The sequence below is a fragment of the Oceanobacillus damuensis genome (genome assembly GCF_001618145.1).
GTDB lineage: Bacteria > Bacillota > Bacilli > Bacillales > Amphibacillaceae > Oceanobacillus > Oceanobacillus damuensis.
In genome coordinates, this window is the sequence record NZ_KV392042.1 from 260,621 (window position 1) to 318,291 (window position 57,671).

Annotated in this window: 50 protein-coding genes, 1 tRNA gene, 1 other RNA gene, 1 pseudogene and 1 riboswitch (2 of these 54 running past the window's edge); of the genes and pseudogenes, 43 read left to right on the top strand and 10 right to left on the bottom strand. The window is 39.9% G+C overall.

Going from position 1 to position 57,671, the window contains the following annotated elements; translation table 11 throughout:
- The 7 genes and pseudogenes from A4245_RS01235 to A4245_RS01260 all read left to right on the top strand — a co-directional run.
- Positions 1-144, top strand: a pseudogene (locus tag A4245_RS01235) (DUF421 domain-containing protein) (it extends 577 nt beyond the left edge of the window).
- Positions 145-173: 29 nt separating this feature from the next.
- A complete protein-coding gene (locus tag A4245_RS01240) occupies positions 174-959 on the top strand; it encodes an alpha/beta fold hydrolase (RefSeq protein ID WP_067724875.1) in 786 nt (261 codons plus the stop codon).
- A gap of 36 nt (positions 960-995) precedes the next feature.
- Positions 996-1,136, top strand: coding sequence for a small, acid-soluble spore protein L (gene sspL, locus A4245_RS19530; protein WP_084268618.1), 141 nt, complete (start codon positions 996-998; stop codon positions 1,134-1,136).
- A gap of 7 nt (positions 1,137-1,143) precedes the next feature.
- Complete coding sequence (locus A4245_RS01245) at positions 1,144-1,401, top strand: sporulation protein (RefSeq protein WP_407668341.1); 258 nt, start codon at positions 1,144-1,146, stop codon at positions 1,399-1,401.
- 59 nt (positions 1,402-1,460) lie between these two features.
- A non-coding RNA gene (gene ssrS, locus A4245_RS01250) (6S RNA) lies at positions 1,461-1,645 on the top strand.
- Positions 1,646-1,844: 199 nt separating this feature from the next.
- On the top strand, positions 1,845-2,216 hold the full coding sequence (locus A4245_RS01255) for a VOC family protein (protein WP_067724876.1): 372 nt from the start codon (positions 1,845-1,847) through the stop codon (positions 2,214-2,216).
- Positions 2,217-2,332: 116 nt separating this feature from the next.
- Positions 2,333-2,434: riboswitch (purine riboswitch) on the top strand.
- Positions 2,435-2,564: 130 nt separating this feature from the next.
- On the top strand, positions 2,565-3,134 hold the full coding sequence (locus tag A4245_RS01260) for a xanthine phosphoribosyltransferase (protein WP_067724878.1): 570 nt from the start codon (positions 2,565-2,567) through the stop codon (positions 3,132-3,134).
- Between the two features lie 323 nt (positions 3,135-3,457).
- Here A4245_RS01260 and A4245_RS01265 read toward each other — a convergent pair whose 3' ends face one another.
- Complete coding sequence (locus A4245_RS01265) at positions 3,458-4,045, bottom strand: nucleotidyltransferase family protein (RefSeq protein WP_067724880.1); 588 nt, start codon at positions 4,043-4,045, stop codon at positions 3,458-3,460.
- A gap of 150 nt (positions 4,046-4,195) precedes the next feature.
- On the opposite strand from A4245_RS01265, the gene A4245_RS01270 reads away from it, so the two are divergent.
- Complete coding sequence (locus A4245_RS01270; protein WP_067724882.1) at positions 4,196-5,635, top strand: DHA2 family efflux MFS transporter permease subunit; 1,440 nt, start codon at positions 4,196-4,198, stop codon at positions 5,633-5,635.
- 31 nt (positions 5,636-5,666) lie between these two features.
- On the opposite strand, the gene A4245_RS01275 is transcribed toward A4245_RS01270, so the two are convergent.
- Complete coding sequence (locus A4245_RS01275; RefSeq protein WP_067724884.1) at positions 5,667-6,623, bottom strand: DMT family transporter; 957 nt, start codon at positions 6,621-6,623, stop codon at positions 5,667-5,669.
- Between the two features lie 362 nt (positions 6,624-6,985).
- Here A4245_RS01275 and A4245_RS01280 point away from each other — a divergent pair, with 362 nt between their 5' ends.
- The 13 genes from A4245_RS01280 (at position 6,986) to carB (ending at position 20,870) form a co-directional block, all read left to right on the top strand.
- Positions 6,986-7,363: a hypothetical protein gene (locus A4245_RS01280; protein ID WP_067724886.1), complete on the top strand. Its 378-nt coding sequence runs from the start codon at positions 6,986-6,988 to the stop codon at positions 7,361-7,363.
- A gap of 173 nt (positions 7,364-7,536) precedes the next feature.
- Positions 7,537-8,154, top strand: coding sequence for a YdcF family protein (locus A4245_RS01285; protein WP_199860632.1), 618 nt, complete (start codon positions 7,537-7,539; stop codon positions 8,152-8,154).
- 41 nt (positions 8,155-8,195) lie between these two features.
- Positions 8,196-8,762 carry a DJ-1/PfpI family protein gene (locus A4245_RS01290; protein ID WP_067724888.1) on the top strand — a complete coding sequence of 189 codons (567 nt, stop codon included), beginning with the start codon at positions 8,196-8,198 and terminating at the stop codon, positions 8,760-8,762.
- Between the two features lie 26 nt (positions 8,763-8,788).
- On the top strand, positions 8,789-9,397 hold the full coding sequence (locus tag A4245_RS01295; protein WP_067724890.1) for a sugar O-acetyltransferase: 609 nt from the start codon (positions 8,789-8,791) through the stop codon (positions 9,395-9,397).
- A 190-nt stretch (positions 9,398-9,587) separates the two neighbouring features.
- Positions 9,588-10,091 carry a DNA-deoxyinosine glycosylase gene (locus A4245_RS01300; protein WP_067724892.1) on the top strand — a complete coding sequence of 168 codons (504 nt, stop codon included), beginning with the start codon at positions 9,588-9,590 and terminating at the stop codon, positions 10,089-10,091.
- A 350-nt stretch (positions 10,092-10,441) separates the two neighbouring features.
- Positions 10,442-10,867 (top strand): hypothetical protein, encoded by a 426-nt coding sequence (locus A4245_RS20300; protein ID WP_199860633.1) that lies wholly within the window; start codon positions 10,442-10,444, stop codon positions 10,865-10,867.
- A gap of 222 nt (positions 10,868-11,089) precedes the next feature.
- Entirely contained in the window at positions 11,090-12,049 is a 960-nt protein-coding gene (locus A4245_RS01310) for an alpha/beta hydrolase (RefSeq protein WP_084268619.1), read from the top strand.
- A gap of 192 nt (positions 12,050-12,241) precedes the next feature.
- On the top strand, positions 12,242-13,282 hold the full coding sequence (gene argC, locus A4245_RS01315; protein ID WP_084268620.1) for an N-acetyl-gamma-glutamyl-phosphate reductase: 1,041 nt from the start codon (positions 12,242-12,244) through the stop codon (positions 13,280-13,282).
- Positions 13,283-13,297: 15 nt separating this feature from the next.
- Positions 13,298-14,521: a bifunctional glutamate N-acetyltransferase/amino-acid acetyltransferase ArgJ gene (gene argJ, locus A4245_RS01320; protein WP_067724900.1), complete on the top strand. Its 1,224-nt coding sequence runs from the start codon at positions 13,298-13,300 to the stop codon at positions 14,519-14,521.
- A gap of 15 nt (positions 14,522-14,536) precedes the next feature.
- Positions 14,537-15,340 carry an acetylglutamate kinase gene (gene argB / locus A4245_RS01325; RefSeq protein ID WP_067724902.1) on the top strand — a complete coding sequence of 268 codons (804 nt, stop codon included), beginning with the start codon at positions 14,537-14,539 and terminating at the stop codon, positions 15,338-15,340.
- Positions 15,333-16,532, top strand: coding sequence for an acetylornithine transaminase (locus A4245_RS01330; RefSeq protein ID WP_067724904.1), 1,200 nt, complete (start codon positions 15,333-15,335; stop codon positions 16,530-16,532). The genes argB and A4245_RS01330 overlap by 8 nt, the downstream gene beginning before the upstream one ends.
- A complete protein-coding gene (locus A4245_RS01335; protein WP_067724906.1) occupies positions 16,529-17,626 on the top strand; it encodes a carbamoyl phosphate synthase small subunit in 1,098 nt (365 codons plus the stop codon). Before A4245_RS01330 ends, A4245_RS01335 begins: the two co-directional genes overlap by 4 nt.
- Positions 17,613-20,870 (top strand): carbamoyl-phosphate synthase (glutamine-hydrolyzing) large subunit, encoded by a 3,258-nt coding sequence (carB, locus tag A4245_RS01340; RefSeq protein ID WP_067724909.1) that lies wholly within the window; start codon positions 17,613-17,615, stop codon positions 20,868-20,870. The genes A4245_RS01335 and carB overlap by 14 nt, the downstream gene beginning before the upstream one ends.
- A 228-nt stretch (positions 20,871-21,098) precedes the next feature.
- On the opposite strand, the gene A4245_RS01345 is transcribed toward carB, so the two are convergent.
- Both A4245_RS01345 and dat read right to left on the bottom strand, forming a co-directional pair.
- The gene (locus A4245_RS01345; protein WP_067724911.1) at positions 21,099-23,096 is read right to left on the bottom strand and encodes a S9 family peptidase; all 1,998 of its coding nucleotides are present in this window, start codon (positions 23,094-23,096) and stop codon (positions 21,099-21,101) included.
- Positions 23,097-23,306: 210 nt separating this feature from the next.
- Positions 23,307-24,182, bottom strand: coding sequence for a D-amino-acid transaminase (dat, locus tag A4245_RS01350; protein WP_067724913.1), 876 nt, complete (start codon positions 24,180-24,182; stop codon positions 23,307-23,309).
- Between the two features lie 230 nt (positions 24,183-24,412).
- On the opposite strand from dat, the gene A4245_RS01355 reads away from it, so the two are divergent.
- The 8 genes from A4245_RS01355 to A4245_RS01390 all read left to right on the top strand — a co-directional run bounded on the left by A4245_RS01355 (position 24,413) and on the right by A4245_RS01390 (position 35,467).
- Positions 24,413-24,486: transfer RNA gene (locus tag A4245_RS01355), tRNA-Gly, on the top strand.
- A 357-nt stretch (positions 24,487-24,843) separates the two neighbouring features.
- Entirely contained in the window at positions 24,844-26,544 is a 1,701-nt protein-coding gene (locus A4245_RS01360; RefSeq protein ID WP_067724915.1) for an ABC-ATPase domain-containing protein, read from the top strand.
- A gap of 21 nt (positions 26,545-26,565) precedes the next feature.
- A complete protein-coding gene (gene queG / locus A4245_RS01365; RefSeq protein WP_067724917.1) occupies positions 26,566-27,711 on the top strand; it encodes a tRNA epoxyqueuosine(34) reductase QueG in 1,146 nt (381 codons plus the stop codon).
- A 67-nt stretch (positions 27,712-27,778) separates the two neighbouring features.
- Complete coding sequence (locus tag A4245_RS01370) at positions 27,779-28,630, top strand: amidase domain-containing protein (RefSeq protein ID WP_067724919.1); 852 nt, start codon at positions 27,779-27,781, stop codon at positions 28,628-28,630.
- A 55-nt stretch (positions 28,631-28,685) separates the two neighbouring features.
- A complete protein-coding gene (trmL, locus tag A4245_RS01375) occupies positions 28,686-29,159 on the top strand; it encodes a tRNA (uridine(34)/cytosine(34)/5-carboxymethylaminomethyluridine(34)-2'-O)-methyltransferase TrmL (protein ID WP_067724921.1) in 474 nt (157 codons plus the stop codon).
- Positions 29,160-29,709: 550 nt separating this feature from the next.
- Complete coding sequence (locus A4245_RS01380; RefSeq protein ID WP_084268621.1) at positions 29,710-32,577, top strand: 2-oxoglutarate dehydrogenase E1 component; 2,868 nt, start codon at positions 29,710-29,712, stop codon at positions 32,575-32,577.
- Positions 32,564-33,829, top strand: a complete 1,266-nt coding sequence (odhB, locus tag A4245_RS01385; RefSeq protein WP_067724925.1) for a 2-oxoglutarate dehydrogenase complex dihydrolipoyllysine-residue succinyltransferase — start codon at positions 32,564-32,566, stop codon at positions 33,827-33,829. The genes A4245_RS01380 and odhB overlap by 14 nt, the downstream gene beginning before the upstream one ends.
- Positions 33,830-34,279: 450 nt before the next feature.
- Complete coding sequence (locus A4245_RS01390) at positions 34,280-35,467, top strand: NupC/NupG family nucleoside CNT transporter (protein WP_067724927.1); 1,188 nt, start codon at positions 34,280-34,282, stop codon at positions 35,465-35,467.
- 49 nt (positions 35,468-35,516) lie between these two features.
- On the opposite strand, the gene A4245_RS01395 is transcribed toward A4245_RS01390, so the two are convergent.
- Positions 35,517-36,863: an MATE family efflux transporter gene (locus tag A4245_RS01395; RefSeq protein ID WP_067724928.1), complete on the bottom strand. Its 1,347-nt coding sequence runs from the start codon at positions 36,861-36,863 to the stop codon at positions 35,517-35,519.
- Positions 36,864-36,978: 115 nt separating this feature from the next.
- Here A4245_RS01395 and A4245_RS01400 point away from each other — a divergent pair, with 115 nt between their 5' ends.
- The gene (locus tag A4245_RS01400) at positions 36,979-38,049 is read left to right on the top strand and encodes an undecaprenyldiphospho-muramoylpentapeptide beta-N-acetylglucosaminyltransferase (protein WP_067724929.1); all 1,071 of its coding nucleotides are present in this window, start codon (positions 36,979-36,981) and stop codon (positions 38,047-38,049) included.
- A 169-nt stretch (positions 38,050-38,218) separates the two neighbouring features.
- On the opposite strand, the gene A4245_RS01405 is transcribed toward A4245_RS01400, so the two are convergent.
- The 4 genes from A4245_RS01405 to A4245_RS01420 all read right to left on the bottom strand — a co-directional run bounded on the left by A4245_RS01405 (position 38,219) and on the right by A4245_RS01420 (position 42,652).
- Complete coding sequence (locus A4245_RS01405; protein WP_067724930.1) at positions 38,219-39,364, bottom strand: Ger(x)C family spore germination protein; 1,146 nt, start codon at positions 39,362-39,364, stop codon at positions 38,219-38,221.
- A 3-nt stretch (positions 39,365-39,367) separates the two neighbouring features.
- Positions 39,368-40,474, bottom strand: a complete 1,107-nt coding sequence (locus A4245_RS01410; RefSeq protein WP_067724932.1) for a GerAB/ArcD/ProY family transporter — start codon at positions 40,472-40,474, stop codon at positions 39,368-39,370.
- A 9-nt stretch (positions 40,475-40,483) separates the two neighbouring features.
- A complete protein-coding gene (locus tag A4245_RS01415) occupies positions 40,484-41,983 on the bottom strand; it encodes a spore germination protein (RefSeq protein WP_067724934.1) in 1,500 nt (499 codons plus the stop codon).
- 114 nt (positions 41,984-42,097) lie between these two features.
- Entirely contained in the window at positions 42,098-42,652 is a 555-nt protein-coding gene (locus A4245_RS01420; RefSeq protein ID WP_067724936.1) for a beta-class carbonic anhydrase, read from the bottom strand.
- Positions 42,653-42,833: 181 nt separating this feature from the next.
- On the opposite strand from A4245_RS01420, the gene A4245_RS01425 reads away from it, so the two are divergent.
- From A4245_RS01425 to A4245_RS01460, 7 genes are all read left to right on the top strand, one after another.
- Positions 42,834-43,070, top strand: coding sequence for a hypothetical protein (locus A4245_RS01425; RefSeq protein WP_067724939.1), 237 nt, complete (start codon positions 42,834-42,836; stop codon positions 43,068-43,070).
- Between the two features lie 1,177 nt (positions 43,071-44,247).
- Positions 44,248-45,996 (top strand): ABC transporter ATP-binding protein, encoded by a 1,749-nt coding sequence (locus A4245_RS01435; RefSeq protein WP_067724941.1) that lies wholly within the window; start codon positions 44,248-44,250, stop codon positions 45,994-45,996.
- Positions 45,996-48,026: an ABC transporter ATP-binding protein gene (locus tag A4245_RS01440; protein WP_067724942.1), complete on the top strand. Its 2,031-nt coding sequence runs from the start codon at positions 45,996-45,998 to the stop codon at positions 48,024-48,026. The genes A4245_RS01435 and A4245_RS01440 overlap by 1 nt, the downstream gene beginning before the upstream one ends.
- A 42-nt stretch (positions 48,027-48,068) precedes the next feature.
- Entirely contained in the window at positions 48,069-48,887 is an 819-nt protein-coding gene (locus A4245_RS01445; protein WP_067724943.1) for a S1C family serine protease, read from the top strand.
- A gap of 69 nt (positions 48,888-48,956) precedes the next feature.
- The gene (locus A4245_RS01450) at positions 48,957-49,700 is read left to right on the top strand and encodes a PRC-barrel domain-containing protein (RefSeq protein ID WP_067724945.1); all 744 of its coding nucleotides are present in this window, start codon (positions 48,957-48,959) and stop codon (positions 49,698-49,700) included.
- Between the two features lie 557 nt (positions 49,701-50,257).
- Complete coding sequence (sigI, locus tag A4245_RS01455; protein WP_067724997.1) at positions 50,258-50,983, top strand: RNA polymerase sigma factor SigI; 726 nt, start codon at positions 50,258-50,260, stop codon at positions 50,981-50,983.
- Entirely contained in the window at positions 50,980-52,233 is a 1,254-nt protein-coding gene (locus A4245_RS01460) for an anti-sigma-I factor RsgI family protein (protein ID WP_067724947.1), read from the top strand. Before sigI ends, A4245_RS01460 begins: the two co-directional genes overlap by 4 nt.
- Before the next feature lie 40 nt (positions 52,234-52,273).
- Here A4245_RS01460 and A4245_RS01465 read toward each other — a convergent pair whose 3' ends face one another.
- A complete protein-coding gene (locus A4245_RS01465) occupies positions 52,274-52,501 on the bottom strand; it encodes a YhdB family protein (protein WP_067724949.1) in 228 nt (75 codons plus the stop codon).
- A 166-nt stretch (positions 52,502-52,667) separates the two neighbouring features.
- On the opposite strand from A4245_RS01465, the gene A4245_RS01470 reads away from it, so the two are divergent.
- The 6 genes from A4245_RS01470 to A4245_RS01495 form a co-directional block, all read left to right on the top strand.
- Positions 52,668-53,330 carry a YhcN/YlaJ family sporulation lipoprotein gene (locus tag A4245_RS01470; RefSeq protein ID WP_067724951.1) on the top strand — a complete coding sequence of 221 codons (663 nt, stop codon included), beginning with the start codon at positions 52,668-52,670 and terminating at the stop codon, positions 53,328-53,330.
- Between the two features lie 258 nt (positions 53,331-53,588).
- Entirely contained in the window at positions 53,589-54,227 is a 639-nt protein-coding gene (locus tag A4245_RS01475; protein WP_067724953.1) for a class I SAM-dependent DNA methyltransferase, read from the top strand.
- A gap of 24 nt (positions 54,228-54,251) precedes the next feature.
- The gene (locus tag A4245_RS01480; protein ID WP_067724955.1) at positions 54,252-54,713 is read left to right on the top strand and encodes an S-ribosylhomocysteine lyase; all 462 of its coding nucleotides are present in this window, start codon (positions 54,252-54,254) and stop codon (positions 54,711-54,713) included.
- Positions 54,714-54,949: 236 nt separating this feature from the next.
- Complete coding sequence (locus A4245_RS01485; protein WP_067724957.1) at positions 54,950-55,870, top strand: PLP-dependent cysteine synthase family protein; 921 nt, start codon at positions 54,950-54,952, stop codon at positions 55,868-55,870.
- Between the two features lie 23 nt (positions 55,871-55,893).
- On the top strand, positions 55,894-57,030 hold the full coding sequence (locus A4245_RS01490; RefSeq protein WP_067724959.1) for a bifunctional cystathionine gamma-lyase/homocysteine desulfhydrase: 1,137 nt from the start codon (positions 55,894-55,896) through the stop codon (positions 57,028-57,030).
- An 89-nt stretch (positions 57,031-57,119) separates the two neighbouring features.
- Positions 57,120-57,671 carry the 5' end (the start) of a dipeptidase gene (locus A4245_RS01495; RefSeq protein WP_067724961.1) on the top strand. 816 nt of this gene lie beyond the right edge of the window, so only the first 552 of its 1,368 coding nucleotides appear in the window; its start codon is at positions 57,120-57,122; the stop codon falls past the right edge of the window.

Here is a 57,671-nt window from a genome sequence, read left to right on the forward strand (position 1 = left end):
GAAGTATGGTTAAACGGAAAATTAAAAGATTTAGGAATATCAAATAAGGAAAAGGTATTTTTCGCAGCTATTGATTATAATAACAATCTGCATGTCAGCTTGAAGACAGACAATGAAAAGGAATTACCGATTGTAAAGCACTAAAAATACAACGAATGATTGAGGTGATCCGCGTGCCAATGCTTGATATGGAAGACAGCAGTCTATACTACTCGGTTAAGGGAAGTGGAACCCCGATTCTCTTTATACATCCACCAGTTCTTACCTCAGCAAATTTTCATTATCAAAGAGAGGAATTATCCAGATATTTTCAAGTGATTACATTTGATATTAGAGGACATGGAAAAAGCCCTCACTCCAGTCAGACAATTACTTATCCGCTAATAGCTCGTGATATGGAAAAAATACTCGATCACCTTGGTATTGAAAAGGCATTTCTATGCGGTTACTCTACAGGCGGATCCATCGTGCTGGAGTTTATGCAGACATTTAAGGAACGATCGTTGGGAGGTATCGTCATAGGTGGTATGTCCGAAACACGTCATCTTTTGCTTAAATATCTCATTAGAATTGGAATAGTTGCAGCCAATTCAGGAGCGGTTTCTCTGCTTGCATATCTTGCGGCGTTAAGCAATGCTGATTCATTAAAATTGTTTAAAATGATGGTAACCGAATCCAGAAAAAGCAGTGCAGAAAACATCGAGCAATATTATCGGTATATTTTGAAGTATAATTGTACAGACCAGTTGGGAAGCATCGATCTACCGGTGTTGCTGGTATATGGCATGAATGACAAACCGTTTCATTCTTATGCTAAACTGCTGGAGGAAAAATTACCGCAGCAGGAATTGGTATTTATTGATCAGGTTATGCATCAGATACCTACCAAAGCCTCTCCAGAACTAAATAATTTAATTAAAAGCTTTATTTCGAATAAACGAAAGTCGGATAAAAAGTAATTATATTTGAAAGACTAATGTATGGAGGTGATCGCAATGTCTAAGAAAAATGATCATTGGAGCAAACAACGTGTGAACTCAAGTGTAAACCCACAGGGACTAACGGAGGATGCAGCAGATCAACGACCGAAGTCTCAACTTGAACAACGGGCCAAAAAGAAAAATACGAAGATATAGTCAAGAGGTGATTATCATCGATAATACATTGGAATATTTACGTGAATCATTATCCAACTATATAGAGAATGACATGTGCCAGCAAATTCTGGCTAAAATGGAAGCCAACAAATATGCAAATGAAGAAAAGTTTGTCAGTGACTTGGATGGAGAAGAAATGAACTATTTGGATATGGTATTGGAGAACGAGCTGGACTATGCCAAAAATGTTCAAAATGATATACGGGTTCAGGAACTTAACGAAGTATATGAACAGCTATTCTGATAAAGTAAATAGTAATAATTTACCATTGAAATTCCCCATCTATTAGGTTAGTATATATTTACAAGCTACAATGTACGTATTTAAATAAGTTTTAACCTCTAATGAATGTATAGGGAGTTTTACATCGAAATTGGAATGTCGCGCCGCCAATGGAGCGGAAGACAGGAAGGTTTCTGCGAACACCCACTTTGCGAAGTGGTGGTTTAAAACTTACTATTAACAATACGGCAATTGTGGCCTGTATACATATAGCTTACTATAGACCAGTTTCCTGTTTTTAGGAGGCTGGTCTTTTTGCGTCAGAAAGGGAATTCTGAAATTCCCATGTAAATGGTTCTTGTCGATAAGTAATAAAGAAAGAAAATGATAATTAATCTGTATTATTCAAGATGATAGGATAGCGTTATGATGAAGTTACATTAAGGGAAGGGGGAACCCGCAAAATGGACTTTAAATATGAAAGGATAGACCATGTTCAGCTTGCTGCTCCGATTGGGGAAGAAAAAACTGCACGTAATTTTTACAAAGAACTCCTTGGTTTTGAAGAGAAGGAGAAACCTCAATCGCTTAAGGGAAATGGAGGAGTATGGTTTCAGGCCGGAAAGGTTGAGATTCATATCGGTGTTGAGAAACCTTTTATACCGGCAAAAAAAGCACATCCGGCAATTAGAGTGGAAAATATCGAGAATATGAAACAGTATCTGGACGCTGTGGATATTGACTACAAGGTTGATCATAAATTACCTGGAGCAAACCGTCTTTACGTAAAAGATCCTTTTGGAAATCGAATCGAATTTCTTGAATGGTTCATTTAAAAAAAGTTTGCGTCTCATGGTATGCCGGAATAATTTCTTCGCTTTTTCACCAAAATACCAGAATCAGTGTAATTTTGCATCCACTTGTTTTTCAACATTAGCATGCTATACTAATATACATTCTAATACCGTGTTTTCATATAATTGTGGGAATATGGCCTGCAAGTTTCTGCCGGTTTACCGTAAATGAACCGACTATGAAAAGCAACGCATAAAAATGGTTATACTCTTATGGGTGGAGCTTATTTAACTTTTGATTTTTCAAGCTCGAAATGTTGCATTTATCGTGCTTATGGTAGAAGTAACTATCGGGCTTTTTTGTTTTTTTTAGATGAAAGGGTGAACGTAATGGATATTTTAAAAAAGAAAATTTTGGATGAGGGAAAAGTATTATCGGAATCAGTTTTGAAAGTTGATTCATTTCTAAATCACCAAATCGACCCAGTGTTGATGAAAAATATAGGAGAAGAATTTTCAGCGCGTTTTAAAGATGCTGGGATAACTAAAATTGTAACCATAGAATCCTCTGGTATTGCACCTGCAACAATGACTGGACTCGTTATGGGGGTGCCGGTTATCTTTGCCAGAAAGCGGAGGTCACTGACATTGGTCGATCATCTGTACTCGGCAGAGGTACATTCTTTTACAAAAAAAGAAACGAGTGAAATATCGATCTCAAAGGACTACATTAACGGAGACGATGTTGTACTGCTTATGGATGATTTCCTTGCAAATGGACAAGCGGCTCTGGGGCTGGTTAGTATCGCGGAACAAGCTGGCGCCCAAATAGCGGGCGTTGGAATTGTGATAGAAAAAGGGTTTCAAAACGGCAGCAGTCAGCTTCAGGAACGGGGAATAAGGGTAGAGTCTTTGGCAATTATTAAATCATTGACAGATGGAAAGGTTAATTTCAAATAGAAGCTTTCCTCAAGATGTTAGGATTTCAACATGTACTAGCGATGTATGCAGGAGCAATACTCGCACCACTTACCGTTGGTGAATCTTTAGGTCTGACTTCATATATTAATGAATAAAATAGCACTTGGGTTAGTACACAAAAGCGTTTGGACTTAAAATCCAAGCGTTTTTTGTTAGTTCTTATCTTATTTATTTCACTAAAGCCTTTTATGTTAGTTGAATTAAACCTTAAAAATACTATATGGCCAAAATTACAAACCAAATCATTGTGCAATCAGATCTTTTAATTAAAATATTATTTCGTATGTTACCCCGCGATATTGTTAATTGTATTTTCCCTCATCTGTTTTAACAGCATATGTCACCATATCCCATATCAAATGCCATTTTTTATTTCGAATCCTTTGTTCATAAACCTTCATAAGCACACTTGAGTTATTAAATAATGGTGTTGGGCGAACAATCATTGCGAGAACATCCTGAATCCCGTGTGGGGCAATTAAGTGAAGCTCTTCGTTTTTGTCTAAGTAAACTCCTAATGCTGTACATGTTTCAGGGAATTTGGAGATTGCATCCTCCGTATTTAAATATGGATTGATATCGTTTCTAACATGCATTCGGGCTTCATTTTTGACAGACCATGGAACGTCAGGCAATAAAGCAGCAAGCAATTTTTCCAATCTTTTTTCTTCGCCTTCATTGATATTGTTTTTATCAAAGTAAACAACATCTATATCCGGCATACTGGTTCGTCCGTAACCATGTAATTCATCCCAGATTTTTGAACGCACAAAACCGGCGCAAATCGACCAATCGGGTAACCTTAATGTACTTGCTGCTGTCAGGATTTCCATCATGAAGGAATCATTACTGATTAGTTGAATAATATCTTTTTCAGTCTCCAAATTCACATGTTTCACCACCTCAAATAATAGTATAAATATTTTCGGTAAAATAGGGCATTAATTAGTTTTACCACAAGCCGAACATGTCTATGGACATGAAGCCTTCCCTTCCATATAATTTAATATAGTAATAGAGCTTTAGCGAGGAGAAAAAGATTGAAAAATAATGATATAGAAGACGTAGAACAATTAAACAAGACTCCGATTGTTGCAGTTCTCATAACAGGAGCCTTTCTGGCAATTTTAAATCAGACATTGCTTACAACTGCAATCCCACATATAATGCGGGATTTGAATCTTACTGAGAATACCGCACAATGGTTAACAACCATTTTTATGCTTGTGAATGGTATCATGATTCCAATTACGGCGTTTTTGATAGATACTTTCACAACAAGGCGTTTATTTCTATCTGCGATGGGTGCCTTCACTTTTGGTACATTGATTTGCGCGTTGTCACCTAATTTTGGTGTATTAATGATAGGCCGTATTATCCAGGCTGCTGGTGCCGGTATTATGATCCCATTAATGATGACTATTTTTCTATTGATATTCCCGATTGAAAGAAGAGGGAGCGCCATGGGGATGGTCGGATTGGTCATTGGATTTGCTCCTGCCCTTGGTCCGGTAATATCGGGTTGGCTGGTTGAACAATATCATTGGAGGTCTTTATTCTTTCTTGTCTTTCCATTGGCAGTGATCAACATTTTGATATCCATCTTTGTAATGAAGAATATAACGGAGCGGACATTTCCAAAAGTTGATATATTTTCCATCATCCTTTCGACACTTGGTTTTGGTGGCTTGTTATATGGATTCAGCAGTGCGGGAAATTACGGCTGGACAGATACCGTTGTCATCAGTTCTATGGTGATTGGTGCCCTTTCACTTACGATGTTTATCACACGACAATTCAATCTTGAACAGCCTATACTGGAATTTCGTATTTTTAAAAATAGAACCTTTACACTGACAACTATCATCGGAATGATTGCGTTTATCGGTTTAATCGCTGCTGAAACTATTTTACCGATTTATATGCAGAATATGGCTGGATTCACTGCTTTGCAATCCGGCATGATGATCTTACCGGGAGCATTGGTGATGGGATTTATGTCGCCGATAAATGGCCGGATATTTGATCGCTTTGGGGCGAGATATCTTCTTATTATTGGTTTGACCCTGTTAACGATAACATCTTTTCTGTACACCAATTTGAGTGCAGATACATCACTGGCTTATATTACCGTAGTGTTTATGGTACGGATGTTTGGGATATCGATGATCATGATGCCTGCAACAACACAAGGTTTAAATCAGCTTCCAAGCCGATTGCTGGCACATGGGTCTGCAATGACAAATACGATGCGGCAAGTAGCGGCTTCAATTGGAACAGCTGTATTAGTTACGGTGATGACTACCACCGCATTAAACACAGGAGAGAATGCACTGCCTCAGGAAGTGATTCATGGGGTTAATATGGCATTCTACGTTGCAGCTGTCCTTTCATTAATTGGACTTATATTATCGTTGATGATCAAAGGTGGAACCCCCACGGAAGAAAGGGCACGTATGAAAGCTGAAGGAAATGAATAGAAAAAGTGATGGCTGCTTATGGATAGTGCCATCACTTTTTTTGAGCGAACTTCTGATAGATTTCGATTTTCTTTCGATTTCCTAATGAAGATACCACACTATGCAATATCATTCCGAAAAGGACAAGTCCCATACCGATGAAGGAAATGTTACTTGGCAAAGGTGCACTCAATAACAATATTTCACCGATTAAGGCAAAAACAACTTCTCCTGATTGGGTCGCTTCTACGCCGGCTAATTTCTGATTGTCATTTTGAACCATTTCGGTTGCATAGAAAAATAGAGCGGTAGCAATAATTCCGGATGAAACAGCAACGATAAATGTCTGAACAACCTGACTTAAAGTGGGCAAACCATGTGCAGCAGCTCCATACATGGAGAGGATGATCCAAAATGGCATTGAAGCAATTGTCATGCCGAGAATGCGCTGGAAAGTATTGAGGTCTCCATTTGCCAATAGCATCATTTTTCTATTGCCAAGCGGATATGCAAAGGCGGAAATGATGATCGGAGCGACACATAGAATGACAGTAATAAACGGAACGGCTGAGGCATGTTCAACCTGCATTATGAAGACTCCCGCAAGAATAATTAGTGATATTAAAATACTCTGGATTGGGATACGCTGATTTCTTTTCCTATTCAGAAAAGGTACAAGTAGTGAACCTGCGATAATGGTTAGCTGGAAGGTTGCTGCCACAAGCCAGCCAGGACCATAGATTGTCGCGAATGTCAGTGGAGCATAGAATAGCCCAAACCCAACTGTACTCCATACCAACCATGGCATTGGTCTTTTCTTCATATGTATGATGACTGGTTTAATGTTCCGTTTATAGCCTACAATCAGAAACAGGATAGGCAGCATAAACACAAATCTCAGAGAAGCGCTCCATACCCAGCTTCCGCCTTCCAATTCCATCGACCGGTTCAATACAAATGTCACAGAGAAAAATAACGCCCCCAAAATCCCGATAAAGATTGCTTTCAAAAGATCACCTCCATCAGAGAAATATACATAATAATATCATAACAGATTTTACTTTATTAAAATTTACATTTTTCCAAAAATACATAACAGCATATTCCTTCTTCATATAAATAAATTGTATGAACAACCTGAAGGAGTGAGAATGGGAATGATTTAAATGGATTCCAGCAGTGTATTTCATTTACTTAGGATCTTCCTTTCCTGTTATTTAAGCAGGATGATTCGTTTCTTTGCCGAATTAAATAAGGATAAGGAAGTTTTTTTGCAGATAGGAAAGCATAAAACTTTCTATCTGCATAAGTGCAACTAAGGCTGTCACCCAAATTCTTGGTGACAACCAAGTTTTCTAAGGGGAGATAAGAATGGAAACTTTACCAACTTGGCTTTGGATTGCTTATTATATTTTCATTTTCCTGACATTGATCAGCGGAATCGTTAATTGGGCTCGCCAAGTGTATAGCCCATTAGCCGCAATTACAATTATCTTTTCACTTCTTGTCCCACTAGTAGGGTTCATTTACTATATCGGGAGACCAGACGGGCTGAATGAGTATGAATATGTTAGTGCCCAGTTTCAGAAGAGAGATTTATGGTCTTTATTTATTATCCTTACCCACTTCTATTTTATTGTCTGGTGGTTTTTGTTCCTGAACATATGGAACTGGCTCAAAAAAGTTCCACCCTATACGGAAATGCTTATCGGGAAAATAAAAAGCTGGAAGAAAAAAGAACAGGTTTAGATAATTCAACAGATAGATGAATTGCAATATCCACGATATGTATTTAAATATGTAGTTGATTTGGTCATGAGGTGTTGGAACTCTTACGTGATGATGAATGAGGAATAATTGTATAGATCAAATCATTTCAAGAAGGAAGCATATCCCACCATTAACGAAACGGGAGATGACGTATGAAAATAAACATATCACAGTTAGATCCTGAGAAGCTTTCTGATTTGCAAATGACGGAGCTGCTTTTTTACAATATGGAAGATGATCATAAGAAAGGAGATTGTATTTTTGTTCCTGGAAGCAGTAAGGCTGTAATCTATCGTTTACCTAAAGCAGTTGAATTGTATAAAGCGGGCAGGGCAAAGAAAATTTTATTTTCTGGTGGAGTGACTTGGGAAGGCACAGACTTGCCGGAAGCTGAGTTACTTCGGTCTAAAGCAATCGAATTAGGAGTATCTGATCAGGATATTTTAGTCGAACAAGTATCCTTACATACGAAGGAAAATGTCCTGGCTTCTTTGCTTATTCTTGACCGGGCGTTGGGGTTACATAATATCCGACGGCTGATTGTTGTCACAACAAATATACATATGCACAGAATGTATCTTTGCCTGAAAACATTCATGCCTTCCTGGATATCCTATTCATTGTGTATGGTGGATGATGTAACGATAAAAAAGGACAACTGGTTTAACCATGCAGATGGAAGAAAAAGAGTGAAAATGGAAACCTGGAAGCTTATTAATTATGTGAAGTTAGGATATATCATGGATGAGGAAGTAGAAATATCCGAATAGACAATGCAGCAGTTCTAAAATTATTAGAAAGGAATGATGATGTGAAAAAGGTATTGTTATATGTATTCCCACTGTACGCCGATTTTGAAATTGCACATACATTATTTTTCCTGAGAAAAATTGCGAATGCACATATAGAAACCGTTACGATGGATGGGGAACCGGCAGTAAGTCTTGGAGGGATTACGACCATTGCGCAACTGGCACTAGGTAATGCAAATCCAGATGAGTATGACCTTATTTTGCTTCCAGGTGGAGATGGCATTGAAGAAATTCTGGATAACGAAACGAGTGCATCTTTTTTAAAAGAGGCACATTCGATAGGGATTCCTATTGCTTCCATTTGTTCATCCGCTGCACTATTAGGGGAAGCTGGGATTCTTCGGTATCGTAAATTCACTTGTCTGCCCCATACATATGAACAATATAAAGATAAATTTATTGGTGCGGCGTATACAGGAGAAAACGTTGAAACCAGGAGTAATATTATTACGGCAAAAGGAACGGCATTTCCAGAGTTCACTGTTGCAGTAGGGAATCTTTTAGGTATGTGGCGCAATCAGCAGCAAGCAGAAAAGGCACTGCAGTTTTGCAAAGGGAATGGATGATAGACAGTAATTGGGAGTGACATCATATGAAAACAGAAAAGCAGAAAATGCTTGATGGCGAATTGTATAATCCTGCAGATGCAGAATTGACAGCAGGACGAATGCACGCTAGAAAAATGACGAGGTTATACAATCAGACGACAGAGGAAGAAGATGAATTACGTACGAAGATGCTCAAAGAGCTGTTTGGCTCAACAGGAGAGTCACTAAGTGTCGAACCGAATTTTCATTGTGATTATGGCTGCCACATCCATGTCGGGGAAAATTTTTACGCTAATTTTGACTGTGTAATTTTGGATGTGTGTGAAGTCAGAATCGGTGATAACTGTTTTATGGCTCCAGGTGTTCATCTATACACTGCAACCCACCCATTGGATCCGAGTGAGCGAAACTCAGGGGTGGAATATGGAAAGCCTATAACGGTCGGGGACAATGTTTGGATTGGCGGGGGAGCAATTATTAACCCTGGTGTAACAATCGGTGATAATGTAGTAATCGCCTCTGGGGTTGTCGTTACCAAGGGTGTTCCGGACTATACAGTTGTTGGCGGCAATCCGGCCAAAGTGATTAAAAAAGTGGAAATGGAAGAAGCTGATCCGAATTCTGTCAGGAATGAAACGAAACAGAAGTATTAAACATAGAAGCAGATTAGAGAATGAACTTGATGTTTTATGTCGGGTAAGAATAAGAAAGTTAGGGGAGTTCTCCCTCACTATTTATATTCTTTCTCGTTTTAATCTGTGCGCAGTATGAAGTATGCCCTGACTGATTAAATTTTAACTTTACGACTTTTATTGTACATATAATGAAATTGGAGTGATGATCATGGTTGAAAAACTTATTTCATTCCCACCTGTTCTGCCTGGAAATCCGAAAGTGCTTATTCTCGGCTCCATGCCTGGTGGAATGTCATTGGCAAAAAATGAATACTACGGGAACCCGCGAAACCACTTTTGGCCAATAATGTTTCACTTGTTTAAGGTGCAGCCGATTGAGGATTACGAAAACAAAATAAGGTTTATTAAAAGTCACGGAATAGCACTGTGGGATACCATTGGTTCCTGTTATCGTAAAGGGAGTCTTGATGCCAGTATCAGGGAAGAGGAGCCAAATGACATCGCCGGACTGCTTCATGAATTTCCATCGATTCAATTAGTCGCATGCAACGGAACAAAGTCATATCAAACATTTAAAAGGCACTTCCCGACAGAAAATCTTGATTCGGTTGATGTGGTGAAGATGCCATCAACAAGTCCGATTCCGGGACGGTATACAAAGACATTCGAAGGCAAAGTGGAGGCCTGGGGCAAAATTTTGGATTATATTTAGGCCATAATTTGCTCTTTTCTTATATCATTATATTTTTCCGCTTTTTGAACATTTATTGCTTAACCTAGATTGGAAAATCACTATTCAAAAAACAGTGAAATAAGGATCGGAATCTGAAGCTTTTTCTCTTGTTAATCTGAAAAAATAGTATAATGGAATCAGCTATAAGAAATAGAGTAGGATTTGAGCATGAATATGTTCTGGCTGCGTTTTGTTATATTTAGCCTTTTATGGATTCTTTTAATCTTGCAGGAAAGTAATCAGATTCCTTTAAGTATTGTTAGCTTTGCTGCTGCATTAGGGTTTTATTTTGTTCTTTCCTTGCGTAGAAGTATGTTAATGATCTATTTATGCTCACAGTTATAATTACCTTGCACGGCTATTTTTTCACTGATGAGAGTCTTCTTACATTACAGCTGCTGTTTTATTGTATGGCAGATGCGGGTTTTCGGTTGGAAATGACAATGATGGCAATTTTGCTTTCGTTACTCATAATCATCATTAATGCAATTGTAATGGAACGACAGGAACAGAATGAAATCTATGATCAGCTGCTGGGTGAATATCGAAAGCTGAAGCGAATGAATATGGCGGCAGAGCAATTTAATGCAATCATACCGATCATTGCTGTCAGTATGGCAATGATTGGCGGTGCCTACAGGCCAATTGAGATTGTCGAATCAGAAATTTTGCTTGCATTATCCAAAATCAAATCCGCTCACATATGGAATGGAGGTGCTCAATGGGATTGCCGTTTACGGTTACTCTGTTGGTGACCTGATGATGCCAATCAGTATTTTGCTGCTTATGGGTGTCGTTTTTATGGGCTTAGGCATTCACTTGATGGAAAAAAGGCATGTATAAAAAACTTAAAATCAGTCATGAAAAAAGATTGCTTACATTGGCAATCTTTTTCTTTTTTCTAGCAAAACAAGGGTACCTTTTTGGGTGTATTATCTAGTATAATAGAATTATAGATAATGGAAAGGGGTGTCCATGTGAAGGGTAAGAAACGATGGAAGATAATTCTTGTAGGACTTATGACCGTCCTATTGACCATAGATATTATAATTGGATTCTTTTTTTATGACTTGGCAATTGAACGAAATGTCAAAGAGTTTTTAACTGGAAATGCGGATTTAGAGGTCTCTGCTGAAACAATGGATGTATTGCTGGACGGTGATTGGCGTAATTGGTCCGCTGCACAGGATTTTGAATTGTGGGAAATGGAGTCTTATGACGGTTTAAACTTAAAAGGGTACTATTTGGAGGCAGAGGAACCTACGAATAAGACAGTAGTATTTGCTCATGGGTATTTAGGACGGGCAAATGACATGTCCTTATTTGGCCAATATTATTATGAAGAGCTTGGCTATAATATGTTTACTGCCGATCTGCGCGGCCATGGGAAAAGTGAAGGGAATTATATCGGTTTCGGGTGGCATGATCGTCTCGATTATGTTGGTTGGATAGATAAAATCCTGGAAGAGCTCGGTCCCGATACAGAAATAGTACTGCATGGTGTGTCCATGGGGGCTGCAACTGTGCTAATGACAAGTGGCGAAGAGCTGCCGGCCAACGTAAAAACAATCGTTGCAGATAGTCCTTATACAGGCGTTGACGAGCTGTTCAAGTATCAGCTTAGTCGCATGTTCAATCTTCCCGCGTTTCCGATCATACCGACAACGGGCATTGTTGCAAATATGAAAGCCGGCTATACACTTAAAGAAGCCTCAGCCCTCAAACAAGTTAGAAAAACAGAAGTACCTATTTTGTATATTCATGGAGACAAAGATACATTTGTACCGACTGCAATGACACGTGAATTATATCAAAATACGAACAGTGATAAAGAGGTTTTAATCGTTGAAGAAGCCAATCATGGAGAGTCCTTTGTGAAGGATACTGCTGCGTATACGGCCGCTTTAACAGCATTCCTGAATAAATATATACCGTAAGTGTCACTAGGATCTTCCGATTGGGAGATTCTTTTTTTTATGCAATGTTTATACGTATTATTATCATGAATATGCAAAAATAACTAGTTAAAATGTATATTTATAAATATTTTTTTATAAATATACTTGCATAAGTACCGTCTTATCACTATAATAATGAATAATCAAAGATTAATGAAGGGACGGAATTCATTGAAGAATGTAGGTATTATTGGCGGAACTGGATATGGGGCTATTGAGCTGATCAGACTTTTGCAAAACCATGAAAATATGCAAGTGAAGAAAATAATTTCTCATTCACAGCACGGAGAGCAGATTGCATCTATCTATCCCCATCTGACAGATTTTATTGAGCATCCGATGCAGGAATTGCAGATTGAAAGTTTAAAAGAAGAAGTAGATATATTATTTTTGGCAACACCTGCAGGAATTGCTAAAGATATTATTCCTAAAATGGCAGATTCGAAGGTGCAGTGCATTGATCTTTCTGGAGACTTACGTTTAAGTTCTCCTGCTGAATATGAGTATTGGTACGGTAAGGAGCCAGCACCGCAGGAAGTGTTGGAACATGCTGTATATGGTTTATCGGAAATTTACCAGGAACAGATTAAGAATGCGCAGGTCATTTCCAACCCAGGGTGTTTTCCAACTAGTGCCTTACTTGGATTGATTCCTGCAATCGAAAATAAACTAGTGGATGCAAAAGGTATTGTTATAGATGGGAAAACAGGTATATCAGGGGCCGGCAGAACAGCAACCCCAATGACCCATTTTTCAGAGGCAAATGAAAATGTAACCCCATATAAAATAGGGAAGCATCAGCACATCCCGGAAATCGAGCAATATTTGACAGATAAGGCGAAGTCACCAGTCAAGGTAACTTTTACAACCCATCTCATTCCGATGACAAGGGGACTTATTTGTACAATGTACGGTCAATTGACGAAGGAAATGACGACAGAGGAAGTTATTGATTACTATCAGTCATATTATGAGAATCACCCATTTATAAGAATACGCGAAGCAGGCATTTTCCCTACTACTAAAGATGTTTATGCCAGTAACTTCTGTGACATCGGAATTCATGTCGATCAGCGGAGCAATCAGATTATTATTGCTTCAGCCATTGATAACCTCGTCAAGGGAGCGGCAGGGCAGGCTATACAAAATGCGAATTTAATGAACGGTTGGGAAGAAAAACTTGGTCTATACACGATACCGGTTTATCCATAAAAAGGAGGAAAAATAATGGCAGTAATGACAGACAGTAATATAAAAGTGCTGAATGATGGACATGTGACGAGTCCAGCAGGGTTTACCGCAGGCGGGGTGCATTGCGGGCTAAGGAAATCAAAGCTTGACTTTGGATGGATCCATTCAGAAAACCCTGCAGCCGCAGCTGGGGTATATACATTAAATGCTTTTCAGGCAGCACCATTACAGGTTACGAAGCAAAGCCTGGGGCAAGATAAATTAATTCAAACCTTGGTGGTCAATTCGGCTAATGCGAATTCCTGTACTGGTAAACAAGGGTACTTAGATGCTAAAAATATGCAAAAAATGGCTGCAGAGAAAATGAACGTTACTGTCAATCATGTTGCCGTCGCCTCCACAGGAGTAATCGGGGTACCTTTGCCAATGGAAAAAATCAAAACTGGAATTGATTTGATGGGAACTGAAACAGATGCCGCAGATTTTGAAAAGGCGATATTGACGACAGATACGGTTACAAAGCATATCGCTGTCCAATTTGAGATTGATGGTCAGACAATCACAATAGGTGGTGCCGCAAAAGGCTCTGGGATGATCCATCCGAATATGGCGACGATGCTGTCGTTTATGACAACAGATGCAGCGGTTGATGCTGATAGTCTGCAGCAGGCGTTACGGGAGGTCACAAATAAATCATTTAATATGATCACTGTTGATGGAGACTGCAGTACAAATGACATGGTGCTTGTCCTGGGAAATGGTCAACAGAAGAATGCACTATTAAATGAATCCCACCCGGAATGGGATGTTTTCAAACAGGCATTGCAATATGTAAGTGAGGAATTGGCAAAAAAAATCGCCAGAGACGGTGAAGGGGCAACAAAGCTGATCGAAGTCCAGGTAAAAGGTGCTTCCTCTGAATCAGCAGCAGGCCAGGTTGCAAAAGCTGTGATCTCTTCGAATCTAGTAAAAACGGCTGTCTATGGTGCTGACCCGAACTGGGGAAGAATCGTATGTGCGGTAGGCTATAGTGAACAGCCGCTTGATCCCGATAAAATATGCGTATCCCTTGGTGACATCGAAGTCGTAAAAAACGGTTTGCCACTTGAGTTTGACGAAATGGAAGGTAAAAACTATCTCGAGGAAAATAAAACCGTAAAACTATTAATTGATTTGAAAAATGGCATGCATGATGCAACAGCATGGGGCTGCGATTTAACCTATGATTACGTCAAAATAAATGCTTCCTACAGAACGTAAAGGCGAGGTGACGAGATGAATATCATTGTGCTGAAAATGGGTGGAAGTGTACTTGCAAAGCTTCCAGACTCTTTTTATAAAATGGTCGTTGATTTAAAAAAGCAGAAAATATGCCAGCCGGTTATTGTACATGGTGGTGGACCCGAAATTAATCAGGCACTTAAGCAGCTGGATGTGGAAACTGAATTTGTTGATGGCTTACGGGTAACGACGAAGAAAGTGCTTGATGTAGCCGAAATGGTTATGAGTGGATCGATAAATAAAAAGATTGTTGGTAAACTGCAAAAAGAAGGCGGGACAGCGATAGGGATGAGCGGCGTCGATTGCTCCCTGCTTCAGACCACTCCAGTTGATCCTGAAGGTTCTTTAGGTTTTGTCGGGAAGGTCGAAAATGTCAATGTTTCGTGGTTGGAGCTTTTAATTGAGAATGGTGCCATACCGGTAATCTCTCCAATTGGAATGGATGCTTCGGGACAGCGATATAACATAAATGGAGATATGGCAGCTGCTGCAGTGGCACAGACATTGAAGGGGAAACTCGCTTTGATCAGTGACATTCCAGGTGTCATGGAAAACATTTCTGGGAAAGAGATCGTTCATAAACAACTGACAAATGAAGAAATTGAAGCGAAAATAGCTTCAGGTATTATATATGGCGGCATGATTCCGAAAGTACTCTCCGCTTTAAAAGGATTAACGAGCGGCGTAAAGGAGTCTGTCATTTTAAATGGTCTGGCCCCTGAGGATTTGAAAAAGTACATGGAAGGAAAACCGGTCGGAACAAAAGTAATACTTAAGAGGGAGGTACAGCATGTCTGACACAGTAATGAACCAATCAATAGATTCCGTCATGAAAACATATCAGCGATTTCCTGTCACTCTTGTGAAAGGGAAGGGAAGCTATGTATGGGACGATAAAGAAAATAAATACCTTGATTACACTTCCGGCATAGCAACGTGCAATTTAGGTCACGTACCGGAGAATGTCCATCAGAAATTAAGTGAGCAGCTGGAGAAACTATGGCATTGCTCCAATCTATATGAAATTCCATCGCAAAACCAACTGGCAGGACTGCTCACCGAAAACAGCTGCCTGGATCAGGTTTTCTTCTGCAATAGTGGAGCAGAGGCAAATGAAGCTGCAATCAAATTGGCAAAAAAATATGCCAAAGATAAAGGGCATCCTGAGCGAACAGAAATTGTCACGTTTCAACAAAGTTTCCATGGACGTACAGGAATAACAATGGCAGCTACAGCCCAGGAAAAAATTCATCATGGATTTACACCATTGACACAAGGCTTTCGGTACTTGCCATACAATGATTTGTCTTCATTGGAACAGGTGCATAATGGGTCTACAACAGCTGTATTGCTCGAACTGGTTCAAGGTGAAGGCGGAGTGAATGCGGCGGATTCTGAATGGATCAACAAACTGGCAGAGATATGCAAAGAAGCAGACATCTTATTGATGATTGATGAAGTCCAAACCGGAATGGGAAGAACAGGCACATTATTTGCTTATGAACAATATGGAATAGAGCCAGATGTTTTGACGCTTGCCAAAGGGCTTGGATCAGGGTTTCCGATAGGTGCAATGCTTGCAAAGGAAGAGGCTGGAGCAAGTCTTCAGCCGGGCACACATGGCAGTACTTTCGGTGGGAATCCATTAGCTGCAAGTGCGGGGATAGCCACGATTGAAACGATCCTGAAGGAAGACATTCTTAGCAAGGTGAAAACCAATAGCGAGTGGCTGAAGCAGCAATTGGAAGCAATCATGCAAGAACATGATGCAATTAAGGATGTTAGGGGAACTGGATTTATTATTGGAGTGGAATTCGACAGTGAAGCAGCTTCCTATATACAAGCTTTTCGTGAAAAGAGAGTTCTTGTGTTATCAGCTGGAGCAAATGTTTTACGGATTTTACCCCCATTAACTACAACAAAACGGGAGCTGGAGGATTTTATACTGCTCTTTAAAGAGGTAATGACAGAAGGAGGGAATAAATCATGAGCAAAGGATACCTTATGCTTGAAACAGGTGAAACGTTTGAAGGGGATTGGATTGGATCAGAGCAGAATATAAGTGGAGAGGTTGTATTCAATACGAGTATGACCGGTTATCAGGAAATGATGACTGACCCATCGTATGCTGGCCAGATATTGACTTTTTGCTATCCCATCATCGGCAATTATGGAGTGAATGACGAGGATGAAGAAAGTAAGAAGCTTTCCGTATCGGCAGTCATTGCAAGTGATGTATGCGATGACTATAGTCATTACCAGGCGACAACATCTTTTTCAGAAGAATTGAAGGCAGCTAACATTCCGGGTTTAAAAAACGTTGATACTCGTTCGTTAGTTGCAGCAATTCGAAAACATCAAACGGTCCATGGAGTCATCGTTTCTGAAAAAGATAAAGAGAAATTTGTTTCACCTTTGAAAAGGTACGATAATATGGAGCTCGTTAATCGGGTAGCAGTCAAAACCCCGGAAACATACGGTAGTGGATCTCACCATGTTGTCCTCGTTGATTTTGGCTATAAAAAGTCAATTCTGGAGGCATTGCTTGCACAAAATATTAAAGTCACAGTTGTTCCGTACCATACATCCATGGAAAAACTCGATTTATTGAAACCGGATGGAATAGTATTAAGCAATGGGCCAGGGGATCCCATGGAACTGGAGTCTTATTTTCCCGTAATAAAAGAATTAGTGGAAAAATATCCGACCCTTGGTATTTGTCTGGGACATCAGCTTATTGCACTGGCTTACGGAGGCAAGACGAAAAAAATGCCTTTTGGACACCGTGGCGGCAATCATCCTGTTAAGGACCTGCTGACAGGGAAGGTATGGATGACCTCTCAAAATCACGGCTATGTGGTGGAGGAGGAAAGTATCGATACCAATGCTTTCCAGGTCCTGTTCCGTAATGTAAATGATCGGTCATTGGAAGGGATGAAGCACGTGAGCAAGCCGATTCAATCCGTGCAATTTCATCCTGAGGCACATCCAGGGCCAAGCGATACGGTATATATATTCAACGATTTTATCCATCAAGTAATCACAGCAGCGAAGGAGGGAACATCAGCATATGTCGAAGCATAAATCTATTCAAAAAGTATTGGTTATCGGTTCCGGACCGATTGTGATCGGGCAAGCAGCAGAATTTGATTATGCAGGGACACAGGCCTGCCTTGCTTTAAAAGAAGAAGGAATTGAAGTTGTACTTGTTAACAACAATCCTGCGACAATCATGACGGATGCCGAAGTTGCCGACCACGTTTATATGGAGCCACTTACTGTCGAGTCGCTTGAACAGATAATTTCCAAGGAAAAGCCAGACGGATTGATTGGAAGCCTTGGTGGTCAGACTGGATTAAACTTGACGGTTGAACTGCATGACAAAGGTATTCTCGAAAAATATCATGTCGAGCTGCTTGGAACGAGTGTTTCCTCGATACAAAAGGGGGAAGACAGGGAGTTATTCCGTCAATTAATGATTGATATCAACGAACCTATCTCAGAATCAAAAATTGTTCAGTCGGTAGATGAAGGCATGGATTTTATCAATGAAATTGGTTTCCCTGTTATTCTTCGCCCTGCCTATACCCTTGGTGGAGAAGGTGGCGGCTTTGCATATGATATGGAGGAGTTTAAAAATCTTCTAAATAAAGGCCTCATGTTAAGCCCCATTGATCAAGTCCTTGTTGAAAGAAGTATTAAGGGATGGAAGGAAGTAGAGTACGAGGTCATGCGGGATGCGAATGATACATGTGTCATCGTATGTAATATGGAAAACATGGATCCGGTCGGTGTACATACCGGTGATTCCATTGTAGTTGCACCTTCACAGACATTATCTGATGTCCAGTATCAGATGCTGCGCAGTTCGTCGCTGAAGGTCATACGTGCACTTGATGTTGTCGGTGGATGTAATATTCAATTCGCATTAAACCCGCACTCCAATGAGTATTGTATTATCGAAGTAAATCCGAGGGTGAGCAGGTCTTCTGCACTTGCATCCAAAGCTACCGGATATCCGATTGCCCGGATTGCTGCAAAATGTGCCATTGGTTATCCCCTGGATGAAATCCTAAATCCGATTACAGGGAATACATTTGCTTCATTCGAGCCAGCATTGGATTATATTGTCGTAAAGCTTCCTCGTTTTCCGTTTGATAAATTTACGGAAGCGGACCGTACACTTGGAACGCAGATGAAGGCTACCGGGGAAGTCATGGCGATTGACAGGACATTTGAAGGTGCGCTCAATAAGGCGATTCGTTCCATGGAAATGAACATATTCAGCCTGAACTGGCCTGGTATGGCTTCGAAACCAAAGGAAGAGCTTCTGGAACTTTTGGAAAATCCAAATGATTTACGGCTTTTTGCATTGGCTGAAGCATTAAACAGAGGTATGACAATAGAAACTTTAATGGATATTACCAAGATAGATTACTGGTTTTTACGCAAAATCGAAAGAATTTTAACGTGCGAAAAGCAATTGGAAAAGTACCTCTTGCCAGAGGTGCCGTCCGATTTGCTTAAAGAGGCCAAACGATTTAATATCAGTGATATTCGTATTGCCGAGTTATTAGGTACTACAGCCAAGCAATTAAGAGAGTACTACAAGAAAATATCACTATTGCCAGCCTATAAGCTGGTGGATACATGTGCTGGTGAATTCGATGCGGTCACTCCTTATTATTATTCAACTTGGCATGGAAGCGATGAAGTGGTTACAAAAGAGAACAGTAAAAAGATTCTCGTTCTCGGTTCAGGTCCAATCCGAATCGGGCAGGGAGTGGAATTTGACTATTGCTCCGTCCATGCTGCGTTGGCACTCAAAAATAGCGGCTATGAAGCAGTAGTCATCAATAACAACCCCGAAACAGTAAGTACCGATTATTCTGTAGCTGATCGGTTATATTTTGAACCGTTGGCACTCGAAGATGTACTTGCAGTCATCGAGAAGGAACATGTGGCCGGCGTACTGATTCAATTCGGAGGTCAGACAGCTATCAATCTGGCAAACGACTTGAAAGACGAAGGAATCCATGTATTGGGTACAACACCGGAGCACATTGATCGGATGGAAGACAGGGAACAATTTTATGATTTCCTCAATCAATTGGATATCCCGCACATAGCAGGACATATCGTCCATCAATCGGAAGAACTGCCGTCGCTGGTTAATGAACTAGGTTTTCCGGTGTTGATCAGACCTTCCTATGTAATTGGCGGACAATCCATGTTTATTTGCTATAACGAGCAGGAATTGCATCATTATGTGACACGAATCCAGAAGGACACGAACGACCGCTGCTGGCCATTGCTGATCGATCAATACCTTCCAGGTCTGGAATGTGAAATAGACTGTATAAGTGATGGAAAGCAAATGGTGGTTCCGGGTATTTTTGAACATATTGAAAAAGCGGGTGTGCATTCAGGGGACAGTATGAGTATTTTTCCACCGGTTTCCTTGAGTCAAGAGACAAAAGAAAAGATGATGGAAATTGCACAAAAGATCACCAGTAATTTGCCGATTGTCGGAATGATGAATATACAATTCGTTATTCACGAAAATGTCATTTACGTGCTGGAGGTTAACCCTCGCTCATCAAGAACAGTTCCAATTATGAGTAAGGTAACTGATATACCAATGATTGAATGGGCAGTTAAAGCCCAACTGGGAACGCCATTGCATGAACTTACAGACGAAGTGAATCTATTGGAGGAACCATCGTATTACACGGTAAAGGCACCCATATTTTCGGCAAGCAAATTAAAGGGCGTCGATCATGTGCTTGGACCCGAAATGAAATCAACCGGCGAGATTATTGGGATGGCATATGATAGAGATGAAGCACTGAAAAAAGCTTCCCCCTTATCTGCCAAAAAAGGAACAGAAGCAGCGCCCCTGCAATTATTTGTCTCTGTTGCAGATCGGCTTAAGGACGAAAGTCTAGGTCTGATCCGGAAGTTTTCCGAGCAAGGAGCTGAAATAACTGCTACTGCAGGTACAAAAGATTATTTGCAAGCTAATGGAATCAATACAAAAGCAATGCTGAAAAATAAAAGTGACTTGCTTGCGCACTGGCAGGAGAACGCACCACATATTGTCCTCAATATCCCAAATCAAGGACGGGAAAAAGAGAAGATCGGTTTTTATATTCGTGAATTATCTGTCCGGTATCAAGTGCCATACTTTACAAGTCTGGAAACACTAGATGCTGTAATGGATTGGTCTAATAGCGGCATTGCAGACAAAAATCCGATTTCTCTGCAGCAGTATGTGAGCACGATTTCTGCGAATGAAGATGAAAAACCTGTTGTGAAATATCAATAAAGTTTATGACAGCTGGCTGTTTGCCAGCTGTTTTTTTATGGGTATTCCAAGCTTTTAGTCCCGTGAATAAGTGTATAATTATAGCTAGCTGATCGCCAAGTTTTTCAGGTGGAGGAAGAGAGGGGAAGGAGATAGCCGATAAAATTGAATACTGCCATCATTAATTCTCCCTAATCAGACGATAAAAAAAGCTGCCCACACTATGATTAGCAGGAGCAGCAATTTCATTTATAAATACTTTTCAAACCAGCGGCAGATCTGCTCAAGTCTGGCAATTCTCATTTCTGGCTTGCCGCTCCTGCTTAATTCATGATTTGCTCCAGGGAAACGGACAAACTCAACTTCCTTGCGAAGATGCTTCAATGTAATGAAAAGCTGTTCGCCCTGTTCAATTGGACAGCGGAAATCAAGTTCACCATGTAAAATCAATAAAGGGGTTTCCACATTTTCAGCATATTTTAATGGTGAAATGTCCCAAAGACTTGCAGGGTCATCCAATAAATTCAGACCATGTTCCCATTTGGTGAAGAAAAATCCGATATCACTCACACCGTAGAAGCTTAGCCAGTTTGAAATGGAACGCTGGGTTACTGCAGCTTTAAAACGGTTTGTATGGCCGACGATCCAGTTGGTCATAAAGCCACCATAGCTTCCGCCTGTTACACCAAGTCTTGTTTTATCGATAAAATCAAAATTATCCAGTGCATGATCAACCGCAGTCATTAAATCTGTGTAGTCACCTTTCCCATAGTTATGACGTACTGCATCAACAAATTTTTGTCCATAACCATGGCTTCCCCGAGGATTTGTGTACAGAACGACATATCCTTTTGCTGCAAGCAGCTGCATTTCATGGAAAAACGTCTGTCCGTACATTGCATGGGGCCCACCGTGAACTTCCAGTATAAAAGGATATTTTTTATCTTCTTCAAAGCCATACGGACGCAGCAGCCAGCCCTGTATTTCCCAACCATCCTCTGCAGTAACTGTCACTGTTTCCGGCTCTCCAATTGCAACTTCATTCAGAAAATCAGCATTTGCATTTGTTAACCGCGACAGTTTGAGGTCAGACTCCAATTTATAAAAATTACACGGGTTTGCAGGTGTGCTGATTCCAAGGATAAATGAATCGGTTGTATAATTATAAGTAAATCCAAAAACATGATTGTCATTTTTATAAAGTACGCTTAAATTCCCGTTCAATGTTGCCTGATAGAGACCTGTTGCACCAAATTCTGTAGCAATAAAGAAAATTCGATTTTCGTCTTCCGACCAGACAGGTCCCGTCTCCGATTCACCCAGCCTAGTGTCTCCTGCCATCGCATCTCCAAGCTGCATATCCCAATCTTTGCTTAGTGCAGTTCTTTCACTGGTCGCTGTGTCGAAAATATATAATTCACTTAATGTAGCACCACTATATTCATAGTCATGGCCGAAGCAGGCGATTTTTTTTCCGCTCGGCGAAAAACTTGCACTATAATAGAAACTTTTTCCATTCGACAATTTCGATATCTCTTTGGTTTGAAGGTCTAATGTATATAAATCACTGGTTAATTCGTAGTCAGAATCCTCACCAAGGTTGGCCGTAAATAGGATTTGACGACCATCAGGAGAAATGTCCTGAAAACTGTGGTCGGTAGCTTCCGTTGTCAGCTGTGTAAAGGAATCATCTTCAAAGCTGTACAAGATAATTTGAGTTTTCTTATTATCATGGAAGCCTTTCGCATCAGATTTGTATTTCAGTCGGTCGACGATTAAGGGTTGGCTGCTTTTCGCTTCATTCTCCTTTTGGCGTTCTTCTTCGGAAAGTTCTTTTTGATTCTGTACATCATCAAATTCATCAAGGGATGCACTGAATAGGAGATATTCTCCATCCTTTGACCATGCTGGATTGACTGCACCATTTTTGAATGTAGTTAATTGTCTTGACTCACCGCCTGTTGTGTCAATCAGCCATAATTGGGGAAGTCCACTTCTGTTTGACTGGAAAACAGCTTTTTCTCCATTCGGCGAGAAACGAAGATTACTATTTTTATCACTGCCGAAAGTCCATTGCTTCGCTTCTTCAGATCCCAAATCATAAAAGAATATATTGGACTGGTAGTCGTCATTTTCATTTATGGTCGTTGATATGTATGTATATGAATTCCCCCGGGGTGAATATTGCGGATCACTGCATACTTCAATATTTTTAAGATCCTTGGCAGTAATAGGCCGTTTATTCATTGAATTGCCTCCTAATATTTAATTGTCGGAACTTTATTTCATTCTAAACGGTGCACCACGGGGACAGGAACCTCGGTCCACTTTTAGGTAGATTAATCATTAAACAGGACTAGTGTTCCTGTCCCTCTGGACCACCTAAAACGGCATATAAAAATGCCCCGCACTTATTATATGCCGGGGCATTCCATATGTTGTTTTAAGGTCACCGTCTTAGACAGTATGCTTAATTCTGTTCTCTGTAATACTGGCATCCACTTCATATGCCTGCTGTAACTGACGGGTAATTTTTCCGGGCTTGCCATCAGCTATTTCCAGATTATCAACTTTTACAATCGGAGTGATTTCAGATGTGCTGCTGGATAGAAATAGTTCATCTGCCAGGCTGATATCCTCTACAGAAAACCCTTCTTCGATCAATGGAATATTCAATTGCTTTGTAAACCTTTCGATAGCCATTCTGACGCAGCCATGCAAAATATTGTTGTTGGAAGGGTGGGTATAAATTTTTCCGTCCTTTACTAAATAGGCATTGGATGCACTGCATTCTGTGACAAGGCCATCTTTGTGAAGGATGGCTTCGTAACAGCCATTTTCTTTGGCTGTTTGCTTTGCAAGTACATTTGGTAAAAGATTCAAGCTTTTAATAAAGCAATTTTCCCAGCGGATATCCCGGTGGGTAATTGCCTTCACTCCGTTTTCCAGGCCTTCCATGTTACGCACCTGGTCTTGGACATAAGCATAAATGTTAGGCATTACCTCATCAGGGAAAACATGATCTCTTGGTGCTGATCCCCGTGTTACTTGCATATACACTTTACCATCAGTGGTCATATTATTTTTTTTAAGCAGTTCGAGGAGAAGATCGGTCACTTCTTTTTTATTAAAAGGAAGCTGTATTTTTATTGCTTCCGCAGATCGGAATAAACGATCGACATGCTCCTCCAGTAAATAATATGTGCCATGATAGATTCTAATAACTTCATATATTCCATCACCGAACTGAAGACCACGTTCTTCAAATGGATATTTCAAATTATCTTGATGAGTAAATTTGGATTGTGTCAAGATTATTGGATAAATAGACATACATCTAACCCCTCCCATAAGAAACATAGTACTAGTTTAAACGGTCTTTTGCGTATTGTAAATAATTAATTGTTCTGACATTTAAATGATTAACATTCATCCCTTTGAAATAAGGATTTGTAATGCCGATTTAAATTTTTTGTAAAAAAATGATGAAATTATTGTTGATTTGTTAAACTAATGTTGCTATAATAGATTTTGCAATCAAAAAAACACATTAATTAAAACATGCGGGTGTAGTTTAGTGGTAAAACCTCAGCCTTCCAAGCTGATGATGAGGGTTCGATTCCCTTCACCCGCTCCATACATATGTGATAACGCAGTGTTTCGTAAAATAGATTACGAAGCGTTGCGTTTTTATTTGAGGATAGAAAAGTATAAAATTTTGGCAGCAATTAATTCTTACACATAAACGGCCACGTCCAGCTCCAGCGCCCAGGGACTACCGAGACTTCCTTCGCCTCCGTACGATAAGTCAACATCGACTCTCTTCGTTCGTCGTGTTTCCTTTATCTCCTACGCCTCAGTCCAGTCCGTACGTCCCTAAACGGGCGCTTGCGCTTTTGTTCATTTCTCCATAAACTCAAGTAAACTTGAATATTGGTTTTCCTGCATAGTATAGTACGTATTAGCAAATACAATAAAAATTTGAGGGATCATAATGAAGAATCTTTTTCGGAAATTAACTCAACTGGATAATAAAAGCTATAAAGCATATAAAAGTATACAAGGTAATTATAAATTTGATGACTACGAGTTATATATAGACTATGTGCAAGGTGACCCTTTTGCGACTCCTTCCAAAATCCGTGTTGTAGTATCAAACCAACAACGGCCGATAAATAAAGAGTGGCTCCTAACGCCGAGCAGAAAAGTCGCTGCTGAGGATGCTTTTGCAAGGGCAGTTGGCGATGCTGTAGAAGGGGAACGTTTTTCGGTTAAAGGTTCTGGAAAAAGTGGAATGGTAATCTTTGACCGTCCGGGGCAGGAGATACTGGAACGCACAGCGTTGCAGATTACCCCGGAAACGATTACCATATGCCTTTCCGTTGGATTGCCTGCAAATGGGCGGCACATTAATGGGAGAGAAGCAGAAAAATTATTTGCGAATATCATTCCTTCCATTGTAAATAACTCCATATTTAGGATCAGTGATAAAACCATTATGGAAGCAATTGAATTGGCGGATCAGCAGGAAGCGATCCGTAACGCAATGCATACTAATAATTGGATTGCATTTATTGCAAATGGATCGATTCTGCCAAGGGAAAGTGGCATCAGCAATCGGCCGCTGAAGAAGGCTGTCCCATTCCAAAGTCCTGTAGAGGATGAAGTTTCCATTACCATTCCTTATAGGAAGGAACCTTTAAGAGGGATGGCAATCAAAAAAGGAATTACGTTAATTGTCGGTGGAGGATATCATGGAAAAAGTACCATTTTAAAGGCGATAGAACGGGGTGTATACTTCCATGTTAGAGGAGACGGGCGTGAATTTGTCATTAGTGATCCGAACGCAGTGAAAGTTCGGGCCGAAGACGGTAGACAAATTACTTCCGTAAATATTTCACCGTTTATCAACAACTTGCCGCATCAGCAGACTACTGCATCTTTTTCGACTGAAAATGCAAGCGGAAGTACTTCCCAGGCTGCAAATGTAATGGAGGCGCTGGAAATTGGAGCCTCAACACTACTCATTGATGAAGATACAAGTGCAACGAATTTCATGATTCGTGACCATCGTATGCAGGAGCTTGTAGAAAACGACAAAGAGCCAATAACACCCTTTATAGACCGGGTTAGGCAGCTTGCAGATCAGTTGGACGTTTCTGCGATTCTTGTAATGGGAGGTTCTGGGGATTATTTTTCTGTAGCAGATAATGTTATAATGATGGATCAATATGTACCCCAAAACGTAACAAATAAGGCAAGAAAGATTATACATGACTTCCCAATGCAACGGGAGGAAGCAGGTATGGCTGACTTTGGAAGGATTACAAATCGTTATTTTCTGCAGCGTTCCTTACAGTTGGAAAAAGGGAATCGTATAAAAATCCAGGCTAAAGGATTGCATCAGATAATTATGGGAAGAACAGATATTACCTTCCATTATACGGAGCAATTGGTTGATTCATCACAGACCCGAATGATAGCCGAAGTGATTCACTATCTGGATCGAACGAATGGTTTAAAAAATAAATCATTACGTGAGGTACTTGATGCAGTGGAAAAACAAATGGATCAATCCGGACTGGCATCATTAACAACCTATAAAAATCAGCATCCGGGAGATCTTGCTCGTCCGCGTAAGCAAGAAATCGCTGCAGTTCTCAATCGAATTCGAACAGCAAAAGTAACCATATAAGCAGAAAGGAGGGACAGTGCCATGCAAACGGAAAAATTGAAACAGGAAGTCATTCAGTATGCCAAGGAAATTGGCATCGATAAAATTGGCTTCGCGTCAGCCGATATCTTTGGGGAATTAAAGGAACGTTTGCGGAGACAGCAAGCATTGAATTATCAATCCGGATTTGAAAAAGGCTCATTGGAAGAGCGAACGGAACCACAGCGTCTTCTGCCTGAAGCTCAATCGATTATTTCCATTGCAGTCGCCTATCCTTCCCGGATGAAAGGAGCCCCTAAAAGCATAAAAGAGGAGCGGCGCGGCTTGTTTGCTCGTGCTTCGTGGGGGATCGATTATCATGTTGTATTGCGGGATCGTTTGGAAAAATTGTCAGCCTTCATAGAGGATAAGTTCCCGGATACCGTCAATAAAGTGATGGTGGACACGGGAGAACTTTCCGACCGTGCTGTAGCTGAAAGGGCTGGCATTGGCTTCAGTGGGAAAAATACTTCCATCATTACACCAGAGTTTGGATCGTTTGTTTATCTTGGAGAAATGATCACCAATATCCCTTTTATTCCTGATGAACCACTGGAAGACAGCTGTGGGGATTGCAGAAAATGTATGGATGCCTGCCCAACGGGAGCATTAGTTGAAGGTGGACAATTAAATGCACAGCGTTGTATTGCCTTTCTTACCCAAACGAAGGATTTTCTTCCTGACGAGTTTCGAACAAAGATCGGCAATCGTGTTTATGGCTGTGATACTTGTCAGCAGGTCTGTCCTAGAAACAAAGGGGTCGATTTTCATATTCATCAAGAGTTTGAACCTGATCCAGAAGTATCGAAACCGAAATTGAAGCCGATGCTGCAAATATCAAACAGAGAATTCAAAGAAAAATTTGGAGATATTTCCGGATCATGGCGTGGGAAAAAACCGCTTCAACGAAACGCGCTGATTGCACTGGGCCATTATAAAGACAAAACAGCCGTCAAGGATATGATTCATGTGATGGAGAATGATCCACGGCCGGTTATCCGCGGGACTGCTGCATGGTCACTTGGTAAAATCGGTACAAAAGAAGCTTTTTCTGCCATCCAGGCTGCTATAGAAAAAGAAACCGATGAGCAGGTTCTATATGAAATGAAAAAAGGTCTGGAATTTCAGAACACTCAAGCAGTACATTAAAAATTGTTCTTTTTAAAAATCGTGAAACAAGCATCCCCTCCATATACTTTTTATGGAGGGGATTTTTATGGAAAAAATAAAGAAGCTATGGCTGGATTTTTTTCATACGGAAAGAGAACAGGGAAATTGGTGGACGAGAAAAGAGAATTTGTGGTCAGAAAGAAATGCTGAGATTATACGTGTTCAAGGGAATGGAAGCATTTTTCAGAAACTGAGGTATGATGGTGAGACACATTATCGGTACTTCATGCATCTGAAGTATGTAATACGGCAAAATAAAAAGATCCATATTGAAGAACAGGTTTTACCATATCAATTTCGATTGGCGGATGGTATCCTTACAAATCATGCACCGATAGAAAAGAGGATTCAGGAAAACAAAAAAGAAGCCCCTGCTGCCGAGGATGACAATCGTAAACAAGCAAATGAGCGGTTTTCCTATGACCGGCTGTCTGCTGTCCAATATGCAGAGAGATGGTGGAACAACTATAATCCAGCTTACCGGATGTTTGACGTAGACTGTACGAATTATGTATCGCAATGCCTCCGTGCTGGTGGGGCACCAATGTGGGGATCGCCTGTCAGGGAGAGGGGCTGGTGGTATGGTTCCAATACGTGGAGTTTCAGCTGGGCGGTTGCACATTCGCTCAGATGGTATCTTAGCGGGGCAACGCAAGGGTTGAGAGGGAAAGAAGTCGAACGTGCCGACCAACTTATTCCGGGAGATATTATCTGTTATGATTTTCAGGGAGATGGAAGGTGGGACCATAATACAATTGTTGTGGCGAAAGATGCAGAAGGGATGCCATTAGTGAACGCGCATACCGACAATAGCAGAAACAGGTATTGGTCCTACGAGGATTCTACTGCATGGACACCGGATATTAACTATAAATTTTTTCGAATCGGGGATGATTAATGGTATACTGATAGGGTTATCGAAATTGGTTACTATTTATTAAGGAGAATGAATTTTGAGTTTACATGTCGTATTATATCAACCAGAGATCCCGGCTAATACTGGAAATATTGGCAGAACGTGCCTGGCAACAGATACTGCCCTTCACCTCATACGTCCACTCGGCTTTTCAACGGAAGATAAAATGCTTCGCAGAGCTGGTCTGGATTACTGGAAGCATGTTGATGTACATGAGTATGATTCCATTGATGAGCTTTACGAAAAGTTTCCAAAAGGCGACTTCTATTATATTGAAAACTTTGGAACAAAGCATTATTCCGATTTTGATTACAATAAGCCTGAAGAAGATATATTTTTTGTGTTTGGAAGAGAATCAACAGGCATTCCTAAAGAACTTCTGATTGGTAAGGAAGCTCAATGTCTGCGAATTCATATGAATGACAAAGTCCGATCCTTGAATTTATCGAATACAGCAGCAATCATTATTTACGAAGCACTGAGACAGCAAGGTTATCCCAACTTAGTATAGGCGGAATAAAACTGGAGCTGGACGTGGCCGTTTATTTGTAAGATTTAATTGCCAAAGTTCATACTTTCATACTTGCCAAAAAAACCGTCAGGCATCTGTATGCTTGACGGTTTTTTTGGAAACTACCACAACTGTCGCTGCTTTTATGTGTTACTGATCCTGCTTTGGTACTCCTGGTTTAGCTTCATAGCCTGAAGTGAACATGGATATCAAAAATGTTACAATTACGCCCATTAGTAATGCTAATTTCATAAAAACACCCTCCTCGATCCCTTATAGAGATAAAGCATTTTTCCGTTTAGTTATGCCCTTATTATAACGAATAAAACCAATTATGTGAACTGTGATGAGATAGTTGATCAAAAATATTGTCGAAATAACTGGGTCTTTATTAGAAATTTAGCTAAAATTGTACAAATATCTGAACATATATTATTGTCAGGTCGCGGAAAATAAGGTATATTAGTTGATGAATGATGAAGGCAGTCTTATAATGAATTTGAACCGTTTACATAGCGGAAAAAGTTAACTTCTAATGGGGGTATCAAACGTGGCAGAAAATGGAGAATCTGTAGAAAGATTCTGGGGGCAGTTTCATGGACCAAACACGGGATATTTAGAACAACAGTATGAATTATACAAAGAGGATCCTGAAGCGATTGAATCTTCTATTAAAGAGATTTTCGATACTTATGGTGCACCTGCATGGATGGAACAAAAGAATAATGCAGGACAAGCACCATCACAATCGACAACTGAATACGATGTTAAGAAACTAACCTCAGCCATGAAACTTGTTGAGGCTATTCGGCGTTATGGCCATACAGAGGCGGATATTTACCCCGTCGGCGGCTATAAAGGCAGCAAAACTGAAATATTAAATCCAAAAACGTATGATTTAAGTGAAGAAGACTTAAAATCCATTCCGGCATCCTGGCTCTGGGACAAAGCTGCAGGTGATGTAGAAAACGGCTTGGATGTCATCAAAAGATTGAAAAAGTACTACACGGGAACCATTACATTTGAGTACGACCATGTAAATAACCATGAGGAACGCAGATGGCTATTTGATTTGATAGAAGAGGGGAAAGCAAGGCTTGAATTATCGGACGAAAAGCGGAAAGAAATTCTTAAGCGGCTTGTAGATGTGGAAGGGTTTGAAGCTTTTCTGCAAAAAACGTTTGTCGGACAGAAGCGTTTTTCCATTGAAGGCCTGGAAGCAATGGTACCGATGATCGATCGGATTGTGCATTATGCCACCGAAGATAAGATTGAAAATGTCATGATGGGCATGGCCCACCGTGGGCGATTAGCTGTGCTTGCGAATGTGCTGGGGAAACCATATGACAAGATTTTTTCTGAATTTAATTATTCCAAAGAAAAGGAACTTATGCCCTCCGAAGGTTCTATCGGGATTAATTACGGCTGGACAGGCGATGTCAAATATCACTTTGGAGCCAAAAAAGAAGTTAATAACGGTGAAGAGGTTATGACTCGAATCACCTTGGCACATAATCCATCCCACTTGGAATTTGTAAATCCGGTTGTGGAGGGATTTGCACGTGCTGCACAGGATGATCGTTCAGATAAAGGATATCCGCAACGCGATATAAATAAAGCAATTCCTGTTCTGATTCATGGTGATGCGGCATTCATTGGTGAAGGTGTAGTTGCAGAAACATTGAATCTCAGCGGTCTTCCTGGTTATAACACAGGCGGTACATTACATATTATCGCCAACAATTTATTGGGTTACACAACAGATCGCGAAGATGGCCGTTCCACCCGTTATGCAAGTGACCTTGCAAAAGGGTTCGAAATACCTGTTATCCGTGTGAATGCGGATGATCCGATTTCATGTGTTTCAGCTATAAAAATAGCATATGAATACCGTAAGAAGTTCAAGAAGGATTTTCTGATAGATTTAGTTGGCTATCGTCGTTACGGACACAATGAAATGGATGAGCCAAGAACTACTCAGCCGGCACTATACAATGAAATCGACAACCACCCTTCTGTGGCAAGTATTTTTGCGGAAGCCCTTGAAAGTAAAAATATTATTAAAGGGGAAGACTTCGATAAGATAAAAGAAGATGTCGAGGGTAAATTAAGTGCTATTTATGAAAATATGATAGAAAACGAAATTGGTCATCCGGAAGCAAAGCTTATGCCTGAAGTGCTGTTAAACGGGTTGGACAAATTCGAAACAGCGGTTGATCTGGAAACATTAAAAGCCTTAAATAAAGAATTGTTGAAACGTCCAGAAGGCTTTAAAGGATTTAAAAAGACTGAAAAAGTGTTGAATCGTCGTGCAAAAGCTTTGGAAGAGGGAAATAAAGCGGACTGGGGTACCGGAGAAGCTTTGGCATATGCGTCTATTCTTCGTGATGGCATTCCAATTCGTTTGACGGGTCAGGATACGGAAAGAGGTACCTTTGCCCACAGGCATATTGTATTGCATGATACGGAAACAAATGAAAAATACAGCCCAATGCATGGCCTCTCGGATGCAAAGGCATCGTTTGATGTCAGAAACAGCCCATTATCCGAAGCGGGGGTGCTTGGATTCGAATATGGTTATAGTGTTCAATCACCGGATACTTTGGTAATTTGGGAAGCGCAATTTGGGGATTTCGCCAACGCGGGCCAAGTGATATTCGATCAGTTCATCTCTTCTTCAAGAGCAAAATGGGGAGAAAAGTCGAATATGGTTATGCTATTGCCGCATGGTTACGAAGGACAAGGTCCGGAGCATTCCAGCGCCCGGCTGGAAAGATTTCTGCAAATGGCAGCAGAAAACAACTGGATCGTGGCAAATGTGACATCATCTGCACAGCTTTTCCATTTGCTTCGCAGACAAGCCGCAATGCGTGGGCGAGACGAGGCGAGACCATTAATATTAATGACACCGAAAAGCAGTTTGATTCGTCATCAAAGTATGGCATCATCTGCAGAGGAATTTTCTGAAGGTAAGTTTCAGCCATTGCGTAATCAGCCTAACCTGGAAGTAAGCAGACAAAGTGCAAAACGACTCCTGATAGGCAGCGGGAAGATAATGATCGATATCGAAGAAGCCATTGACAATGCGGATGAGAATTTTGAGTGGTTACGTGTCTTGCGATTGGAGCAAATTTATCCATTTCCTGCAAAGGCGTTAAAAAAAGAATTGGAGCAACTGCCTAATGTAGAGGAAATTGTCTGGGTTCAAGAGGAACCAAAAAATATGGGGGCATGGAATTTCGTTGATGATTACTTGAGAGATTTGTTGCAGGAAGGTCAAAAGCTGCGTGTAATCAGTCGACCGAATCGTTCTGCACCAGCCGGAGGAATACCAAGTGTCCATAAAACAGCTCAGACTAAAATCATAAATCAAGCACTAACTACAACTGAAGGAGGAAATTCCAGTGCAAGAAGTTAAAATTCCTGAATTAGCAGAATCGATCACAGAAGGTACCATCGCCGAGTGGCTTGTCCAAAAAGGTGACAAGGTTGAAAAAGGGGATCCAATTGTGGAATTGGAAACGGACAAAGTAAATGTCGAAGTGAACGCTGAGGTGTCCGGTGTAATCACGGAAATTCTCAGTGCAGAAGGCGATGATGTTGCAGTGGGTGACACAATCGCAAAAGTAGATGAAAATGGAGAAGCAGGCGGCGGGGCAGCCCCAGCCGAAGCACCGAAAGAGGAAAAACAGGAAGCGCCTGCACCAAAAGAGGAAAAGGAAGAGGCACCAAAGGCGGAAGCAAAAGAAGAACCTGCACAAGGCAATGGTGAAGTCATCGCATCACCAGCCGCCAGAAAACGTGCCCGCGAATTAAATATTGATTTAAGTAAAGTAGCTGCACGCGACCCGCTTGGCCGTGTTCGTCCAGAAGATGTGGATGCGGCAGCAAGTGCTAAAAATGAGCCGAAACAGGCATCCAAACCGGCAAAACAGGAAGCACCTAAATCGGAAAAAACGGAATTTGACAAACCGGTCGAGCGGGTGAAAATGACCCGTCGTCGTCAAACCATTGCGAAAAACCTTGTGAATGTACAGCATGAAACAGCGATGCTCACTACATTTAATGAAGTTGATATGACGGCTGTCATGAAGCTACGCAGTGAACGCAAAGAGAAATTCCTGCAAAAGAATAATGTGAAACTTGGATTCATGTCCTTCTTTACAAAAGCAGTAGTTGGAGCATTGAAGGAATTCCCATTACTGAATGCGGAAATTCAGGGCAATGAGCTTGTCATTAAAAAATTCTATGACATTGGTATTGCCGTTTCCACAGATGATGGATTAGTAGTTCCGGTTGTCCGTGATGCAGACCGTAAAGACTTTGCAGGCATCGAACAATCCATTGTTGACCTTGGTACAAAAGCACGTGATAACAAATTGGCATTAAGTGACTTACAAGGCGGATCGTTCACCATTACAAACGGCGGTACATTCGGTTCAATGATGTCTACACCAATTCTGAATTCACCACAGGTTGGTATCCTTGGAATGCATAATATTGTCAAGCGTGCAATGGTTATGCCGGATGATTCCATTGAAGTCCGTCCAATGATGTACCTGGCACTTTCTTATGATCATCGTATTGTCGATGGTAAAGAAGCCGTACAGTTCCTTGTACGTATTAAAGAAATGCTGGAAGATCCATACGATCTGTTATTGGAAGGTTAATAAATATAATAGCAAAAGCCCATTGCTGTCAGACACAGAACAGCGATGGGCTTTTGTGTGAATTTCAACAAATATTGCTATATAAAAGAGGGAGTATAATAAGCTAGTATTCGTTCCCAAATTGAGATGTCCTTTTGAATATTTTATTATTATAGTATATTTTTGCTATTACTCACCAAATGCAATTTCATAGCTTCTCATTTAATCATTGCAAAATTATTACGAAACGAATATTATAGTAAACGTTGGTTAACTTATAGGGAATGCATATTCATGAAAGTGGCAGCTTATTTTTCGATTTTTCCAATATAATCGATGTACATATAGTCAACTAGTTTTTGTTACGTTTTGATTGAACGGAAAGAAGCAAAGAAAAGTACTTATCATGTTAACAAACACAAAATTAGGGAAAAGCTAAAACAAGAGCGCGAATTAAAGGAGGCATTACCGTTGGATATTCTTCTTGGTATTTTAGCAATTATTATTACATTGGGACTCGCCTATCTAATGTCCAATGATAAGAAGAACATTAATTACAAAGGAATTGGAATCATGCTCGTGTTCCAGCTGTTGATCACTTGGTTCATGTTTTCCACACAGTTGGGAAGGATAATAATCAATGGAATATCGGCAGGATTCAATAAATTAATCGAGTTCGGTACGGAAGGTATTATGTTTGTATTGGGTGGTTTTGTAGTTGAAGAAGGAGGCGTATTCTTCTTTAATGTGCTGCTGTTGATTATCTTCTTTGCAACGATTCTCTCCGTGCTCACTTACTTGAAAATTCTTCCGACAATCATAAAGTATGTTGGTGGATTTATATCAAAAATAACGGGTCTTCCAAAAATCGAATCTTTTAATGGAGTCAACAGTATCTTTTTTGGTCAGTCAGAAGCTTTAATAGCAATACGTTCCCAGTTCCATCACCTAACTGCCAATCGTCTGTATATTGTAAGTGCGTCTGCGATGAGTTCTGTTTCAGCTTCAATTGTCGGTGCATATATCTTAATGCTGCCGGCTGAATATATCTTAGTGGCTCTTCCTTTAAATATGTTCAGTGCTTTAATGGTGGCTTCCATTATCGCTCCAGTCAATGTACGCAAGGAAGAAGATTATGTCGATATATCGAATGTTACCGAGGATCGAAGTTTTTTTGAAGCGATGGGAAATGGTGCGCTGGAAGGCGGTAAAATTGCCTTGATCGTTGCTGCTATGCTTATTGCCTTTATTGCATCCTTAGAGCTCGTAAACTGGATTATCCAATCTATTTTTGCAGGTGTGACATTGCAGCAAATTTTAGGGTACATCCTTGCTCCGATTGGAATACTAATGGGAATCCCTGCAAATGAAGTAATAGACGCGGGTGCCATTATGGGTACGAAAATTATTACGAATGAGTTTGTAGCCATGCTTGATTTTCAGCCAATGATTGAATCAATGTCTGAGAAAACAGTTGGGATTGTTTCGGTGTTCTTGACAAGCTTTGCCAATTTCTCTTCCATCGGTATTATTGCTGGTACTGTAAAAGGTATTGATAATAAAAAGTCAGCAATCGTGTCACAGTTTGGGATGAAATTGCTGGCGGGTGCCATCCTTACATCCATCTTATCCGCAACTGTCGCTGGATTATTTTTATAAATTATATGAAAAAGCTCATCAGTTAAATGTGACTGATGAGCTTTTGTTTCTATTGGGAAAATTTCCTCTGAATATAGATCAACCTCCATAAAAGGGCTGCTGCTCCAAAACTTAGACCGACAATAATACCTACCCAGTATCCAAATGGCTCCAATGGCGTATAATTAGCCAGCACCCACCCTGTAGGAAGGCCTATAGCCCAATAAGAAATCAATGCAATGACCAATGTTATGTTTACGTCTTTATAACCGCGAAGCGCTCCTTGGATTGGGGCTCCGAAAGCATCAGCCAATTGGTAGAAAATCGCAAAATAGATAAACTGCCTTGTCAGTTCGATTACTTCCGGGTTCGAATTGTAAAGAGTTGCAACAGGTCCATTAAGGATATAGAGGATACATGATGCGAAAATCGCAATAAATATACCACCGCTCATACCAATATATCCATATGTTCGTGCATCTTTATATCGCTGTGCTCCAACTTCAAAACCGATTGTGATTGTTAACGCCATTCCTACACTTAATGGAATCATGTACAAAAGCCCGGCAAAGTTCAAGGCTGCTTGGTGTGCGGCAATCGTATAGGTGCTGTAGATACTCATTAATAATGTCACTGCTGAAAAGATGCTTGTTTCAAAAAAAATAGCAGCGCCTATGGGAAGGCCGATTTTCAATTGGTAAGACCAAGGTTTCAGAGCAGGCTTAAACCACTTTGCAAACACGTTGAACTTACTGAAGGGATGGACTCTAATCAGCACAAGTAAGGAAATTCCGCTTACAAGCCAATAAGTCAGTGATGTGGCAATACCGGCTCCTATACCTCCAAAGGCTGGAAGACCAAGCTTGCCAAATATAAATATATAATTAAAAAAGATGTTAAGTGGTAAGGATATTAATATGATAATCATGGAAGCCCGCGTTTGACCAAGCCCGTCCATAAAACAGCGGATCGTATTAAAAATAAACAATGGTATTATTCCAGCTCCAATAGCAATAAGGTAGTGCTTGGCGATATTGCGTACATCTGTCTCTAAATCCATTAACGAAAGTACAGGATCTAGTACAAATCCTCCAAAGCCAATAATGATGATGGATAAGATAATTGCCAAATAGATTCCCTGCTGTACAATATTAGGGACATCCTCATTTCTTTTGGAACCAATCACCTGGGCAATTATCGGTGTTATTGCCAACACAATTCCATTAATGCCGGTAGAAACAGGAACCCACAGACTTGATCCGATAGCGACACCTGCCAGATCTTCCGCACCGGCTCTTCCTGACATAACCGTATCGAAGAAGGTCATCAGATTAAGACTGATTTGTGTAATCAGTATCGGCAGCAAGATGATGCTGAATAACTTTATTTTTTCTTTAATTGTAGATGTTTGATACATGAAAACTCTTCCTTTTTATTATATTTTCTAATAGGATAGAGAGTGTAATCCCAATGAAGCATAATGTATATTATACTTGTTAATTATGATTTGTGGAAGAAAGGAAGTACTTTGCATGAAAAAGAAACGAATTCTCTTCACTGGCGGTGGAACAGCAGGCCATGTGATTGTCAATTTAGCTCTCATCCCTTTTTATCAGGATGAGGGATGGGAAATCGACTATATAGGTTCCTATAATGGGATAGAAAGAAAGCTGATCGGACAGATGGAGGGTGTTACCTATCATCCGATATCAACGGGAAAGCTGCGCCGCTATATGTCTAAAGAAAACTTCAAGGACCCTTTTAAAGTTCTGAAAGGTATGTTGCAGGCTTATCGAATCATCGGAAAACGAAAGCCAGCGGTTATATTCTCAAAGGGTGGCTTCGTATCCGTGCCTGTAGTTGCAGCCGCAAAATTAAGGGGTGTTCCTTCGGTCATACATGAATCTGACTATACTCCAGGACTTGCAAACAAGCTATCTATACCTTTTACCAGAAAGGTATTGGCAACATTTCCGGAAACAATGCAATATCTTCCCGAAAAGAAGGCGGAATATGTAGGAGCGGTTATTCGGGATGAACTTTTTAAAGGAAGCAAGAAGAACGGATTGAAGTTTGCCGGCTTAAGTGGAGAATTGCCCGTGTTATTGATTATGGGAGGCAGTGGTGGTTCCCATAAAATAAATGAGACGGTAAGAAACAGTTTGCCTGATCTTTTGACAAGCTTTCAAATCATTCACATTTGTGGACAGGACAAAATCGATAACTCCATCGATAAACCGGGATATGTCCAATTTGAATACATTCAGGATGAATTAAAGGATGTTTTTGCAGCAAGTGATTATGTGTTATCCCGGGCGGGTTCGAATGCTATTTTTGAATTTTTGGCTTTGCAGATACCAATGCTTTTGATTCCTTTATCGAAAGGGGCAAGCAGAGGGGACCAAATCATTAATGCAAAGTCATTTCAGGAAAAACGCTATGCGAGAGTTCTGGAAGAAGAAAATCTTTCGGAGCAATCGTTAAAAGACGAGCTGATCCAATTGAAAGAGTTTGCGCCTATAATGATGGATACGATGAAAGAATATAAAAGTGAGCAATCCCGTGATCAGGTCATTGAGATTATTAATAGTGTCAGCAAATAACAGTAGTAATGGAGACTGTTAAAAATAGAGAATTCCCTCATTTAATTCAGGGAATTCTCTATTATTCTTATTTAAATTTGTGTGTGAATGACCACCATTGCTGGTTACCGGAAAATGAACAAGAAAGCCAGAAATCGCTGAAAAATCAGCGATAAATGAATTGAATGCTTTATTGAATGGTTCCGTAATGGTTTATATCCATCTTTACATGAAAATCTACGGTCACGCCGGGAAACTTCTCCCGCCATTCCTCGGTTGTCAATTCACTGTCTCTTTTTTGGGCACGATAGAGAGTACCAAGACCAAAAGCATCGGAATTGAATTCCTGGAGTTTCGTGAGCAGATTATCATATAGAGTCTCTATTGCTTTTTCGGATTCCTTTTCAAGTAAATCAACAATAGCTTCTTTATCCACATTTATTGTCTCGGATATTTCATAAAGGTCGGCCTCCAGACTAATGTCCGTTTTAAATGCTAACTTCTCATCATCAACCAATTCTGTATTACTCTTGCCGTGTTCCACAATCAGACGAATGTGCATCTCTTCTTCATCATTTGCTTCGTAACCTTCAGCGATGTGTTCCAAAAAGGGTTTCAACGGTAACGTTAAGTCCAAGGGAGCAGACTTTGTCTTCTTCTCAAACAGATTGATCAAATAAGCCTCCTTCAGGGAAACCTTACCGATATATTTGTCATCTTGAAAAACAGCCAGCCCTGTCATGCCAGGTGAGTCGTTTTCATCCAAGTCCAGAACGGGCAAGACAGGGTCCTGGCCAATTGCTGTCATTTTTCGGTTGAAGTCATATAGTGTAGCCATTGGAATACTGTCCTCTTCTACTTCCTTTTCCAAAAGCTGATGCAAATACTGGCCGACGTTCGGGGCCAATTGGGTTTGCCCTTTCGTAAGTACCTCGCTTGCAGGACGATCACTGACTGCAAAAAACATGATGTCGGAAACGCGTGCATCACGTACAAGTGTACTTAAGAATTGGGATATCCCATCCTGAGCAGCTTCCTTTCCATATAATTCAAGACGGATCTGCCCAGGTGTCAGTTCATACCTTGTCTGATAACCAGCATCTCCAAGAGCTTCCTTGATTGTATTTCCTTTTCCTGTAATTTGTGTTGTGATTTCATCTGTCTGGGCATCGAACTGGAAGGTAATAAGGGTTGATTCGATGTTGTACCTTTCATCTTCGGATATATCCACGCCTCTTGTATGAATAATACTTAGGCTTTCGATAGGTCTTTGCTGTACACAGGCGGAAAGTAAGATGAAAGGCAAAATGATCAGCAATACTTTTTTATTTTGCACGATTTACACCTTCCTTGCTTTTTTCCATTTTTTCTTTATTAATACAAATGGTAGCAGTAGAATCGGATACACAAATATCAGCCAGAATCCATTATCTGATACAATAGTGATTACTTTTTGAATATGATAATGCTTTTCTATAGTTGCACAGCCTATTAGTAAAAATATTGACGCGGTGTACAACGTAACCTTTTGAGGAACCTTATACATCCGTTTCATACTGTAAGTTAAGGCCCACATCAGCAATACCATATTTGGCAGGCTTACCATCATCCACTCTGCGACGACGATATAGTCAAATCGCTCGATAAATGTAAATGTCTGTATTTTAAATAATGCAAGTACAGACCATTCTCTCCTCAACAATTGTTCCGGACTGAAGAAACCAATCGTTATGACTGTCGTAAGCAGGATGATTGCCCCTGTCCATAAAGCTGCAATGGTAATCGGTAATTTGGTTTTTTCTTTATTTACAATAAAAGGGTAAATTAAAAACAGGATTTCAATCCCCATAAATGTATAGGATGAAGCTTTTGCCCCTGAAAGCAGCTCGGTAACCGAAGCCTGTAAAGGAGGCGAGAAATGATCGAAGTTTATAGCGGTAGCTGGTTCGATCAGCAATAACAGTAACCAATGTGTAAGGAGGAAAAACAGAAAGCAAACCCCGACGATTACCCGCAAGCCACCAAGAACGGTATATATAATAAGGATTGTCAGCACAACGCCCATCAAGAGAGAGCTGACTTCAGGAAAGATGAAAATTTTCACTACCTCTATATAAGTTAAAACGACTGACAGTAATGCACCTGCAAAATAGGCGATATAGGCAAGTCCGAGTAATTTCCCGATCCACTTTCCGAAGATATCCACCTGAATGCCCAGTATATCTGCATTTTCATATTGTTTTAGAATGTAAAGCATCACAAATAGAACAATAAGGGAAAATATAATTGCGAGAATGATGGAGATCCAGGAATCCTGTTTCGCTTCCAAAAAAATATATCTTGGTGCACCCATCATTCCGACTCCCAATTGGATGGAAGTGATGATGAAGAACAAGTAAAACGCTTCAATACTTAGACTGGGCTTTAGTTTTACATTTACATCCATATAAATCCCCTACTCATCGATATCTTTTTTCTTTGAAGCGTATTTCCCGAACCTGATTAAATCCTTAGGCATGAAGGATGCAAATCGCTTGCCTTGAAAAGCTTGTGGCAGGCGGAATAATACCTTGTTAATGTCCTGCATTCGAAACGGATAGATAGGTGACAAATATGGACGCCCCAACGTAGTCACTCTCAATAAATGAATCAATAGAAAACATAAACCGAACATCATTCCGATCAAGCCTAACATTCCTGCCAGTAAAATCATTGGGAAGCGAAGCAGACGTATCGTCGTTCCCATCAGGTAACTGGGGACAGTGAAGGAAGCTAAAGCACTTATCGTAACGAAAATGATCAGAATATTACTGGTAATGCCTGCCTGAACTGCTGCTGTCCCGACGACTACCCCACCTACAATGCCGATTGTCTGACCTACTTTGGTTGGCAGTCTGGCGCCTGCTTCCCGTAAGAGTTCAATCATCAGCTCAAGAAATATCGCCTCAAATATTGGTGGGAAAGGGACGGATGCTCTTGATTGTCCAAGGGATACAAGCAGTTGGGTTGGAATGATTTCGAAATGGTAGGTAACTGCTGCTACATAAAAGGGAGTAAGTGTCAATGAGATGAACATTGCTATAAAACGCAAAATTCTTAAAAACGACCCCGTATTCCAGCGCATATATAAATCTTCGGTAGATTCAAAGAAGCTGAAGAAAGTGGACGGCGCAATGATAGCGGTTGGGCTGTTTTCCATTAACACGCCGATCCGCCCTTGTGAAATTGCGTAGGATGTCCGGTCAGGCAGCTCTGTTGCATAAAACTGGGGGAAAATTGTCATGGAAGAGTCCTCTATATATTGTATTAATACGTTGATGTCTTCCAGCTCATCTACTTCCAGGTCCTGCAGCCGCTGTCTCATCGTGTTGACATCCGTCTCATTGGCAATGGACTTTACATAGATTAATCGAACTTCCCTGGAGAACCTTTTGCCAACCATTATTTTTTCCAGCACAAGATCTGTAGAATGTATTCGCCATCGCATGATGTTTAGATTAGTAGTCAATGATTCCGTAAAGGCAACCTGAGGACCAATCACTACTGTTTCTGTTTCAGCTTTCGAAAGGTCTCTTTTTTCAATTGTTTGCATGGAATAGGAAACAATTTCATCTTCATCTTCTACATAGACAAAAACACAGCCCTTGATTAAATCCTCAAGGATATTCTCCATCCTATCCGATTTTTTACCTGAGCTTAATGGCATCTTATTAAGAATGGATTCCGTGTTCCAAGAGGTTTTATTTTCCAATAATTGCTTCAATAGTAAATTATCAACCTTATCGGGGGTTACCTGATATGGTATATAAAATACTGCTATATTTTTATTTTGATGATGAAACACTGTAAAACTTAAGTCATCATTATTTTCAAATTTACTAATCATCAACTTTTCGAGCTGATCTATTTTAATTGGAAAGATATTTGATGAGTTGCGTTTATGTCCTTTTCTCATATAACCCTCCGAAAGTACGATTATTTCTCTGTTAGTATGCCTAATACTAGGGGGTTTATGAATGACTAAATATAAAAAACTACCACTTGAATTTAATTAGTGGTAGTTCTGATTTTACTGTTCTCTTGTCACGACATCTACTTTACCTGTTCCCGGATCAATGACGAGTCCATGAACTTTAATTTCTTTCGGTAACAGCGGATGGTTTCTAATAATATTGACACTTTGCATCACTGATTCTTCCACAGTAGTAAAACCATGGAATTCTTCATCCAGATTAATGCCTCCATGTGTCAGATTGTTTATTGCAGCTTCAGAAATTCCCCGTTCAACCATCGTGTTTTTCAGTGCTTCCGTATCCACATTGGACATCCCGCAACCATGGTGACCAATGACAACTACTTCATCTGCTTTTAACTTGAAAATTGCAACGAGGATACTCTTCATGATACTGTCAAAAGGCTTCCGGATAATTGCCCCGGCATTTTTGACCATTTTCACATCACCATTTTGTATGTTCAATGCTCTATTCAGCAGTTCGACTAATCTCGAGTCCATGCATGTAAATACGACCATTTTCTTGTTCGGAAATGTATCGGTTTCATAGTCCTCGTATTGCTTTTCTGCTACAAATTGTTTATTATGCGCCAGCATTTCATCTAAATGCATATGATCAACTCCTTTATTCTTTACAAAAACTATAGCATTTTTTTTAGAAATAATAAATTATATTGAAGGTATATCAGTAGCTGTGACTAAAGCATTATTTTTCGAAAAATTCGAAACCTCTCATTGTTATGCGAAAAATTTTGATGTATTATGTAATTACAAACAATTAAGGGGTGAGGAAATGGGTGAATTCACTCGAAACTGTCGAGTGTGTAAAGAGCCGATGAAGAGCAGTCCATTCATTATGTGTTCAGCATGTTTAAAAGATAGTGAACAAATTCTTAATTATATCAGGAAACACCCCCTATCGTCTCTCGAAGATATTTCTCAATCGACCAATGTTTGTATCAGTAAAATAGAAATGATGGTCAGTATAGGTTTCAACCGGAAAGATGAATATGAACCGGAGATGAATTAAGTACTCGCCTCACAATTTTGCACAGAGAATTACTCAACCCTTTGAGCCGTTCTCTTTTTTCTTGCCTTCAATAACCTCTAATTTCTTTTCGCATCGGAAATAAAGCTGTTTGAATGTGATTTTCTTTTCAGAACATCACAATTTTTATTTTTGCCAAAATTGATAAACACCGTCATAGGATAATAAGCTACAATTCCTAATATGTTAGATGAGGATATATCCGATATAAAGGAATATACCAGCTAGACAACAGGTTTAATTGACTTTGAGCGATCCCGCATACATTACAACGTTCAAATGAAATAAAAAAAAGTATTGACTAAAAAATTTCTAAATACTATAATAATTGGGAATTGAAAAAAATCGGAAGGAGGTCATTGAAATGGAAAACGTAATCATTAATACCCAGCAAAACGATATATTATATTCTGTGACCTTCACTATGGATGAATTTGTTTTTTAATACTTAAAAAACGAATTGATCGTTTAAAGGGTCACATATGTCTGTGACCTTTTGTGATATGAGGGGAAATTCTGCCCTGTAATGCATGCGTCATAGACGTATGCATTTTTTTGTGCTGGCAAAAAGTATCTTGTGAATTGAGGATGTTTTCGTATGGTCTGTGGTCCTTTAGTCTTCGCATTGATATAAAATGCGAAGTAAATTAAGTTTATTCTTGGAGATAAGTGCTCTTGCCTCCGTCCGGGATCGCTCTGGGCGGATGCGCATCCTTAGGGCACGGGCTCAGCCCCGAAGAGAAAACCACTCTTCTGGTCTTCGGACACGTGCTTTTCCCGCAGGACAAGGAAGTCTTCGTCAGCTTTCACATCGCACGACGAAAATTGGTTTTTATTTTCGAGGAGTCACCGCCCGCCGCTCACCCGGACTGGTGAAGCTGTATAATTATATTTAATTACGGATGCAGTTTATTAGCAGCAATCTCAACCAGCTCGGGGAAATACACGGAGACTCCTACGGGAAAAGAGGCATAGGTGAGACACTGAAATGCGAAGCATGAAGGGGCTCACCAGCCGCCCGTGGAAAGCGCAGTGTATTTCCCCGAGCGGTAGCCGAAGACAATTATCCGACTTTGCATACTTCGTAGTTTACAGATTTTGTCTCAATAACAACAATTTAAAAAAGCCTAAACTATATAGAGATTAGAAGGTGAGAGGGATGTTTCAGGTTTTTAAAAAGCTTGATTGGTTTTTTAAGTATTATTGGAAAAGGTATCTGTTTGCGATAATTTCATTAATTCTTGCAAGTGCGATAGGGCTTATTCCACCAAAACTCGTCGGTTTGACAATCGATCATATACAGTTCGATTCTTTGACGGTGCAAATTTTGACAATGCTTATAATTGGTTATCTTGTACTTACAATTGTACATTATGCGATTTCGTTTCTTTGGGATTACACACTGTTTGGGGGAGCGGTCATTCTTGAAAAATGGATGCGGAGTCGTTTGATTTCACACTTTCTAAAAATGACTCCCACATTTTATGGGAAATATCGCACGGGGGACTTAATGGCCCAATCAACAAATGACTTGAAAGCTATAACTCAGACTGCTGGGTTTGGTGTTCTTACCCTTGTGGATTCCAGTATTTTCATGCTGATGATTGTATTGGTAATAGGAATCACGATCAGTTGGGAACTAACTCTTGCAGCGTTAATTCCATTGCCAATCATGGCTATTGTAATGAATAAATACGGCTCTGCAATTCATTCCAGGTTTACAGAGGCCCAGGCAGCATTTGGAAATATGAATAATGAAGTACTGGAATCAATCAGAGGGGTACGGGTAATCCGAGCCTTTGTACAGGAAAGACAGGATGCAGACAGATTTCAGGCGATGACTGAAAATGTATACAAGAAAAATATCCAAGTTGCCAAAATTGATGCATTATTTGAACCGACGATGAAAATACTTGTCGGAACCTCCTATACGATTGGATTGGGGTATGGTGCCTTTTTAGTTTTTGAAAGTGCGATGACACTTGGTGATCTTGTCACATTCAATTTTTATCTTGGTATGCTCATATGGCCGATGTTTGCTGTTGGAGAACTGATTAATATAATGCAACGTGGTAATGCATCCTTGGACCGGGTGAATAAGACATTATCCTATGAAGCGGATGTAAAATCCCCTGCAGACCCAAAGAAGGTTCCAACTGTCGATTCCATTCAATTTGAAAATGTGTCTTTCTCTTATCCTACTGTTGAAAGGAAGCAGTTGGAAAATATATCGCTAAATGTTAGAAAGGGCCAAACTATTGGTATTGTCGGGAAGACCGGTGCAGGTAAAACGACGCTTTTTAAATTGCTGCTCAGACAATTTCCAGGAGTGGATGGCACTATTAAAATCAGTGATACAAATTTAAATGATATCAGCTTGGAACAGGTGAGAAACTGGATTGGATATGTGCCGCAGGATCAAATGATGTTTTCGAAAACAATCCGAGAAAACATTCAATTTGGAAAGGCGGATGCAACCGATGAAGAAATATTCCGGGTAATGGACCTAGCGTATTTCCTTGATGATATGAAACAGCTGCCAAATGGATTGGATACACAAGTTGGCGAAAGTGGTATTACATTGTCTGGTGGCCAAAAACAGCGTGTAGCATTAGCTAGAGCTTTTATCAAAGACCCGGAAATACTAATTCTGGATGATTCAATGTCAGCTGTAGATGGGAAGACAGAGGCGAAAATTATTGAGCATCTTAGGAGAGAGAGGCAAAATAAAACGACCTTTATTGCAGCACATCGTATGTCCGCAGTTACCCACGCAGATCTTATCATAGTGATCGAGGATGGGAAGATTGCAGAAGAAGGGACACATGAACAATTAATGAAGCTGAATGGCTGGTATAAAGAACAGTATCAGCAACAGCAATTGGAAGATGGGGAGGTGTCGGTATAATGAAACCATCAACTGAAAAGAGGTTATTCCAGTACGCCTTGCAATATAAGAAAGGAATTTTAATCGGTTTATTTTGTTTAATGATAGCAGTTGCACTTGAATTGGCTGGTCCATTAATTGCAAAAACTGTTATTGATGATCACATTCTTGGAGTGGAAGGCTACTGGAATGAGGTCGCTGACAATGATGATAATCAGACAGTTGCTTACAATAATCGCTATTACAAACGGGCTGACCGACTTACTGGTTCAGATGAGGTAATCAGTGAGGAGGTTACATTGCTTCAAATAGGCACAACCTATTATTTTATTGATGAGGTTGTTCCTCTTGAAGGTGAAAGAGCATCTGGTGAGAATGGAATAATGGTTACAACACCTGCAGAAACCTATCAATATAATGCAGACAGGTTATCGTTAACAGAGGTATACCCTTTCTTTAAACCAGAACAGGGGCCTATTATTATGTTATTGGTATTATATATGGTTCTTCTGCTTATAGCGGGTGCCTTTCAATTTTTTAAAACATTTCTCCTCCAGAAGTCAGCCAACCAGATTGTTAAGAAAATGCGGAACGATTTATTTGCCCATACCCAGCGGATTCCGATTACTTATTTTGTAGATCAGCCAGCAGGTACAATTGTAGCAAGAATTACGAATGATACAGAAGCAATTCGGGATTTGTATGAGCGGGTATTATCGATAATCGTGACAGGTGTCGTCTATATGGGCGGAATATTCGTCGCTTTGTTCATATTGGACGCACAGCTTGCCGCATTGTGTTTGTTGCTGATTCCGTTGTTATTTGTCTGGGTAAAGGCATATAAGTATTTTGGGACAAAGTACAATAAAGTGATCCGTGCCACAATCAGTCAAATAAACGGGAATATAAATGAATCCATCCAGGGAATGCCGGTCATACAGGCGTTCAATCGTGAAAAGAAAACCAAAGAAGAGTTTGAAGTGTTAAATAACCGTACTTACACGTATCAGAAAAAGCTCATCAAGTTAAGTGCGTTGACATCATACAATCTTGTGACAGTCATCAGAAATCTAACATTTGTCGGTTTTATTTGGTATTTCGGTTCTTCTTCGTTCGGGCTGACCAGTGTCATATCCATTGGTATGCTGTATGCGTTTGTAGATTATATTACAAGACTTTTTGAACCTGTAACAGACATAGTGAACCAGCTTCCATTACTTGAGCAGGCCAGAGTGGCAGGTGGTCGAGTGTTCGAATTGCTCGATCGCGATGGGGAAGATGTCAATAATGAAAACATAGCAAAGTATCATGGGAAAATTAAATTTGAGCATGTCTCATTCGCTTATAATAAGGACGATTATGTTCTAAAGGATATTTCCTTTCAGATTCAGGAAGGCCAGACTGCGGCATTCGTCGGTCATACAGGTTCTGGGAAAAGTTCTATCATGAATTTGCTGTTCCGATTCTATGACGCTCAAAAAGGCAGTATATTGATTGATGGTCACAATACGAAGGACTGGTCCAGACAACAGGTTCGAAGCCATATGGGAATTGTTTTGCAGGATCCGTTTTTGTTCTCGGGGACAATTGTTTCCAATGTGACAATGAATGATGAGCGAATAACAAGAGAGGCTGCAATAAACGCCTTGATAGCTGTAGGGGCAAACAGGTTCATTGAAAAGCTGCCAAAAGCCTATGATGAAGTCGTAACTGAAGGCGGAACGACATTTTCACTAGGTGAGCGACAACTGATTTCATTCGCACGTGCGCTGGCTTTTGACCCGGCAATTTTGATCCTTGATGAAGCAACCGCCAATATCGATACCGAAACGGAAAATATCATACAGGAAGCATTGGAAGTACTCAAAGAAGGAAGAACAACATTGGTTATCGCCCATCGCCTGTCAACAATCCAACAGGCCGATATTATTTTCGTACTTGACCATGGCACTATCAAAGAACACGGAAATCATGATAAACTAATTAAAGAGAAAGGTTTATATTACCAGATGTATCAAATGCAGCAAGGCAAGGTGGAGGCTGTTGTATAATTTTTACCACTGTAAATCATTAATCGGTGTATGAGGTGACATATGGATCCCAAAGAGAACAAACCAAAGGATATTATAGATGAAGATTTATATGAAGAATTTGATGATGAGGAACTATATGAACTGGTTCAGGAAGAACGCAGAAAAGCATTAGAGCGTGCTGAGTCCGATGAAGCGTCCAAACCAAAACGTCCATTCCCAAAATGGGCGTTTTGGTTAATCGCTTTTGCATTGGCTTTTAATGTATTTGCTATTATACCGCAGACATTTTCCATACCGGCGATTGATTTTCTCATCACCTCTGCAAAATTATCTGCTGATGATGACATTAAAAGCTACAAAAAAGCTGTTGTCGTGGTAGAAACAGATAACAGTAAAGGAACCGGTTTTTCTATTTCAGAAAATGGGACCATTTTAACGAATCATCACGTGATTGAAGGGGAAGAGAGTGTGACAGTTGCTTTTCCTGAAGAAGGACTTTTTACAGCAGAGGTCGCTGAAATCTACCCTGAAATTGATTTGGCAGTGCTTCAAGTAGATGAAGAGAACCTGCCTTATTTAAACTTAGCCGAGCAAACGGTTTTCTCGGCAAACGAGACGGTATGGTTTATAGGTAATCCACTGCGATTCAATGGTATTGCAAATGAAGGGAATATTATCGGTTACACGGAATTGCGCAGCTGGAATGAAGAGGTACTGATGATAGAAGCACCCGTATATAGAGGAAACAGTGGCAGTCCGATCATTAATCAAAATGGAGAAGTCATTGGAGTTATTTTTGCGACAATGGATCATGATGATTTAGGGAAAGTTGGGTTATTTGTACCAATTGATTATTTTTATGAACATGCAGCAAAATAGAAGATGACAGGTTTAGCGCCTCCAAAATAGGGTATACAGTAACTAAATCCTTAAATGGAGGCGTATGTTATGTATAATTATACCTCGCAAATTAAAAATTATAATATCCATGCCACAGATGGAGAAATGGGTAAAATAAAAGATCTATATATAGATGACAAAAATTGGGAAATAAGGTACGCCATTGTCGATACAAGAAAATGGCTTCCAGGAAGAAAGGTTTTGCTCCCACCTAGTACATTTACCGCTATCCATGAAGAGGAAGAATCTGTTGATGTCGAATATGATAAAGATACCGTTCGCAACAGTCCTCCCGTTCCTGAAAACGAAGATCTATCCTCTGATCAGGAAAGTACTTTGATGGATTATTTCGGGTGGAACACTTATCGAAGCAATGCATTATTGGGTCCTGATGGAAAGCCGCTCGGTACGTTTGAGCATGACAGCATGTTACAGGATAATGTTCCTGAAGAGCCGCATGCACACAGACCAATAGATGGGCACAGAACTGGTAATGGTCTGCGGAGTGAAGATGAGACAATCGGTTTCAAAGTCCATGCCAAAGATGGAAAAATTGGTAAGATTACCGATATGATCTATGATACGGAACATTGGGAAATTAAATATATTGTCGTAAAAACCAGTGATAATTTCACTGAAGATGAATTATATATATATCGGACGGAGCAGATTGGCACTGTTGATTGGTTCGAGAAAGATTTATATATCAATGACTCAGTTGCCGGGATTTCTAGCAATAAACCGTTTACGGATAAAAAGGATATAATAGCCAGTCTGTCATACGCAAGGTAGAAAGCATAAACCTCTCCCTCGCGTAAGAGCAACTAAAGCATTCACCCAAAGGCTTAAGCAGTTAGTTTTCTAATCAAATGTCTTCTCTTCTTAAAGAAGGGCAGGCATTTTTCGTGTGCGCAGCATAAACCGAACGTTTATCCAAATTCAAACGTGGAGCAGGAGAAACAAAGCGCCAAGCACCTCTGATTGAACAAGGAGAAATACATAATATATTATGTAAAATTCAAAAATAAATATTCAAAGCGCTTTCGTTTTGTCTGAATTCTAATCCGCCACATGCAAATCAGGCGATAGTTACGGGATTTTAAACGAAATGTAATCTAATTGAGATAGCAACTCGTTAATTGATAGGTTAACATTAAAGATACTGAAAAATATTGTCGGATTTGCCGATATAAAAATAAAACTATAAAATGAAGATGGTGGGAACATCATATGAAATATATAAATGATAATAAAAAGTTAATGAATAAATATAATTCTGTAATAACTACGCCCAAAAAGGGTGCAAAATGTACGTATTCTATATTGCATGGGAGGTTTTCCCAGTGTTGATGCGTAACGGGGTTAAAGACAGGCCCCTTGAGGAAATGGTCGAAGCCATTCAGCAAGGGGATACATCCATGCAAAATTACTTATTGCGTACCTATCAGCCTTTTATCGCAAAAAGTGTCTCGGAAGTATGTAAACGATACATAGATCCTAAGAGAGATGATGAGTTCAGCATTGGTTTGTCAGCATTTAACGAAGCCATTTTTTCTTACTCTCCAGATAAAGGAAGTTCATTTCTGTCCTTTTCCAAACTTGTAGTTAAGCGTAAGGTAATAGATTATATCAGGTATAATCAGAAAAGACCTACACCATTGTCACTGGACGAGTCCTACGATGCGGAACAAATGGAAAACCCAATGGAATTGGTTGCCGTAAAAGAGAAATATAATCTGGAAATGGATGCCCTTCACCGCAGAGAAGAAATTATGGATTTCAAAGAAAAACTGAAGGAGTACAAGTTAACATTGATTGATCTTACCGATGCTTCACCAAAACACAAGGATGCAAGGGAATCAGCAGTGAAAACTGCAAGAATTCTTTTTGAGGACGAGGAATTAAGGGAGTTTGTTCATATTAAGAAAAAACTTCCCATTAAAGAATTGGTAAATAAAGTAGATGTAAGCAAGAAAACACTTGAGCGTAATCGTAAATTTATATTAGCGATTTTTGTTGTACTCAGTGAAGACTATATCTATCTTAAGGATTATCTTAAGGGAGTGGGGCAATGAAAAAAGGAATTGTGTTGGAACGCCATAGCGACTACACGATTATAATGACTAAGGACGGTTCCTTTGAAAAAGTGACTGTACCTGGTGAAAATGCAGATGTGGGAGAAGAAGTTTCCTATAAACCTTGGAAGACGGAGAAAAAGACGGTGGCCATGCTATTTCCCTGGAAAGAGATGAATATGCCGATCAGAGCACTCTCCATGGCTTGTATCGTGCTTTTATTAGCATTTCCTATTTATTTTCTTGCTGGAGAAAGTAAAACATATGCTTATGTTACAGTGGATATTAATCCAAGTATTGAAATGGAAGTAGATAAAGATTTTAATGTTCAGCATATACGAGCAATAAATGAAGATGCATCTATCCTTTTGGAAGATATTCCAGATTATGAAGATGAGTATATCGAGAAAGTAATAGAAATGATCCTTGCCGAAACGGAACAGAAAGGATTTATTAATGATGAAAGAAATATGATCGTCGGTATCAGTTATGCTGAGGAAAATCCTGAGGGAACAGCACCGTTGCCTGGAAAATTGGATTCTTATTTTTCCAACGTATCGGGATGGGAAATTGCCACGTTGGTTGTACCCAATAATATTAGGAAACAAGCTGTAGATAAAGAAATATCAATGAATGAAGAAATGGCCTCAAAGATATTGGATGAAGATAAAAACTCTTCTATGGAAAATTCACTGGATTCCACTGATAAAGCAATTATTGATTCTTTTTATAATGAAAAAAGTGATGTGGAAGAGGATAAGTCTTCAGAATTCAATAGGGATACAAGGGTCACTCCACCTGTAGTGAATGACACGGGTGAAAAAGCTCAGGACAGACCTAATATAGGTAATTTTTCTGATAGCAGCGATAAAGGCAATAGCAAAACGGATGCCCATCCTAGTGTGTTGAAGGAAAAAAACGGTGAGATGAACTCTAATGGTAACAGTTCAGAAAATAGCATGAAAAAGGAAAAACAAACTGAACAGAAACCGAGCACTCCGAATAACAGTAATGGAAAAGAACAAAAAATAGCTGATAATGAAAAATCAAAGGAACAACCTAAAGAAAAAAAGAAAAAATCCGATAATGGCAACAAGAACGAACATAAGCAAAATAACGGCAATGGTACGGATAAGAAAGACAAGGGCAATAGTAAAGACAAGAACAGTAATAATAAAGGCAATAACCAGAACCACGGTAATGGCAATAATCAAAACCGTGGTAATAATCATGGCAACGGAAATAAGTAATGGAAAAGCGCTAATAAGCACTTTTCCATTTTTTTACATTTCAACAATGGCTGGGGGGATCGTATTTCATCGCATGGTCCAAATAGTAAAGAAGTGTATCATGAGTATCGATCACTTTAGTCTGGTCTAATGAGTAATGGTAGGCATTCAGAAATTGTTCGATTTTTTTTGACAGGATATCGTCCTTTGTCCGAACCATTAATACTAGCAGGTCATCCCATTGTCCCCATAGCGTATAGTATAGAGCCTTGTCGTAGTCCGGAATCATTGTTACCCCTCCTTGATTGTCAAGGGTTACTTATATGTTTTCCCGCTTTATATATATAATGACCGTAACATATATGGTGTGAATACCATAAAAAGGATATTCTTAAAAAGAATAGATACATTTCTCCGTAACATACTAAATTCAAACACGTAAGGAGGAATGTAAATTGAAAACTAAGTTTAAATTATTAAGCATATTTGCGGTATTTTTGCTGACTTTATTTGCGTGTCAGAATGCCGACAACACAGGCCAGGAAGATTTAACTGGAGCGGGTAATAGAGCACCTGACGGGTACAATGACAATACTGGTGATGGAATGACAAATGTTCGTAATAATACGATGGAAAGAGATGCTGACCGCTTCCAAAACCGTGATAATACAAGAAATATTGGAAATCGCAATAACCAATATGATGTATCCGAGGAAGCTGCAGAACGCATAACAGAAGAAGTTGATGGTGTCAGTGGCGTACAAGTTCTCACAACGGATAATAATGCATACGTAGCGGCGACTTTAGATACAGACAACAATGAACAAAATCAAGGGACAAACAGAAATAACGGAAACCATGACAACAACAGAAACAATGGAAACAACGGAAACAACGGCATGGGCGAAGATGAACTTACAGAAGAAGTTAAAGATGAAATAGGGGATATCGTCAGATCAGTCGATAACAATATTGATAATGTGTATGTTTCAACAAACCCCGATTTTGTCGATTTAACAAATAATTATGTCGATGATATGAATGCAGGTCGTCCAGTGGAAGGTTTCTTTGATCAGATTGGAAATATGGTCCAACGTATTTTCCCACAAAACAGATAAATTGAGACTGGCACAAAAGTGGTTTATCTATAGAAAAATCCGAACAGTGATTCAGAATTCTTTAGTTAGAATTCGAATTAGTTCGGATTTTTTTCCTGTCTCGAAACCATTTGTTTTAGTAATGGTACTCATAGTAATGTCCTATCCACTTTATTTTATTTTTTTGATTAAGAAAGAAACCTATGTTATATTGTATACATATAATTCATAGTAACCATAGTAATTTACTATGTTTTAGTCAACTATGAGGTGATAAAAATGGGCAGAGAGTTTATTGAGTTGTTTGAGGAATGGGCAACGGATTATGATAAGAGTGTCGTAGGAGAAGACCCACAGTATAAAGATGTTTTTGCAAATTATGAAGAAATTCTGGAAGAAGTTGTGAGGCAAAGCACTGGGCGGGTTGCAGAGTTTGGTGTGGGGACTGGCAATTTATCCTTAAAACTGATTGCGGCTGGTCATCATGTAATCGGAATTGAACCTTCCAAAGCAATGCGACAAATCGCAAGCAGAAAAATTTCATCACTGATCGTACTGGATGGTGATTTTATCAACTACCCCGAATTGCCGAATGATGTTGAGACTATTGTCAGCACATATGCCTTTCATCATTTAACGGATGATGAAAAAGAAACAGCAATCGGGAGGTTTGCCGCAATTCTTCCTGGTAATGGGAGAATTGTGTTTGGAGACACGATGTTCAGAAGCGAAGCCGACAAGCAATTGAAGATTGCTGAGGCTATCGATAAAGGATTTCTTGATTTGGCTGCAGATTTGAATCGTGAATATTACCCGACTCTTGATATAATAAAGAATGCTTTTGAAAAGCATCATTTTGATGTATCATTTAAACAAATGAACGATTTTGTTTGGGTGATTACCGCTGACAAAAAATAAGCCAAAGAGGAGAGGGATTATACGATGGATAAAAAAATGAATGTGGAAAGTTTTAATCTTGATCATACAAAAGTAAAAGCACCATATGTTCGTTTAGTAGGAGTAACAGAAGGTGCTAACGGTGATAAGGTTCAAAAGTATGATATCCGTTTTAAGCAGCCGAATAAAGAACACATGGAGATGGCTGGACTCCATTCCTTGGAACATTTAATGGCGGAGAATATTCGAAATCATACAGATTCTGTTTTGGATATAGGACCAATGGGCTGCCAAACAGGTTTTTACTTGTCACTCATTAATCACGAAGACTATGAGGATGTCCTTTCGATGCTTGAAAACACGCTAAAGGATGTTATGGAAGCCAACGAGGTTCCGGCATGCAATGAAGTACAGTGTGGCTGGGCAGCAAACCATAGTCTGGAAGGTGCAAAAGAAATTGCGGAAGAAATGCTGAATCACAGAAGTGAATGGCACGAAGTTTTTTAGGATACTGAATCGGTAAATATCAAAAAACAGTGCGAAAATGACTTTGAGCAAATAACCTTATTTTTAGCAATATTAACAAAGAGAAAATCAGATGGTTACCCGCAGTTAAAAGATTATTGGTGTGAAATTTAGGATAGAATAGCATCAGCGGAAGTAACAAGCAGTAAATATATCAGCCCAGATCTATGGATTTTTCAACCCATCAGCTTCCGCTTTTGTTTAAGTGAGGGAAAATAATGGCACTTTATAGATCAATACATGAATTAATTGGTGAAACTCCTTTGCTGGAAATAAAAAGTTTTGCATTGCCTGAAGGAGTGCGCCTGTATTCAAAGCTGGAGTATTTCAATCCTGGGGGCAGTGTGAAAGATCGACTGGGCATGGAACTGATTAAAGATGCTATCGAAAGCGGAAAGCTTGCTGAAGGTGGCACGATTATCGAACCAACAGCGGGAAATACAGGTATTGGGCTTGCAATTGCAGCGCTGGAAAAGAACTTGTCTGTGATTTTTTGTGTACCCGAGCACTTCAGCAGAGAAAAACAGCAGCTAATGATTGCTTTAGGAGCTGAAATTGTTCATACACCCAGGGATAAAGGTATGACTGGAGCAATTGAAAAAACCGAGCAATTATTGAATGAGATTCCAAACAGTTTTTCTCCAAAGCAATTTTCAAATCGAGCCAATCCAGAAACTTACTATAAAACAATGGCACCTGAGATTTGGAGAGATCTTAACGGGAAAGTGGACGTTTTTATTGCTGGATCCGGATCTGGAGGGACATTTATGGGGACTTCCAAATTTTTGAAAGAAATGAATCCAACTATAAAAACCGCAATTGTAGAGCCGGAGGGGTCCATCATCGGTGGCGGTGACCCGGGTTCACATCTGACGGAAGGAATAGGGATGGAATTTTTCCCCGAATACTTCGATAGGTCTTATATAGACGAAATCTACACAGTTTCTGATAAAGATGCCTTTCTAATGGTAAAGGAACTAGCCGCCAGAGAAGGCTTGCTTGTCGGCAGTTCTTCAGGTGCTGCAATGTATGCTGCTCTAAAGGAGGCTGGAAAAGCATCTAAAGGGGAAAATATTGTAACGGTGTTTCCAGATGGAAGTGATCGATATTTGAGCAAGAATATATACGAAACTACCTGATAAAAGGAAGGGGAGAGTAATTAATGAGATCAAAAACAAAAATGATTCATGGTGGAATAACAGGTGATGAAAAAACGGGTGCTGTTTCTGTTCCGATTTATCAGGTGAGTACGTATAAACAGGATGGAGCGGGGAACCACCGAGGCTATGAATACTCACGCACCGGAAATCCAACCCGTACTGCATTGGAAACGGTAATTGCCGATTTGGAAAACGGCAATGCAGGATTTGCGTTCGGATCTGGAATGGCGGCTATCAGTTCGGTTATGATGTTATTTAATGCCGGTGACCATGTCGTCATGACAGATGATGTATACGGTGGGTCTTACCGGGTAATGACCAAAGTATTAAATCGTTTTAACTTGCACCATACATTTACAGACACAAGTTCAACGGAGGCTGTAGAGGCTGCGATTAACGAAAATACAAAAGCCATATTTGTTGAAACACCTACAAATCCGTTATTGAAGATTACCGACCTGCAAAAAATGGCAGAAATCGCAAAAAAACATGATTTATTACTGATCGTCGATAATACCTTCGCAACGCCATATTGGCAGCAACCTATGAACTTTGGGGCGGATATTGTTCTTCACAGCGCCACAAAATATATCGGTGGCCACAGTGATGTTGTTGCCGGTTTGGTTGTTGTCAAGACAAAAGAACTTGCTGAACAGCTTCATTTCATTCAAAACTCTGTCGGTGCGGTGCTTGGTCCACAGGATTCCTGGCTTTTGATGCGCGGCATAAAAACGCTGGCATTGCGAATGGAAGCAATCGAAGAGAATACAAAGAAAATCGTCTCCTTTTTGGAGAATCATAAAAAGGTCTCCACAATTTATTATCCTGGAAGAGAAAGTCATCCAGGGCATGGAATTGCCGTAAAACAGGCAGCAGGATTTGGCGGAATGGTCTCTTTTGATGTTGGCAGTGGGGAAGAGGCAGAAAAAGTACTTGCCAAAGTGAGGTACTTTACGCTGGCAGAGAGTCTTGGAGCTGTAGAAAGTCTCATTTCCATTCCAGCTAAAATGACACATGCCTCCATACCGGCGGACAGAAGGAGAGAGCTTGGAATTACCGACGGCTTAATCCGTATATCTATAGGGATAGAGGACGCTGAAGATTTAATTGAAGATCTGCAGGCAGCATTGCATGAATAAACACATTGGGCAGTCCATTTAACGGATTGTCCTTTTTATTTCCCCTTATGCTAATATAGAAGTATCAAATGAACTCGGAGGTATGTGTTATGAGCGAAAAAGCATTGCAATACTTGAAAGACAACAGAAATCACCTGCTGGGGAAATTAAATGAATTCCTATCCATACCAAGTATAAGCACGGACAGCAATCACAAAAATGATGTGAAAAAAGCGGCAGATTTCATCGTTACATACCTGAATGATATCGGTTTTGACAAAGTGGAACAACAGGAAACAGATGGACACCCACTTGTCTATGCCGAATATAATGGAGCAGGTAAAGATGCACCAACGGTATTGTTTTACGGGCATTATGACGTGCAGCCTGTAGATCCGATCAATTTATGGAAAAGTGATCCCTTTAAACCCGAAGTGAGAGAGGGAAGACTTTATGCGCGCGGATCGAGTGATGATAAAGGTCAGGTATTTATGCATTTGGCAGTTTTCGAAGCTTATATGAAAACAGAAGGCGAGATTCCGATCAATGTGAAGGTCTGCATTGAAGGAGAAGAAGAAATCGGAAGTGAAAATCTTTATGAGATTCTAAGGGAGAAAAAAGATCAGTTCCAGGCAGACTTCGCAGTAATTTCCGATTCTGGG

What these genes read in the sequence shown, in the direction of transcription:
- A4245_RS01450 (WP_067724945.1), top strand. Translation starts at nt 48,957, where the DNA reads ATGTATAATTATACCTCGCAAATTAAAAATTATAATATCCATGCCACA.
- A4245_RS01475 (WP_067724953.1), top strand. Translation starts at nt 53,589, where the DNA reads ATGGGCAGAGAGTTTATTGAGTTGTTTGAGGAATGGGCAACGGATTAT.
- queG (WP_067724917.1), top strand. Translation starts at nt 26,566, where the DNA reads ATGCAAACGGAAAAATTGAAACAGGAAGTCATTCAGTATGCCAAGGAA.
- A4245_RS01360 (WP_067724915.1), top strand. Translation starts at nt 24,844, where the DNA reads ATGAAGAATCTTTTTCGGAAATTAACTCAACTGGATAATAAAAGCTAT.
- A4245_RS01370 (WP_067724919.1), top strand. Translation starts at nt 27,779, where the DNA reads ATGGAAAAAATAAAGAAGCTATGGCTGGATTTTTTTCATACGGAAAGA.
- A4245_RS01285 (WP_199860632.1), top strand. Translation starts at nt 7,537, where the DNA reads ATGAAAATAAACATATCACAGTTAGATCCTGAGAAGCTTTCTGATTTG.
- A4245_RS01335 (WP_067724906.1), top strand. Translation starts at nt 16,529, where the DNA reads ATGAGCAAAGGATACCTTATGCTTGAAACAGGTGAAACGTTTGAAGGG.
- carB (WP_067724909.1), top strand. Translation starts at nt 17,613, where the DNA reads ATGTCGAAGCATAAATCTATTCAAAAAGTATTGGTTATCGGTTCCGGA.
- argB (WP_067724902.1), top strand. Translation starts at nt 14,537, where the DNA reads ATGAATATCATTGTGCTGAAAATGGGTGGAAGTGTACTTGCAAAGCTT.
- A4245_RS01445 (WP_067724943.1), top strand. Translation starts at nt 48,069, where the DNA reads ATGGATCCCAAAGAGAACAAACCAAAGGATATTATAGATGAAGATTTA.
- A4245_RS01255 (WP_067724876.1), top strand. Translation starts at nt 1,845, where the DNA reads ATGGACTTTAAATATGAAAGGATAGACCATGTTCAGCTTGCTGCTCCG.
- A4245_RS01415 (WP_067724934.1), bottom strand. Translation starts at nt 41,983, where the DNA reads ATGAGAAAAGGACATAAACGCAACTCATCAAATATCTTTCCAATTAAA.
- A4245_RS01395 (WP_067724928.1), bottom strand. Translation starts at nt 36,863, where the DNA reads ATGTATCAAACATCTACAATTAAAGAAAAAATAAAGTTATTCAGCATC.
- dat (WP_067724913.1), bottom strand. Translation starts at nt 24,182, where the DNA reads ATGTCTATTTATCCAATAATCTTGACACAATCCAAATTTACTCATCAA.
- A4245_RS01280 (WP_067724886.1), top strand. Translation starts at nt 6,986, where the DNA reads ATGGAAACTTTACCAACTTGGCTTTGGATTGCTTATTATATTTTCATT.
- A4245_RS01330 (WP_067724904.1), top strand. Translation starts at nt 15,333, where the DNA reads ATGTCTGACACAGTAATGAACCAATCAATAGATTCCGTCATGAAAACA.
- A4245_RS01420 (WP_067724936.1), bottom strand. Translation starts at nt 42,652, where the DNA reads ATGCATTTAGATGAAATGCTGGCGCATAATAAACAATTTGTAGCAGAA.
- A4245_RS20300 (WP_199860633.1), top strand. Translation starts at nt 10,442, where the DNA reads ATGCTCACAGTTATAATTACCTTGCACGGCTATTTTTTCACTGATGAG.
- A4245_RS01490 (WP_067724959.1), top strand. Translation starts at nt 55,894, where the DNA reads ATGAGATCAAAAACAAAAATGATTCATGGTGGAATAACAGGTGATGAA.
- A4245_RS01400 (WP_067724929.1), top strand. Translation starts at nt 36,979, where the DNA reads ATGAAAAAGAAACGAATTCTCTTCACTGGCGGTGGAACAGCAGGCCAT.
- argJ (WP_067724900.1), top strand. Translation starts at nt 13,298, where the DNA reads ATGGCAGTAATGACAGACAGTAATATAAAAGTGCTGAATGATGGACAT.
- sspL (WP_084268618.1), top strand. Translation starts at nt 996, where the DNA reads ATGTCTAAGAAAAATGATCATTGGAGCAAACAACGTGTGAACTCAAGT.
- A4245_RS01295 (WP_067724890.1), top strand. Translation starts at nt 8,789, where the DNA reads ATGAAAACAGAAAAGCAGAAAATGCTTGATGGCGAATTGTATAATCCT.
- A4245_RS01410 (WP_067724932.1), bottom strand. Translation starts at nt 40,474, where the DNA reads ATGGATGTAAATGTAAAACTAAAGCCCAGTCTAAGTATTGAAGCGTTT.
- A4245_RS01260 (WP_067724878.1), top strand. Translation starts at nt 2,565, where the DNA reads ATGGATATTTTAAAAAAGAAAATTTTGGATGAGGGAAAAGTATTATCG.
- A4245_RS01435 (WP_067724941.1), top strand. Translation starts at nt 44,248, where the DNA reads ATGTTTCAGGTTTTTAAAAAGCTTGATTGGTTTTTTAAGTATTATTGG.
- A4245_RS01425 (WP_067724939.1), top strand. Translation starts at nt 42,834, where the DNA reads ATGGGTGAATTCACTCGAAACTGTCGAGTGTGTAAAGAGCCGATGAAG.
- A4245_RS01485 (WP_067724957.1), top strand. Translation starts at nt 54,950, where the DNA reads ATGGCACTTTATAGATCAATACATGAATTAATTGGTGAAACTCCTTTG.
- A4245_RS01345 (WP_067724911.1), bottom strand. Translation starts at nt 23,096, where the DNA reads ATGAATAAACGGCCTATTACTGCCAAGGATCTTAAAAATATTGAAGTA.
- A4245_RS01440 (WP_067724942.1), top strand. Translation starts at nt 45,996, where the DNA reads ATGAAACCATCAACTGAAAAGAGGTTATTCCAGTACGCCTTGCAATAT.
- A4245_RS01480 (WP_067724955.1), top strand. Translation starts at nt 54,252, where the DNA reads ATGGATAAAAAAATGAATGTGGAAAGTTTTAATCTTGATCATACAAAA.
- A4245_RS01300 (WP_067724892.1), top strand. Translation starts at nt 9,588, where the DNA reads ATGGTTGAAAAACTTATTTCATTCCCACCTGTTCTGCCTGGAAATCCG.
- A4245_RS01460 (WP_067724947.1), top strand. Translation starts at nt 50,980, where the DNA reads ATGAAAAAAGGAATTGTGTTGGAACGCCATAGCGACTACACGATTATA.
- A4245_RS01465 (WP_067724949.1), bottom strand. Translation starts at nt 52,501, where the DNA reads ATGATTCCGGACTACGACAAGGCTCTATACTATACGCTATGGGGACAA.
- sigI (WP_067724997.1), top strand. Translation starts at nt 50,258, where the DNA reads ATGCGTAACGGGGTTAAAGACAGGCCCCTTGAGGAAATGGTCGAAGCC.